The organism is Akkermansia sp. UBA7090 (assembly GCF_002493465.1).
Lineage (GTDB): Bacteria > Verrucomicrobiota > Verrucomicrobiia > Verrucomicrobiales > Akkermansiaceae > Akkermansia > Akkermansia muciniphila_A.
Genome location: NZ_DKYW01000005.1, coordinates 1 through 57,249 on the forward strand (window position 1 = coordinate 1; position 57,249 = coordinate 57,249).

At 55.0% G+C, this 57,249-nt stretch carries 54 protein-coding genes (1 of these 54 only partly in view); 32 read left to right on the top strand and 22 right to left on the bottom strand.

The genetic code is table 11. The features are described from left to right. The 8 genes from B3075_RS01345 to B3075_RS01380 all read left to right on the top strand — a co-directional run. Positions 1-824, top strand: an 824-nt coding sequence (locus B3075_RS01345) for a hypothetical protein (RefSeq protein ID WP_290491994.1), incomplete at its 5' end; no start/stop codon positions are given. Position 825: 1 nt separating this feature from the next. Further along, complete coding sequence (locus B3075_RS01350) at positions 826-1,425, top strand: hypothetical protein (RefSeq protein WP_290491995.1); 600 nt, start codon at positions 826-828, stop codon at positions 1,423-1,425. An 817-nt stretch (positions 1,426-2,242) separates the two neighbouring features. Further along, the gene (locus tag B3075_RS01355; protein ID WP_290491996.1) at positions 2,243-2,677 is read left to right on the top strand and encodes a hypothetical protein; all 435 of its coding nucleotides are present in this window, start codon (positions 2,243-2,245) and stop codon (positions 2,675-2,677) included. Positions 2,678-2,823: 146 nt separating this feature from the next. After that, positions 2,824-3,477 carry a hypothetical protein gene (locus B3075_RS01360; RefSeq protein ID WP_022196895.1) on the top strand — a complete coding sequence of 218 codons (654 nt, stop codon included), beginning with the start codon at positions 2,824-2,826 and terminating at the stop codon, positions 3,475-3,477. Between the two features lie 931 nt (positions 3,478-4,408). Then, on the top strand, positions 4,409-5,359 hold the full coding sequence (locus B3075_RS01365) for an RHS repeat-associated core domain-containing protein (RefSeq protein ID WP_290492000.1): 951 nt from the start codon (positions 4,409-4,411) through the stop codon (positions 5,357-5,359). A 1,559-nt stretch (positions 5,360-6,918) separates the two neighbouring features. Next, positions 6,919-7,299 (top strand): hypothetical protein, encoded by a 381-nt coding sequence (locus B3075_RS01370; protein ID WP_290491997.1) that lies wholly within the window; start codon positions 6,919-6,921, stop codon positions 7,297-7,299. Between the two features lie 83 nt (positions 7,300-7,382). Further along, entirely contained in the window at positions 7,383-7,763 is a 381-nt protein-coding gene (locus B3075_RS01375; protein ID WP_290491998.1) for a hypothetical protein, read from the top strand. A gap of 86 nt (positions 7,764-7,849) precedes the next feature. After that, positions 7,850-8,848 carry a hypothetical protein gene (locus tag B3075_RS01380; protein ID WP_290491999.1) on the top strand — a complete coding sequence of 333 codons (999 nt, stop codon included), beginning with the start codon at positions 7,850-7,852 and terminating at the stop codon, positions 8,846-8,848. A gap of 263 nt (positions 8,849-9,111) precedes the next feature. Here the strand turns inward: B3075_RS01380 and B3075_RS01385 are convergent, their stop codons facing one another. Then, the gene (locus B3075_RS01385; protein ID WP_094135890.1) at positions 9,112-10,164 is read right to left on the bottom strand and encodes an SPFH domain-containing protein; all 1,053 of its coding nucleotides are present in this window, start codon (positions 10,162-10,164) and stop codon (positions 9,112-9,114) included. A 239-nt stretch (positions 10,165-10,403) separates the two neighbouring features. Between B3075_RS01385 and B3075_RS01390 the strand changes: the two genes are divergently transcribed. Beyond that, positions 10,404-11,276 (top strand): TIGR01777 family oxidoreductase, encoded by an 873-nt coding sequence (locus B3075_RS01390; RefSeq protein WP_290488962.1) that lies wholly within the window; start codon positions 10,404-10,406, stop codon positions 11,274-11,276. Next, positions 11,273-11,782: a lipocalin family protein gene (locus B3075_RS01395; protein WP_290488960.1), complete on the top strand. Its 510-nt coding sequence runs from the start codon at positions 11,273-11,275 to the stop codon at positions 11,780-11,782. Before B3075_RS01390 ends, B3075_RS01395 begins: the two co-directional genes overlap by 4 nt. 42 nt (positions 11,783-11,824) lie before the next feature. Here the strand turns inward: B3075_RS01395 and B3075_RS01400 are convergent, their stop codons facing one another. Next, complete coding sequence (locus B3075_RS01400; protein ID WP_290488958.1) at positions 11,825-12,685, bottom strand: PEP-CTERM sorting domain-containing protein; 861 nt, start codon at positions 12,683-12,685, stop codon at positions 11,825-11,827. Positions 12,686-13,141: 456 nt separating this feature from the next. Here B3075_RS01400 and ilvC point away from each other — a divergent pair, with 456 nt between their 5' ends. From ilvC to B3075_RS01420, 4 genes are all read left to right on the top strand, one after another. Beyond that, entirely contained in the window at positions 13,142-14,122 is a 981-nt protein-coding gene (gene ilvC, locus B3075_RS01405) for a ketol-acid reductoisomerase (protein ID WP_012420218.1), read from the top strand. Between the two features lie 99 nt (positions 14,123-14,221). Further along, on the top strand, positions 14,222-15,019 hold the full coding sequence (locus tag B3075_RS01410) for an ABC transporter ATP-binding protein (protein WP_290488955.1): 798 nt from the start codon (positions 14,222-14,224) through the stop codon (positions 15,017-15,019). A 6-nt stretch (positions 15,020-15,025) separates the two neighbouring features. Further along, complete coding sequence (locus B3075_RS01415; RefSeq protein ID WP_290488953.1) at positions 15,026-15,721, top strand: FadR/GntR family transcriptional regulator; 696 nt, start codon at positions 15,026-15,028, stop codon at positions 15,719-15,721. Between the two features lie 268 nt (positions 15,722-15,989). After that, positions 15,990-17,297, top strand: a complete 1,308-nt coding sequence (locus B3075_RS01420) for a sulfatase-like hydrolase/transferase (RefSeq protein WP_290488951.1) — start codon at positions 15,990-15,992, stop codon at positions 17,295-17,297. A 111-nt stretch (positions 17,298-17,408) separates the two neighbouring features. On the opposite strand, the gene B3075_RS01425 is transcribed toward B3075_RS01420, so the two are convergent. Beyond that, a complete protein-coding gene (locus tag B3075_RS01425) occupies positions 17,409-17,777 on the bottom strand; it encodes an FtsB family cell division protein (RefSeq protein ID WP_022197005.1) in 369 nt (122 codons plus the stop codon). Positions 17,778-17,805: 28 nt separating this feature from the next. Continuing rightward, positions 17,806-19,086 carry a phosphopyruvate hydratase gene (gene eno / locus B3075_RS01430; protein ID WP_290488967.1) on the bottom strand — a complete coding sequence of 427 codons (1,281 nt, stop codon included), beginning with the start codon at positions 19,084-19,086 and terminating at the stop codon, positions 17,806-17,808. A gap of 216 nt (positions 19,087-19,302) precedes the next feature. Here eno and B3075_RS01435 point away from each other — a divergent pair, with 216 nt between their 5' ends. The 4 genes from B3075_RS01435 (at position 19,303) to B3075_RS01450 (ending at position 23,775) form a co-directional block, all read left to right on the top strand. After that, complete coding sequence (locus B3075_RS01435) at positions 19,303-19,512, top strand: hypothetical protein (protein WP_290488949.1); 210 nt, start codon at positions 19,303-19,305, stop codon at positions 19,510-19,512. Positions 19,513-19,516: 4 nt separating this feature from the next. Beyond that, positions 19,517-20,758, top strand: coding sequence for an LL-diaminopimelate aminotransferase (locus B3075_RS01440; protein ID WP_094135901.1), 1,242 nt, complete (start codon positions 19,517-19,519; stop codon positions 20,756-20,758). Positions 20,759-21,130: 372 nt separating this feature from the next. Continuing rightward, complete coding sequence (locus B3075_RS01445) at positions 21,131-22,108, top strand: FAD:protein FMN transferase (RefSeq protein WP_290488947.1); 978 nt, start codon at positions 21,131-21,133, stop codon at positions 22,106-22,108. Between the two features lie 65 nt (positions 22,109-22,173). Then, positions 22,174-23,775 carry a glycoside hydrolase family 27 protein gene (locus tag B3075_RS01450; RefSeq protein ID WP_290488945.1) on the top strand — a complete coding sequence of 534 codons (1,602 nt, stop codon included), beginning with the start codon at positions 22,174-22,176 and terminating at the stop codon, positions 23,773-23,775. 351 nt (positions 23,776-24,126) lie between these two features. Here B3075_RS01450 and B3075_RS01455 read toward each other — a convergent pair whose 3' ends face one another. Next, entirely contained in the window at positions 24,127-24,351 is a 225-nt protein-coding gene (locus B3075_RS01455; protein WP_012420228.1) for a hypothetical protein, read from the bottom strand. A gap of 200 nt (positions 24,352-24,551) precedes the next feature. Beyond that, positions 24,552-24,815 carry a 50S ribosomal protein L28 gene (rpmB, locus tag B3075_RS01460; RefSeq protein ID WP_012420229.1) on the bottom strand — a complete coding sequence of 88 codons (264 nt, stop codon included), beginning with the start codon at positions 24,813-24,815 and terminating at the stop codon, positions 24,552-24,554. 452 nt (positions 24,816-25,267) lie between these two features. On the opposite strand from rpmB, the gene B3075_RS01465 reads away from it, so the two are divergent. Further along, complete coding sequence (locus B3075_RS01465; protein ID WP_290488943.1) at positions 25,268-26,269, top strand: MDR family NADPH-dependent oxidoreductase; 1,002 nt, start codon at positions 25,268-25,270, stop codon at positions 26,267-26,269. A gap of 178 nt (positions 26,270-26,447) precedes the next feature. On the opposite strand, the gene ruvX is transcribed toward B3075_RS01465, so the two are convergent. Genes ruvX through B3075_RS01485 form a run of 4 tightly spaced genes read right to left on the bottom strand, consistent with a single transcriptional unit; the run spans position 26,448 to position 30,541 of the window. After that, positions 26,448-26,873 (bottom strand): Holliday junction resolvase RuvX, encoded by a 426-nt coding sequence (ruvX, locus tag B3075_RS01470; RefSeq protein WP_012420231.1) that lies wholly within the window; start codon positions 26,871-26,873, stop codon positions 26,448-26,450. Next, positions 26,870-27,928, bottom strand: coding sequence for a mannose-1-phosphate guanylyltransferase (locus B3075_RS01475; RefSeq protein WP_094135907.1), 1,059 nt, complete (start codon positions 27,926-27,928; stop codon positions 26,870-26,872). The genes ruvX and B3075_RS01475 overlap by 4 nt, the downstream gene beginning before the upstream one ends. 32 nt (positions 27,929-27,960) lie before the next feature. Then, positions 27,961-28,677: an isoprenyl transferase gene (locus B3075_RS01480; RefSeq protein WP_290488940.1), complete on the bottom strand. Its 717-nt coding sequence runs from the start codon at positions 28,675-28,677 to the stop codon at positions 27,961-27,963. A gap of 22 nt (positions 28,678-28,699) precedes the next feature. Continuing rightward, entirely contained in the window at positions 28,700-30,541 is a 1,842-nt protein-coding gene (locus tag B3075_RS01485; protein ID WP_094135909.1) for a DNA topoisomerase IV subunit B, read from the bottom strand. A gap of 124 nt (positions 30,542-30,665) precedes the next feature. On the opposite strand from B3075_RS01485, the gene ispE reads away from it, so the two are divergent. From ispE to B3075_RS01500, 3 genes are all read left to right on the top strand, one after another. Then, positions 30,666-31,514: a 4-(cytidine 5'-diphospho)-2-C-methyl-D-erythritol kinase gene (gene ispE / locus B3075_RS01490; protein ID WP_290488937.1), complete on the top strand. Its 849-nt coding sequence runs from the start codon at positions 30,666-30,668 to the stop codon at positions 31,512-31,514. Positions 31,515-31,577: 63 nt separating this feature from the next. Next, positions 31,578-32,144: a hypothetical protein gene (locus B3075_RS01495; protein ID WP_290488936.1), complete on the top strand. Its 567-nt coding sequence runs from the start codon at positions 31,578-31,580 to the stop codon at positions 32,142-32,144. Between the two features lie 7 nt (positions 32,145-32,151). After that, on the top strand, positions 32,152-34,149 hold the full coding sequence (locus B3075_RS01500; protein WP_290488934.1) for an ATP-dependent DNA helicase: 1,998 nt from the start codon (positions 32,152-32,154) through the stop codon (positions 34,147-34,149). A gap of 7 nt (positions 34,150-34,156) precedes the next feature. On the opposite strand, the gene B3075_RS01505 is transcribed toward B3075_RS01500, so the two are convergent. The 3 genes from B3075_RS01505 to B3075_RS01515 are packed head-to-tail and all read right to left on the bottom strand — an operon-like array spanning position 34,157 to position 36,788. Continuing rightward, positions 34,157-34,927 (bottom strand): energy-coupling factor ABC transporter ATP-binding protein, encoded by a 771-nt coding sequence (locus B3075_RS01505; protein WP_102737955.1) that lies wholly within the window; start codon positions 34,925-34,927, stop codon positions 34,157-34,159. After that, positions 34,924-35,736 (bottom strand): energy-coupling factor transporter transmembrane component T family protein, encoded by an 813-nt coding sequence (locus B3075_RS01510; RefSeq protein ID WP_290488931.1) that lies wholly within the window; start codon positions 35,734-35,736, stop codon positions 34,924-34,926. Before B3075_RS01510 ends, B3075_RS01505 begins: the two co-directional genes overlap by 4 nt. An 8-nt stretch (positions 35,737-35,744) precedes the next feature. Continuing rightward, on the bottom strand, positions 35,745-36,788 hold the full coding sequence (locus B3075_RS01515) for an energy-coupling factor ABC transporter permease (RefSeq protein ID WP_290488929.1): 1,044 nt from the start codon (positions 36,786-36,788) through the stop codon (positions 35,745-35,747). Between the two features lie 222 nt (positions 36,789-37,010). Here B3075_RS01515 and B3075_RS01520 point away from each other — a divergent pair, with 222 nt between their 5' ends. Then, positions 37,011-37,295 carry a hypothetical protein gene (locus B3075_RS01520; RefSeq protein ID WP_094135916.1) on the top strand — a complete coding sequence of 95 codons (285 nt, stop codon included), beginning with the start codon at positions 37,011-37,013 and terminating at the stop codon, positions 37,293-37,295. A 19-nt stretch (positions 37,296-37,314) separates the two neighbouring features. Here B3075_RS01520 and B3075_RS01525 read toward each other — a convergent pair whose 3' ends face one another. The 4 genes from B3075_RS01525 to rplI all read right to left on the bottom strand — a co-directional run bounded on the left by B3075_RS01525 (position 37,315) and on the right by rplI (position 40,263). Next, on the bottom strand, positions 37,315-37,680 hold the full coding sequence (locus tag B3075_RS01525; protein WP_094135917.1) for a lipocalin family protein: 366 nt from the start codon (positions 37,678-37,680) through the stop codon (positions 37,315-37,317). A 9-nt stretch (positions 37,681-37,689) separates the two neighbouring features. Then, positions 37,690-38,583: an acetylglutamate kinase gene (argB, locus tag B3075_RS01530; protein ID WP_012420243.1), complete on the bottom strand. Its 894-nt coding sequence runs from the start codon at positions 38,581-38,583 to the stop codon at positions 37,690-37,692. Between the two features lie 62 nt (positions 38,584-38,645). Beyond that, positions 38,646-39,638, bottom strand: coding sequence for a magnesium transporter CorA family protein (locus B3075_RS01535; protein WP_290488923.1), 993 nt, complete (start codon positions 39,636-39,638; stop codon positions 38,646-38,648). Positions 39,639-39,807: 169 nt separating this feature from the next. Then, positions 39,808-40,263 carry a 50S ribosomal protein L9 gene (gene rplI / locus B3075_RS01540; protein WP_022197022.1) on the bottom strand — a complete coding sequence of 152 codons (456 nt, stop codon included), beginning with the start codon at positions 40,261-40,263 and terminating at the stop codon, positions 39,808-39,810. Between the two features lie 239 nt (positions 40,264-40,502). Here rplI and purH point away from each other — a divergent pair, with 239 nt between their 5' ends. From purH to acpS, 3 genes are read left to right on the top strand one after another with little or no spacing between them, the layout of a single operon-like run. Beyond that, positions 40,503-42,050, top strand: a complete 1,548-nt coding sequence (purH, locus tag B3075_RS01545) for a bifunctional phosphoribosylaminoimidazolecarboxamide formyltransferase/IMP cyclohydrolase (RefSeq protein ID WP_094135919.1) — start codon at positions 40,503-40,505, stop codon at positions 42,048-42,050. Between the two features lie 39 nt (positions 42,051-42,089). Beyond that, positions 42,090-42,830, top strand: a complete 741-nt coding sequence (locus B3075_RS01550; protein ID WP_290488915.1) for a pyridoxine 5'-phosphate synthase — start codon at positions 42,090-42,092, stop codon at positions 42,828-42,830. A gap of 34 nt (positions 42,831-42,864) precedes the next feature. Further along, positions 42,865-43,251 carry a holo-ACP synthase gene (gene acpS, locus B3075_RS01555; protein WP_094135921.1) on the top strand — a complete coding sequence of 129 codons (387 nt, stop codon included), beginning with the start codon at positions 42,865-42,867 and terminating at the stop codon, positions 43,249-43,251. 54 nt (positions 43,252-43,305) lie between these two features. Here the strand turns inward: acpS and B3075_RS01560 are convergent, their stop codons facing one another. Next, positions 43,306-44,055: a PEP-CTERM sorting domain-containing protein gene (locus B3075_RS01560; RefSeq protein WP_287160834.1), complete on the bottom strand. Its 750-nt coding sequence runs from the start codon at positions 44,053-44,055 to the stop codon at positions 43,306-43,308. 589 nt (positions 44,056-44,644) lie between these two features. After that, positions 44,645-46,471, bottom strand: a complete 1,827-nt coding sequence (locus B3075_RS01565; protein WP_290488338.1) for a phosphoenolpyruvate carboxykinase (GTP) — start codon at positions 46,469-46,471, stop codon at positions 44,645-44,647. A 252-nt stretch (positions 46,472-46,723) separates the two neighbouring features. On the opposite strand from B3075_RS01565, the gene B3075_RS01570 reads away from it, so the two are divergent. The 3 genes from B3075_RS01570 (at position 46,724) to B3075_RS01580 (ending at position 50,087) form a co-directional block, all read left to right on the top strand. Next, complete coding sequence (locus tag B3075_RS01570) at positions 46,724-47,395, top strand: peptidoglycan recognition protein family protein (protein ID WP_290488339.1); 672 nt, start codon at positions 46,724-46,726, stop codon at positions 47,393-47,395. 44 nt (positions 47,396-47,439) lie between these two features. Then, positions 47,440-49,506, top strand: a complete 2,067-nt coding sequence (gene recG, locus B3075_RS01575) for an ATP-dependent DNA helicase RecG (protein ID WP_218824874.1) — start codon at positions 47,440-47,442, stop codon at positions 49,504-49,506. A 137-nt stretch (positions 49,507-49,643) separates the two neighbouring features. Further along, positions 49,644-50,087 (top strand): hypothetical protein, encoded by a 444-nt coding sequence (locus B3075_RS01580; protein ID WP_290488340.1) that lies wholly within the window; start codon positions 49,644-49,646, stop codon positions 50,085-50,087. A gap of 86 nt (positions 50,088-50,173) precedes the next feature. Here B3075_RS01580 and B3075_RS01585 read toward each other — a convergent pair whose 3' ends face one another. The 3 genes from B3075_RS01585 to B3075_RS01595 form a co-directional block, all read right to left on the bottom strand. Then, a complete protein-coding gene (locus tag B3075_RS01585; protein ID WP_290488341.1) occupies positions 50,174-53,065 on the bottom strand; it encodes a 4Fe-4S dicluster domain-containing protein in 2,892 nt (963 codons plus the stop codon). Positions 53,066-53,342: 277 nt separating this feature from the next. Beyond that, complete coding sequence (locus tag B3075_RS01590) at positions 53,343-54,047, bottom strand: cytochrome c3 family protein (RefSeq protein ID WP_094135925.1); 705 nt, start codon at positions 54,045-54,047, stop codon at positions 53,343-53,345. A 31-nt stretch (positions 54,048-54,078) separates the two neighbouring features. Continuing rightward, positions 54,079-55,356 (bottom strand): Gfo/Idh/MocA family protein, encoded by a 1,278-nt coding sequence (locus B3075_RS01595; protein WP_179218338.1) that lies wholly within the window; start codon positions 55,354-55,356, stop codon positions 54,079-54,081. On the opposite strand from B3075_RS01595, the gene B3075_RS01600 reads away from it, so the two are divergent. From B3075_RS01600 to B3075_RS01610, 3 genes are all read left to right on the top strand, one after another. Next, positions 55,355-55,552: a hypothetical protein gene (locus tag B3075_RS01600; RefSeq protein ID WP_290488342.1), complete on the top strand. Its 198-nt coding sequence runs from the start codon at positions 55,355-55,357 to the stop codon at positions 55,550-55,552. The genes B3075_RS01595 and B3075_RS01600 overlap by 2 nt on opposite strands. 40 nt (positions 55,553-55,592) lie before the next feature. After that, entirely contained in the window at positions 55,593-56,933 is a 1,341-nt protein-coding gene (locus B3075_RS01605; protein WP_290488343.1) for a S6 family peptidase, read from the top strand. Positions 56,934-57,039: 106 nt separating this feature from the next. Next, positions 57,040-57,249, top strand: partial view of a beta strand repeat-containing protein gene (locus B3075_RS01610; RefSeq protein WP_290488344.1) — the start only. It continues 7,230 nt past the right edge of the window; 210 of the gene's 7,440 nt are visible here — the first part of the coding sequence; its start codon is at positions 57,040-57,042; its stop codon lies off the right edge, out of view.

Genomic DNA, 57,249 nt, shown 5'->3' on the forward strand with positions numbered 1-57,249 from the left:
ATCCGCACGACGGCAGGTGGATCAGTAGAGATCCCATCGCGGAACAGGGCGGTTGGAATTTATATAGGAGTTTTGGAAATAAAGCTTATTATCAGTACGATAAATTAGGATTATGGATGGGGCTTGATGATCTTGTTGCAATGGCCGCTGGAGCAGTCATTGGTGTTGCTGGTCAGTTAATCTCTGATGCTGTTAATGGAGAACTTAGTTCATGGAAAGATTACGGTCTGGCCGCTAGTGCTGGGGCAATAGCGGGAGAAGCTTCATTGTATGGTGGTCCTATTGTTGGAGGAGCCGTTTATGGCATGTCTCATGCTCTTCTAAAGAATTACTTTTCTGATGAAAAGAAGGAATGGTGCAATGTGGCAATTGATGTCGCTATAGAGGGTACTATAGGATCTATTAGTGCACCTATAGCAAAACTTATTAAAATTCCTGGATTAAATAGTGGCAGAAATTCTTGGTCTGCTGTAGGTAAAACAGCGCTAACTAAACTAAAAAATGGCACTATCAGAAGAATTCGTCCGAAAGTCATCGCGAAGTATAGTGGATCAGAATTTTATAATTCTTTACCAGGAACTACCTTATCTTTACCTAGCACGATGTTAAGTAACGAATCCGGCAGAATTTATTCTGGTGGTTCGAATTTACCGATGTTGCAATCACATATATTGCTAGAGAAGAGTTGGACAAATCCATCACTTTCTTCCAATTATATTTTCATACAACATTCCACTATTGTTGTGTTTCGTCTTAATATAGACGGACAAATTTATTATTTTGGAGAAAAACAAGATACAATAATTATAGTTCCGATAAAATAAAATGTCATCTCAAAAAATAATTAATATTTATTTAAAACCTCGTAAAGCTCTTGTTCTTGCAACAGTATCTTGCGGAATTATATTGGGTTTATTTTTATGGAAATTTTGCAATCCAGATAATATTAATAATGGCGAATTACCTGTTCTAGCAGCAATTTTTTCTATAGGAGTTTACTTAACTATTAAATTAAGTAGCTATCAATTATTACTATATAATGATAGGATAATCAGAAAATTATGGTGGAGAAAAAAGGAGATTTTATATAGAGATATAGATAAAATCATCATTAACGCTTCATGTTTTGATGCCTACAAAATAGGCAAAGCTATCAATCCACAGGTATTTAAAAAATTGGGAAAATATCAAATATTTGATGTATGGATTATTGGGAATGAATGCAATATACACTTTAAAACGAAATGGTTTGATTCTATCAAGCAGATTAATGATGCTCTTTCGTTCCTCATCGAAAAATGTCCGCTTAATAAGTTACAACGTAATCAATGTACTAATTTTTTTATTGCACGTGACATTAAGCTGATTATTAAATGGATTATTGTATTTTTTATATCATCATATGTAGCTAGTTTTTTCTTTTAATATTAAATTTCGGATAGCAAGATCTTATTAAAAATTTAAAAAATAAATGGAATTATATATAATTGTTTCAAAATGTTAAATATATTAAAAATTGCAAATTAAATAAATTATATAATTCTACAAAGGGTTCCTTCCGATAAACAGAAGGAACCCTTTCGCAGGAATGATTTTATTAGAAACCGTTTAAAACAAATCGGAACTATCCCTTTTAATCTTGTTCTTCCCCTCCTATTGCATAGGGGAACAAAAAAGCTCCTTCTTTTTGGAAAGAGCCTTTTTGATTCAGAAAAGTCTGTCCTCTCGTTTAGGTATTACTCTCTTTAACACTATTACAAAAGATTGTGCAAACTATTTGAAACCCTCTTTGGAACAAGGATCAGTGATAGTCAAAGGTTGTATAATTGAAGTATCAGATATATTTTCAAAATTACTTTGATTAACTTCCTTTTATCAAAAATCAGAGGATTGGTATTCGAGTGACACATATTACAATTACCTTTATTACATGTATCAGTTTGATTGCAAAGAGGGTAGGCAGGTTTATGCGCACACAAGGAATCAATCTAATATTTAAATTTTAAAATAATGTTAAATTTAAGTAATAGACATCATAAAAAATATAATACGGCAAAAAACAAAATATAGGAAATAAAATATAATTGCAAATATTAATAATGTCAATAAAAGAACAAAATTATAAAGAATAGTCTCGCTGTAAGATTTTCAGGATATTCTAGCTTTTGATATTCAGTAAATTGATCTGATGAAAAATCGAGGAAATCAACGAAACAGGACTAAGTGAATAATTCCGTAAAATATGATGATATCAAAAAATGTTGTTTTTCTATGTAGCGCATTGCTCTGCTCCTGCTCGGAAGATGTTGATTTGTATCAATCCGATTTAAATAATCATTCCGTTAAAACCAACAGGAATGGTTTATATAGATGCCCGCCGGAAGAGTTATATAAAAAATATCCTCTTAAAAAATATTCCTGGAAGGAAAAGAAAACAATAGCCAAGTCTTTTGTTATTGGGACAACAACTCAACAAGAAGTAATAAATATTTTAGGAGTTGATATAGCAGGAAGAGCTAATCCTCCCGTCATAGATAGTTTGGTTTATCGTTGTAACAAGAGCGATCCGGAGTATCCTGGTGACGAATGGCTGAAATTTCTTAGATTCTGCTTCAATGAAGAAGGAAAACTTGTTAATTATTATGAACTAAAAGTACCCTATCCTGTTCCTCATTAATATTTTTGTTATTTATACAATGTTCCTTCCGGCATAAGCTGGAAGGAACATTTGCTATATGAGGATGAGCAAACATCCATCCTGCCTTACCTATCAAAAAACAAATGATTTCATAAATTTTGAAAAAATAAACATAATTAGTTAATATGAAGATTAATATTTGTCCTGAATTGTGGGAAAAGTATCTTGGCAAGTGGAATTTTTCTATTTTTCTAGATTATTGTCTTGAAATAAAAAGAAACAGAAAATCAATTAGTATTGATATATTTGATATATTAAGAGATGAAAAATGTGTGTTAATTCCAATTAAATTAAGTGATGAATACTTGTCTTTTTGGATGCGTAGCAGTTGGACAAATATTAAATTCTCAATTTTTCAACATTTAAAAAATGAAACTCTTATAGTAGATTTTTCGGATTGTGACATTTATAAAAAGACATTTCCAGTACAAATTAACCAATCTCATAAATATATCGTTGACTTTAACGCTTCCAAAATGCCGAAATGGATTTACGGGACATGGCAGACAACAGATGGTTTAGAGTATATGAATATAAGCCGCGACGATACTAATTTATCAATAGCCCTTTGGTCTGATTTTGGGGATATTCCACCAACTCAAAATCGCAGTTTTCGTAAGATTATTTCAGTCTATGATATAGATAGTTTTAATATCAAGATGATTGTGAAAGGATATGATTACAGTAATAAGATTAGAGAAATAGTAATATTATTCGATTCTCATGCGAAAGAAGTGAGATTAATTTATTCGAGATCGGTAGAAGCTAAACGAATATGAATAATGTTTAGTTCTTTTTTATTTGATGATTTTCATTATAATAAATTTTAAATATAATTCACTTATTTTTATTAAAAACTCCTTCCAATATCATATTGGAAGGAGTTTTTTTGAAATTATTTAGAATAGGCCACGACAACACTGTCACGACTCGAACCGACATAGTCGGTCGAGTTGTCAGTATGACGGACACCGCCGGAAATGCAGCCGTAACGAGGGAATACGCTTACGATAGCCAGGCAAGGCCCGTCACGCGGCGCTCGGCCCGCCAGGGGAATACCGTCAACGACAGCTTTGCCTGCAACAGCCGGAGCGAACTGACCGCCGCCGTCAGCGGCAGGACATACGGCTACAGTTACGACAACATCGGCAACCGGAAAACCGCGCGGGAAGACGCGGAAGAAGCGACCACCTACACAACCGGCCCGCTCAACCAATACACCGCCATCGAGCGCGGAGAAGAAGCCGCCTTTGAGCCGGTTCACGACGCGGACGGCAATCAGACATTGATCAGGACATCCACCGGCATCTGGCAAGTCGCCTACAACGCGGAAAACCGCCCGGTGCGTTTCGGCAATGAAAGCGCCAAAACCGTGGCGGAATGCACCTACGACTACATGGGTAGGCGGCACACCCGCAAAGTGAGCGTTAACGGGACGGTGAGCAGCTACCTGCGTTACATGTACCGTGGCTACCTGCAAATAGCCGCCATAGATGCCGTCAGCGGAGTTTTTCGATGGTTCCTGTTCCGGGATCCGACGCAGCACTACGCGCCCGCTGGCCATCCGCAAAGACGGCGCCTGATACGCCTACGGGTGGGATCTGACCAGGAACGTCACGGAAATCTTCGAGAAAAGCCGGTTATCTGCGCACAGTCTACACCTACACGCCTTACGGAGAAGTCACCGCCGAAGGGGACGTCGCCCAGCCCATCCAGTGGAGCAGCGAATACAGCGAGGAAGAATTCGGCCTCATCTACTACAACTACCGTCATCTCAATCCGCTTGACGGCAGGCAGATCAGCCGCGATCCCATCATGGAAGAAGACGGTTGGAATTTGTATTTATCTTTAAAAAATAATTCTCACCTCATTGTTGATTATCTTGACACTATTCCTCCTCCTGGTGGATTTTGGACAGGTACTACTGAGTACAAATCATTAAGAATACCATCATCAGTACCATCAAATTCAAGAAAAAAGAATTTGACAAAAGTTTTGTGGAAAGTCATAAAGAGGAAGGTAACTGTTATTGCAAAAACTATTGAAAAATATAATATTACTACAAGGTTTCAAGAAGCTTTACAGGTAATGGGAGGTGGATTTGAAGCAACTGCAGGATCTGTAGGTCTTTTGGCTCCAGAGCCTACAGCTATGTCCAAAGTCATTGGAGCTATTTTATATGTGCATGGAAGTGATGTTGCCCAAGCTGGTCTTAGGGTTCTTATTACTGGAGAATATAATTCAACAATGACACATGAAACAATAACTAGTGCTGCAAAGGCAGTTGGTGTTTCTCCGCAATTATCCGAAAATATTGCTACGGGTGCAGAAATTGCATTAGGGGCAAAAGCATTATCAACTCCTGTGAAATCTCGTTGTCCAACAGTTATAGTAGAAGCCGAAAATGTTGAAGTAACTACTGTATCTAGATGGGGAGCTGAATTAAAACCTAATACTTGGGTCATGGAAGGAGAACCAACATTATGGAATTATATTTGGTCTGGAAAATGGCAGCCAGGAATGGGGAATAAATTTTCTCCTCCTTGGAAAGTCCAATCGTATGTCGTTCCCAAAAAGTCCATCGAATGTCCGGGAGGAAAAGGAATTGATGGGGCTATAAAATTACTCGTTCCTGCTAAACAAAGAATTTATAAACCTTAATTAGAATTAATAAAAAATGACAATTAATATAATTTTATTTTGGATATTAGTTGTTTTTGGAAGTATTGTTAGTTTATATAATTGGATAATATTTTTTAAATCCTTTGCAATAAAATCCAAAAAATCATCTTGCATTCCTCTGTTGGGTGGGGGTGCAATCTATTTAGCTATGAATCTTCCTGGAATAGATATGGAAGAATACGAATCTATTCCCTTATTATTGGATTATGGATGCATTCCTCTTTTTGTTCACACGTTTTTTTTCTTGATGTATAAAGGATTGAAAGGACTATTTAAATAGCGTGATTTTTCTATTAAAAAGAAAGAATAAATGTATTAAAAAAATTTAATTTTGTCACCTCTGATTTTTCAGAGGTGACATTTCATGAAAATTTTCAAGTAAAATACTGTATTTGTTCTTTTCTTTATTTTAATTATATGGAATGCCGTACTATAAAGAGATTAAAAACAATTTGGGTAGTTCTCTATTAAGGGTGTTTGCAGATAGCGAAGTACGAATTAATTAAGGAAATACTGGCTTTTGTGTACAGTTATATTTCAGATTGTCCGATGAGGTAATATCAACGAAACAAGACTAAAGTAAATAATTCCGTGAGAATATTATATAGAATTTTTTTTGCTTTTTATATCCTGTTAACAACAGGATGTGACTCTGAACAAGAATCATGAGATATCTGTAAATTAAATGAACATCTTGGAATTGCTTTACCTCCCAATAGCATAGTTCTTTCTGCGAGCGACGGAGGAGGAAAAAAAAGACATAAGTTACGAACATTATTCTTGGACTTTATATTCTCCTGTTTCAGTCAAGATGCCTTCAGAAATAAAAACTATATTTCCTCTGGAAGGTGACATAAAGTATATTGAATCTAGAATGTATAAGAAAAAAATGAAAATTTCGCAAGCTCAGTATGATTTTTTAGCGATTGGGGGAAAAATGGTTATATTTTTCGTGCTAAAGTTGTAAGAACTCTACGTGGGGATTTTCTTGTTGTTGAACGTGTTCGTGAAAAGTAATTAATTAAATGTTATGTTGAAAAAATAGTTGTGTGTTTTTAGATATTCATTTTAACACCTGTCTCCGTTCCAATTTACTGCTCTGCACTGCTGAAGGGAGCTGCTCGTCTCCATACGGAGCAGCTCCTGTCCGAACTCTCCGGAGTTCTGGAAACAAAAACAATAAGTATCGACGAACGCGGCTTGACTTCAGCGGAATGGACGGAGTATGTTGAAAATACGAAAAGAATCCAAAAGAGCATTTTCCCCTCTTCCAGCGTTACGGCATACCCCTAGACATACGCGTCTATAGGGATGCCCCATACTGGTGGGCTTGCCATGATATGGAATTAGAAACTCGAAAAATGTATGCCGACGACAACCTGAAGCTAGTGAAAACTTCTATCGATATCAGGAAATGTCGTACAATGCCGAATAAAGTTGCTGTAGCAATGTTTACCGGAAGAGAGCTAATATCAAGGCGCGAACTAAAGTTAGTAAATTGTCTCATCTGAATCTAAGTATCTTAAATAATCAGCAATATGAAATTTTTGTTAATTTTCATTATATCTTTTATTTCTATATCTAATTCTAATATCAAAGATAAAAAATTGATATTGAAAGAGATTATGAAATTGCCTCCAAATCTTTTCTATGAAGAAAACAAAGAATCATTTCAAAAAAGAATTGAGCAAGGTAAATTTTGGGTAGATCAGGAAGAAAAAATATTATATTTATTCATAAACGGAGATGGTGAATTTGGGAAAAGATTATTCATGTTAGATGAAAAATTAAATTTATATATAATCCATCTAAGCAATAATGAAGAAGATGGCAAGGATTACATGTTGTATAAATATGACTGTCTAAAGAAAACAGCAGTTTTAATCGGTACATTTAAACAGTGCTTATTTGAAAAGTAAAGATATTGATACGCAGTTTTTTGCTAATATGATTTAATAATTTTCAATAGGCCTGCAGTTATTTAATTGCAGGCCTATTTGGTTTGGGAGCCAGCTATCCAGATACCACGGGCATCTGGACAAGCGAGGACGACGGGACAACCGTGGAATGCGCCTACGACTCCATGGGCAGGAAGTTTGAGAAAAAAGTGACGGTCGGAGGGACAACGGACTTCCACGCGCGCTACCTCTACCGGGACTACCTGCAGGTGGCGGAGTGCGACTTGACCGGGGAAACGCCGGCACTTGTGCGCAGCTACCTCTGGGACCCCTCGGAACCTCAGGCCACGCGCGTCCTGGCCATGACGCGCTGGGAGGCGAACGGGACGCAGGTGAAGGAACATCTCTACTGCATGCACGACGCGATGAAGAACGTCACCTCCCTCTTCGGGGAAGCGCGCGGTCGCCGCGCCCTGCATGAATAATGTTCATTTTTTGCGTTTTTCAGACAGATTGCTGCGGAAGAGGATTCCGTGCCAGATGGCGCTTTTCTTTAAAGGGGAGATGTAGTATGGCATGGTGTATGGAAAGGAGGATGGGCATAGGCGGTTTTTTCGGGCTGGAATTGCCGGAGTACGGCAATTTCCCGCAATGGCATTCCGGCAGGAGTGTAACCGTGAATTCCGGCAGACGCGCTTTGGAATATATCCTGCGCCGCCTGGGGGACGTGCGCTGTGTCCGCGTGCCCCTGTATACGTGCCGGACGGTGGTGGAAACGGTGGAACGGCTTGGCGTTCCCGTGATTCCTTACCGCATTGACGAACGCCTGGAACCGGAAGAGCTGCCGGAATTGGAGAAAGGGGAATACCTTTTGTACACAAATTACTTTGGAATCAAAGAGAAGTGCGTGGATCATCTGGCTTTCCGGTATGGAAGCAGCCTGATTGTGGACAATGCGCTGGCCCTGTATTCTCCGGCCCGTTCCGGAGTGGCCTCCCTGTACAGTCCGCGCAAGTTTTCCGGTCTTCCGGATGGGGGGATTGCCGTGATGGATGCGGAGCGGCCCTTGCCGGAACCGGAGGAACGGGACGAATCCCTGCCGGACGCCGCCTTTTTGCTGGAATGTCTGGAGCATGGGCAGGAAAGGGCGTCCGCCGCCTGCGAACGGAATGAACGGCGCTTGCAGAATACCCCGCTGCGAAGGATTTCCCGGCTGACGGAGCGACTGATGAGCGGCATTGATTATGAACAGGCGCGGCTGCTCCGGATGAATAATTTCCTGTTTCTTCATGAAAGGCTGGGCCATTTGAACCGCCTTTCCGTGGAGCCAGTTTCCTTGTCCGCTCCGTGTTATTATCCGTTTTGGACGGCTTTCCCCGAGCTGAGGAACGTGCTGATTGATCAACGCGTCCTGATTCCGCTCCTGTGGCCGGAGGTGTTGGAACAGGCTCCCGCCGGCAGCCTGGAACGGAAACTGGCTCTGCATCTTCTGCCGCTCCCCGTGGACCAGCGCTGCGGGCCGCAGGATATGGAGCGCATCGCCCGGATTGTGGAGGCATTTTATACCTGAAACAAAGGGAGGATTTTGTATGGGACGTGTTCCTGGCGGCGGGAGTGATTTACTTCCCCGGCGTATTGATGAGAACCTCCGTTCGGGAACGTTGTTTCGGTTTTTTCCCGTGGCCTGGCGGGAGGCTTGCCAGAAGAGGCATTTTTCTTATATTAATGTTGCTTCAAGTCATATGTCCCGGAGAGGGAGGCGGTTTTTCCGTTTCCGAATCCGCGGATTCGTGATGCCGCCGCCTTTCCGGCAGCGCCGGGAACAGGCTGCGTTTATTTGGCGGGTTCCTTGTCCAGGTTCAGGATGCCCAGCACAGACATATTTCCTTCCGCATCTTTTCCGGAGGGAAGGTAGACTTTCGCATTGTTCAGCATGTTTTCAAAAGCTTTGGCGCGGAGCATGTTCGGTCCCATGGCCTTTTCCTTCAGCGCCAGTCCTTCCGCTTCCGCCCGGGCCGCTTCCAAGGCGGCTTCCGCCTGAGCTTTGCCCCGCATGACAATGACTTTGGCCTCCGCTTCTCCCCGGGCCAGATTGGCGTTTGCTTCCTGGCGCGCTATTTCCATTTTCATGGCGCCTTCCGCCTCCCCGCGTGCGCGCTGGATGGCGATATCTTTCCGGGCGATTTGCAGTTCCGTTTCCTTGCGTTCGTTTTCCTGAGTCGTCTGAACTTTCCTGACGACGGATTCAATGATGGCCTGCGGGGGATTTGTTTCTCCCACGGCTACGGAGTCCACAATAAAGGGGGTGCCGTCCAGCCGCTTGCTTAACTGCGTGTAAACGTTGTCGGAGATTTTTTGCAGGCTGCCGGAGGCGTCCAGGGCATTGTACTGGCTTAATTCCGCCCGCACGGCTGTGCGGAAAGGCTGCTGAATGAAATTTTTGTAGGCAAAGAGCATGATCTCGTCCGCCACTTCATCGTCATTGCGGCCGGAGCTTTGGGCGATGCCTCCGTAGTCTTCCATGAATTCCTTCACCCGGGACGGATCCAGACGGTAAACAAGAGAGGCCTTGCAGGAGATGGGGAGTTTGTCCTTGCCCAGGATTGCTCCTCCATTGCGGGCGTCGAATTCCTCCACCGTGGTATCCGGCGTGATGGAAACCTTGCTGACTTCCTTTCTCCACGCCCATCCCGTGGAGGACGGCCCGATCAGGATGCCTTCAAACCTGTTCTGTCCGAAAATGGGTTTGGAATAAACATAGCCGGCAAAGCCGGACAATACGCGCTTGTTGCTGAAATTCTGGAAGGCGAAGATAGCGGCGCCCACAGCGATGAAGATGACGGCGGGAATAAGCAGGGAGAAGGCGGTTTTGGGAGATTTATTCATGACAGGGCAGCGGTTGTGACGGCCTTCAACATAAGAAGAGGCTGATGAAAATCAAGTTATCTTTTCCCGTGATGCCGGGAAATGCTTTCCGGAAGAGGGAAGGCGGCAAAGTATGTCCTCTTCTGAACACAGGGGAGTGGAAGAAATGTCTTATCCGGCAAAGGTTGCCTGTTTCGTGAGGGGCATTCCGGCGAGGCGCCGGAGCGCCGCTCCGGAGGCGGGTCTCCATCTGGGTTAAGATGATGAATGTAGCCATTACAGGATCCGGCGGGTTTATAGGGAGCCATTTGGTCAAGCGCCTCAAGATGTTCGGGCATCGGGTGGCGCCCCTGCAACACTACCTGTTTACTCAGGATGGCGTGGATTGCCTGACGCAAGCCCTGGTTGGGTGCCATGCCGTCATCAATCTGGCCGGAGCTCCCATCAATCGACGCTGGACGGACGCTTATAAAAAGGAACTGGTGGAAAGCCGCGTCATGACCACCCGCAAGCTGGCGGAAGCGGTCAACAGACTGCATGAACCGCCGGAAGTGATGATTTCCGCCTCTGCTGTCGGGTATTACGGGCCGTCCAGCGGCTGTCATGGGGAACAGGACGCTCCGGAGGCTGATTCCTTTCTGGCGGAATTGTGCGTAGCCTGGGAAAAAGAGGCCGGGCTGGTGAACGGTTCCGTACGGCTGGTTCTTACCCGCTTTGGCGTGGTGCTTTCTCCGGATGGCGGCGCGCTCCCCGAAATGATGCGTCCGGCCCGGTTCGGCGTTATGGCTGCCGCAGGAAATCCGGATCATCTTTTTTCCTGGGTGGCTCTGGAAGATTTGGTGGATGCCCTGGTTTTCATTATGGGCAGGGAGGGTATTTCCGGCCCGGTCAATATAACGGCCCCGGAGCGCACCTCCAACCGGGAATTCTACAGGGCCGCCGCAGAACACTTCCACACCCGTCTGTCCATCCATATTCCTGACGCCGTGCTGCGGCTGTTGATGGGAGAAGCTTCCCAGGTGATTACCGGCGGCCGGTGCGCCCTTCCGGAGACGCTGATGAGGGAGGGGTTTCAATTCCAATATCCGGATATCCTCACTTTTTTTAACAAAGCATTTTCCGTCAGCTCATGAGCATGATACAGACCATTGTCGCATCCCTGTTTCACGGCCATTCCGTCAAAACCGAACCCATGCCGGATTTCAATCTGGAACGTTATCTGGGGGAGTGGCACGAAATCGCCCGCCTGGAAAACTGGTTCGAGCGCGGCCTCAGCAAGGTTTCTGCCCGGTACGACCGCAGGGAGGACGGTTCCATTACCGTGATTAACAGCGGTTATGACGTTCGAACCGGGGAGCGGAAGGAGGCCCGTGCGCGGGCGGTGGAGGGGGATGCCCCCAATCATTTGAAAGTGTACTTTGTGCCGTTGGTGTACGGCCGGTATGAAGTGGCTTTTCTGGATGGAGATTACACCCGCGCCGTGGTTTCCGGCGGTTCCCTGAATTATCTGTGGCTGCTTGCCCGCAAGCCGCAGTTGAAGGAGGATGAGCTTCAACCGATGCTCCATTGCGCGGAGGAACTGGGATATGACACTTCCCGGTTGATTTATTCCGGTTCCCCTGCGTTCCCGGTGCGGTAACTGGGCGTAGAATTATCAGGTCTCTTCCGCCTGGATGGCGGGTTAGCAGCGCCGCCGCCAGCAAAGCACCGTCATTCCTGCCATGAAGAGGAGGGAAGAAGCTGGTTCCGGGACATTGTCCTGCGTGTGGTAAAGAAATTCTACCCCAAAAATCCTCCACTCGCTTCCGTTCAACTTCATGTAATAATTAGTAGAGGAGCTTCCTCCTCCCTGTCCTTCCTCGTAGCGGGCTGTAACAGAACCATTGTTCAGTCCTCCCGGGCTGTCAGAGTCTGTAAAATAAAGGGAAGTCACGTTGAATTCCCCTCCATAGTTGGTGTAGTCCGCACCCCAAAGGGCGACGGAATGACCTCCTGTCTGATTATTGAGCATGAGAGACATGCCATAACCGTTCTTTATCCCGTACAGCAGAGCTTCCGAGATGGACATGTAGGCTCCCAGCCCCGGAGCCACCCATGGACAGGTGTTGACTGGTATGAAATCCGTGGAATAGGAAAATTTGTTGCAGGCTGTATAATCAGCGATTAATTTGCATTCCGTTTTATAAACGTCCCGGCAGTAGGAAGTCCATGTGCTCCGAGCCGTCGTCGTTGTCCAGTTGGTGTAGGAACACATTTTGTCGTACATTTCGTACATTTCATCCCCGGTCATTGCGGCTCCCTCTTTGGTATTGCGCCACCATGCCATGACGCTGGCCGCGCTGGCGGCGCTGCACATGGCGGAGTCGTCGTATTTATAATCCGTAATGTTGTGTTTTTTTACGCTGACCCATCCGGAGTCAGCGGAAACGCCGGGCAGAAAGATTGTTCCGGATGTCTGGAGGGTAAAATCTTCTCCCAGAGATATCAGGGCCGACCCTGCAAGGAAGAGCAGGCTTTTTGCGAAAAGAGAGCAGAGATTCATAGATTCAAAAGGAAATATATTCATTTATTTTTTTTAATCAAACAGTTTTTGCCGTTGATCGCCCGGAGGGCCGGATGCGAGATCATGCGCCGGATATTTTACGGATCAGGGCAGGACTTTTTTTGATTCATGGCGGCCGGAGAATGCGGAAAGAAAATTTATTTTGCGTGGATTGAGCGTTTATCCCGGAATGAATAGAAAGGGTTTGCGGGTACGATGTTTTTCTCCGGAGAGGGGGATGGTGCGGTTTTCTCTTATGGAGCGCCGGGCAAGGAGCGCGGGATTCCGGTTTCTGGCGTTTCGGGGAAGGGGGGGCTGCGTGCGGGCGGACGCCCGCTGTTCCGAGGAAATATTCCGGCGTCCGCGGGAATGTGCTTGCAATCAGCATGAAGTGATGTATGTTGCATTCATCCAAACATTGGATGTTTGGATGAATTACTTAAAGAAGGAGTAACAATGGATATTATTCATGACAACGCCGCTGATCTCAGCGCATTGAACGGCAAGACCGTTGCCGTGATCGGGTATGGCGCCCAGGGCCGCGCCCAGGCACTTTGCATGCGTGATTCCGGTGTGAACGTGATTATCGGCGTTCGCCCCGGCAAGTCTTTTGACGCCGCCGCCCAGGACGGATTCCAGGTGATGAGCGTCGCGGAAGCCGCCGAAAAAGCGGACATCATTCACATTCTGCTGCCGGATGAAAGCCACGGCGCCGTGTATGAAGCTGAAATCAAGCCCCACCTGAAGGCCGGCAAGACGCTTTGCTGCTCCCATGGCTTTGCGTATGTTTTCAATACCATCGTCCCGCCTGCGGATGTGGATGTAATCATGGTGGCCCCCAAGGGGCCGGGCACGGAAGTGCGCCGCGTATTTGAAGAAGGGTTCGGCTGCCCCGGCCTGATTGCCGTGCATCAGAACCCCTCCGGCAAGGCCCGTGACGTGGCTCTCGCCATGGCCAAGGCTGAAGGCCTGACCCGCGGCGGCGTGCTGGAATGCACCATGGCCCAGGAAACGTATGAAGACCTGTTCGGTGAACAGAACGTCCTGTGCGGAGGTCTGGTAGACCTGATGAAGTACGGCTTTGAAACCCTGACGGAAGCCGGTTACCCGCCGGAAATGGCCTACTTTGAATGCGTGCATGAAGCCAAGCTCATTGTGGACCTGATTTACAACGGCGGTATTCAGAAGATGAACTCCGTGATTTCCAACACGGCCGAATTCGGCGAATATTACAACGGCCCGCAGATCCTGCCCGCAGAGGTGAAGGAACGCATGAAGGAATCCCTCAAGCGCATTGAATCCGGCAAGTTCGCCAAGGACTGGCTGGAAGAAGCAGCCAAGGGCGCTCCCAACCTCAAGGCCAAGCGCGAAGCCCTGGGCCAGCACCCGGTGGAAATCGTGGGCGCCAAGATCCGCAGCCTGTTTGAAAGGAACTAAGGTTTCTTTTACCTGGAACGCGTGCCGTTCCGCCGGAATGCGGCGGAACGGCACGGATATTCCCGGGCTTTTCCCGGAAATCCGCCATTTGTTCAGTTTATGGAGCACGCCTCGCCGGCCGTCAATGTGGAAAACGCCAGGGTATACCTGGGCGGGCACGAAATCCTGCACAATATTTCCTGGCAGGTGCAGCGCGGAGAACGTTGTTTTATTCTGGGGGCCAACGGCGCCGGAAAGACAACGCTGGTCAAGGTGCTGATGGGGTTTGCGTGGCCGCTCTTCGGGGCCAGGGTGCAGGTTCTGGGCAAGACCTTCGGGCACGTGAACCTGCTGGAGCTGCGCAAGTCCATTGCGTGGGTGAGTCCGTTCATGCACAAATGGCTGGAGGATGGCTCCTGGAACGGGCGCGACATGGTGCTTTCCGGCCCGGACGGCACGATGGGCCTCCTGAGAGCGCCGACGCCGGAAGAGGAGGAAAAAGCGGCGGGAATCATGAAATCCCTGAAAGCGGAGCATTTGATGGACAGGCCGGTGGCGGCCATGTCTTCCGGGGAACAGGTGAAAGTGCTGATTGCCCGGGCTCTGATGACGAACCCGGAACTGATGATTCTGGACGAACCCAGCGTTTACCTGGATTTGGCAGGGCGGGAATTTTTGCTGAAAACCATTGAAGAACTGGCTGAAACGAGACCTGACCTGACCATCGTGTTCATTACCCAGCGCATTGAAGATATCCTCCCTGTATTTGACCGCGGCATGATTTTAAAATCCGGGGAGATCGTAGCGTATGGGAGCCGGGACGAGGTGCTGACGGAAGAAAACCTGAAAGACGCTTTTGAGCTGGATATCCAGTTAATCAAGACGGAAAAAGGGCGTCTCTGGACCGTTATCCGCTAATTTTTCATGAAGCAGTCCAAGACAATGGAGCTGAAGAAACCGGTGCGCGTGTCCCTGGCCCGCCAGGTGCTCACCGCCATGGAATCCATGATACGGTCCGGCAAATGGAAGGTTGGAGACCGCATTCCCGCGGAAGCGGAACTGGCACGCGCCTTTTCCGTCAGCCACAACACCATCCGTGAAGCCCTTCAATCCCTGATTCACATGGGGATGCTGGAGGCGCGCCCCGGGGACGGCACATATGTGATGGCGTCAGACCGCTTTGCCGTCGCGGTGAGCAACCGCCTCAAGGAATCCGATCTGCCCCAGATTCTGGAGGCCCGGCTGGCTTTGGAAAAGGAAATTGCGCGGCTGGCCGCCGTTAAAAGGACGGATGAAGATTTGAAGGAGCTGGAAAATGCCCTGCAGGACTGCCACGGCAGGGTAAGGCCGGGCATTGAGGATGACATGCTGTTTCATGCCGCCGTGGCCCGCGCCACGCATAATCCGGTGCTCTCGGAATTGTACAACGTGGTCATCCGCCATGTGCAGGAGAATCTGGAAAGGCTGCTTCAGGAGAAGCAATATGACGCCGGCGCCATGAAGCTGCATGACGACCTTCTCGCAGCCATCAGAAAGCGGGAGGCGGATGAAGCGGAGAATATTATTGTGAAGATTGTGGAATTTGACACCGTCAGCATAGGCGGATCATTCATTTCCTGAATTGCCGGCAAGGAGGATGACGCTGCGGAAGCAGGGCTGTTCCTTTTTATTTCCCGGCGTTTTTCTTGCCAACGGGCCTTCCGGCAAACGCTTCCGGGAACCAGACGCTTGTCTGCCGGATAAAAAGCGGGAATGTTTTTTTTGATTGATAGGGCGGCTAAGACACGTAGATGGACGTATGATGAAGAGGGTGCGCCTTTTGTTGATTCTGTGCGGTTTGTTTTGCGGAACAGCAGTTGCGCAGCCCCGCCTTTCCACACCCCCGAACATGATTGTCATTTTGGCGGATGACCTGGGTTATGGGGATTTGGGCTGTACGGGTTCCAGGCAGATTAAAACGCCCTCCCTTGACCGGCTGGCCGAGGAGGGCGTGTTCTGCTCCCGGGCGTATGTGACGGCTCCGATGTGTTCCCCTTCCCGCATGGGATTGCTGACGGGGCGTTTCCCCAAGCGTTACGGCATCACGACGAATCCCAATATCCAGATGGATTATCTTCCGGAGTCCCACTACGGGCTGCCGCAGACGGAGAAATTGATTCCGGAGTATTTGACCCCCTGCGGATACCGGAGCGCGGTGTTCGGCAAGTGGCATCTTGGCCATACGAAGGGATACACGCCGCCGGAACGCGGTTTTACGCATTGGTGGGGGTTCCTGGGCGGTTCCCGGCATTATTTCCCCGTGAAGAAGGAGGCTGAAGGCCTGAATCCCTCCGTGATTGTATCCAATTTTACGGATAAGACGGACATCACCTACTTGACGGACGATATTACAGACCGGGCGGTTGAGTTTCTTCAGGAAGCCGGAAAGGATAAGAAACCGTTTTTCATGTTTGTTTCTTACAATGCCCCCCATTGGCCCAATGAAGCCAAGCCAGAGGATATTGCCAGATTCAACAATGTGCAGGATGGGAAACGCCGGGTTTATTGCGCCATGGTGTATGCGATGGACAGGGGAATAGGCCGCATTCTGGATGCCTTGAAGGCGGACGGTTTGGAAAAGGATACCATTGTCGTCTTTCTGTCGGACAATGGAGGCGCTCCGGAGGCTCCCGCCTGCAATGCGCCGTTCCGGGGGGCCAAGAGGCAGCATTTTGAGGGAGGCGTTCGCGTGCCTTTTATTATCAGATATCCGGCGGACAAGCGTCTGGTCCCCGGAAGCGTTTGCCGGCAGCCCGTTTCCTCCGTTGATTTGCTTCCCGCTCTGTTGAAGGCGAATGGCCGTCAAATTCCCGGAAAGCTGGACGGCATGGATATTCTGGAGCTGGTGGGGAACAGGGGCGCTCCCGTTCCGCGCACCTTTTTCTGGTGCACGGATTATACGTCCGCTGTGCTGGACGGGGATATGAAGTACCTGCTGGCGCCGGACCGCGCTCCGCAGTTTTACAATGTGGCGGATGATCCCCAGGAGCAGAAGGATTTGTATTTTTCCAGGCATCAGGATGCGGATTCTTTCGCCAAAAAGCTGGGGACATACCTGACGACGACGCCTGCATGCCGTTTCCCTGACAGCATCAGCTGGTCCGCCAAATTGATGAGGGAGCATGACAAGACAGAACCGGACAGGCAGCCTGAATAAGGCCGCGCTGGCTTTGTCCCGTATTCCGCCTTGCATACCAGCGTTTGGGAACCAACCACGGCGGGAGAGAAACAGGAACCGCGCACAAGTTTTTTTCTGCTGAAAAACGCTTTATTTCAGTCGCTTGGGTTCCGCAATACGGAGAATGTGCTCCCCGGGAAGAGCCAGGTTGCCTTTGTCCCGGGCAATCATTTCAAAGTAGTGTGGATCCTGTGAGATCCAGATGAATTCGTTTTTTGCCTGTTCCATCTGCTCCCTGGATTTTTCCAGATGAGCCTGAAGGAAGGAACGTTCATGCTCCAGGGAGCGCAGATCCTTCCATGGCTTGAAACACACCAGGGAAAGCAACATCGTCAGGCACAGCGCCAGGACAATGGCAAAGAGGCGCAGGGCTCTCTGGACGATCAGGGCACGTTTCTCCCGGCGGATTTCAAGCTCCGCCAAGGTAAAACGGTGGTAGTAGCGGCGTCTCCAGAGCATTCCTTGCAGTCAAACGACACATTTTTGATCATAGAATATGAATTTTGCCACCATAAATTGCGTCATCCCCTAATTCTTCCTCAATTCTAAGCAATTGATTGTACTTAGCCATACGGTCGGAGCGGCTTAGGGAGCCGGTTTTGATTTGCCCCGCGTTCGTCGCTACGGCAATATCCGCAATAGTGGCGTCTTCCGTTTCCCCGGAGCGGTGGGAGATGATGGCGGAGTATTTATTGTCCTTGGCCAGTTCCACCGTATCCAGCGTTTCCGTCAGGGAACCTATCTGGTTGACTTTCACCAGAACGGCGTTCGCCACATGGCGGGAAATGCCCTGATTCAGGAATTCCACATTCGTCACAAACAGGTCGTCCCCTACCAGCTGGGTGTTGCCGCCCATGGCTTTAGTGAGCTGTTCCCAGCCCAGCCAGTCGTTTTCCGCACAGCCGTCCTCAATGGAAATGATGGGGTATTTTTTCTGGAGTTCCTGATAGTAGGCCGTCAGTTCCTCCGCCGTTCTGCCCATGCCGTCCGATTTTTTGAAGACGTACAGGTTCCGGGAGGGATCATAGAATTCGGAGGAAGCCACGTCCAGGGCAATGAAGATATCCGTGCCCAGGGCATACCCCGCCCGTTTTACGGCCTGTGCAATGCATTCCAGGGCGTCGTCCGCGGATTTCAGAGCCGGGGCGAATCCCCCTTCATCCCCCACGGCAGTAGAAAGGCCGCGGTCATGCAGCACCTCCTTGAGCGCATGGAAAACTTCCGCTCCGTAGCGCAGGGATTCCCGGAAAGTGGGAGCCCCCTTGGGCATGATCATGAATTCCTGAAAGTCGATGGGGGAGTCCGAATGGGCCCCTCCGTTGATGATGTTCATCATGGGGACGGGCAAAACTTTGGCGTTCGGCCCGCCCAGGTATTTGAAAAGGGGAAGGTTGAGCTGAATGGCGGCGGCTTTCGCCACGGCCAGGGAGACGCCCAGGATGGCGTTGGCCCCCAGGCGGGATTTATTGGGCGTGCCGTCCAGGTCGATCATGATTTTGTCAATGGCCGGCTGAAGGGTTGCATCGTGCCCTGATATTTCCGGGGCAATGATTTTATTGATGTTTTCCACTGCTTTGAGGACGCCCTTGCCCCCGTAGCGCCTGGCGTCCCCGTCCCGGAGTTCCCAGGCTTCATGCTCTCCGGTGGAGGCTCCGCTGGGGACGGATGCGCGTCCGATAGCTCCGCCGGCCAGGGCTACGTCCACTTCCACGGTGGGATTGCCCCGGGAGTCGATAATTTCACGGCCGCGGACGTCGATGATTTCCATTTCATTCATGATCATAAGATTTTTTCTTGTTCTTTTTAGACAGGGAAACGGGTTTTTCCGTTCCGGAGAAGCATGTCATGTTCCTGGAAGTTCCGGTTTCAAAAGCAGGACTGGCGCAGAACGGGGGATGAAGCTTGCCGGCGTCTTCAGGACCATGATGCCCCGCAGAGTGAAGGTTTTTTTTGCCGTGCATCTGTCTGTCCGTTTTTGGGAATCTTGCCCGGAAAGAAACTCAGGGAAATCAGGGAAGACAAGACGTTTGATGAGGAGCATGAAATGCAGAGGGACAGGAGCAGCCGCTTTGGCACGGCGGAAACAGCATCAGGGGAAGACGCGCCGTTTCGTGACGCAGGGAAGGACGGCATGCCGGAAAGGGGCCTTGATTCCGTCCTGTTCCGGGTATGGAATAAAAGCGCTTACTACTAAAACCATGCCTAATATTAACGATAACTTCCTCAAGTTGCAGGCGGGATATTTGTTCCCGGAAATAGGGCGCCGCGTACATGCGTTTGCCGAATCCCATCCGGAGGCGGCCAAAAGGCTGATTCGCTGCGGCATCGGCGATGTGACGGAGCCGCTTCCCATGGCGGCTATTGAAGCCATGCACCTGGCCGTGGATGATTTGTCCACTCATGAACGTTTTCACGGCTACGGTCCGGAGCAGGGGTATTTCTGGCTGAGGGAGGCGATCGCCAAAAAAGCCTATCAGGTTCACGGCGTGCATGTGGAGGTGGACGAGATTTATGTGTCTGACGGAGCCAAATGCGATACGGGAAACATTCTGGATATTTTCGGGCCCGGCAACAAAATCGCCGTGCCGGACCCGGTTTATCCCGTATATGTAGATACCAATGTCATGGCCGGGAATACCGGGAGTTCCAGCCCGGATGGTTCTTATGAAGGGCTGGTGTATCTGCCGTGCACTCCGGAAAATAATTTTGTGCCGCAATTGCCGGATGAGCATGTGGATTTGATTTACCTGTGCTTCCCGAACAATCCCACCGGGGCTGTAGCTTCCCGGAATGAACTGCTGAAATGGGTGGAATACGCCCGGGCTAACCATGCCATTATTCTTTATGATTCCGCTTATGAGGCTTTCATACAGGATTCTTCCATACCCAGATCCATTTTTGAAATTCCCGGCGCGCGGGATTGCGCCATTGAGTTCCGTTCCTTCTCCAAGCAAGGGGGCTTTACAGGGGTGCGCTGCGGCTACGTGGTGATTCCCAGGGAATTGCACGGACATGATTCCGAAGGGAACAAAGTTTCTATCAGCCGGCTCTGGAGCCGCCGCACCAGCACGAAATTCAACGGCGCTTCCTATATTGTCCAGCGGGGCGCCGCGGCTCTGTTCACCATGGAGGGCATGGCCCAGACCGCCGCGCTCATCAGCCATTACCTGGGGAATGCTTCGCTTCTGCTGAATGCCTGCCGCCAGGCGGGCATGCGCGTGTGGGGCGGGGAAAACGCCCCTTATGTATGGGTACAGTGTCCGGACGGTCTGGACAGCTGGCAAATGTTTGACAAGATGCTGCATGAGGCGAATGTGGTTATTACGCCCGGTTCCGGTTTCGGTTCCAGGGGGGAAGGTTTCTTCCGCATTTCCGCGTTTAATTCACGGGAAAACGTGGAGGAAGTCTGCCGCCGCATTCATAGCCTGTTTGCCAGATAGAAGGGCGTTTCCGGACAGATTGTCCAGGCCGCGGCGTCCTGCGCCGCGGCCTGTGCATTTCTTCCCGTGTGGATTGATGGCCGCGGCATTGTATTTTCCCGCCGGGAGGGGAACTCCTGTAAAAAGTCCCTTTGCCTTGCTTACGGCTTGGTTCCGGGAAAGCGCGGATGCCGTTTTCAAGTGATGGAATTCCAGTCAAGGGCCGCATCCTATGGCATATTCGGCCCTTGCCCCCGTTCATTTGTACGGAGTAGGTTGTTGTTTATGTCCCCGCGGGTGCGCATGAGTTCCTTTTTCCGGCAGGCCGTTTTTCCTGCATGTTGCGCCTGTCTGCTGTCTGCTGTCGGCGCCGTCCGGGGACAGGAAGGGGGCATGGAGCTTCCTTCTGTGGAGCCGCTTTCCTGCGCGCAAGCCCCGGATGGGAGGGTAACGGTTCGGGGGGCGGTTATGGGTACGGTATTCACGGTGCGCGCTTATCCCGGGAGCGGCATGGACGCGGAAGAGGCGGAGAAGATTTGCAGGGAGGCCCTGGCCTGTGCCGTCCATTGGGAAAAAGTGATGTCCGCCATGGATGCGGAAAGCGGTCTGGCCCGGCTTAATGCTGCGGAATACGGCATTTCCGTACCTGTTTCTCCGGAATTGGAAAGGGTGCTTCTTCTGGCCCTGGATTATGCCCGGCTGACGAACGGCGCTTTTGATCCCACGCTGGGGCCCTGCATCCGTCTGTGGAAAAAGAGCCGCCGCCTTGGCATTCTTCCGTCCGGCGAGGAACGGGAATGCGCGCTCCGGGCATGCGGATGGGAAAAGTTGTCCGTCCGTCAGGGAATGGCGGTCAAGGCGGTTCCTGGAATGAGGCTGGATTTGGGAGGCATGGGCAAGGGCTTTGCCTTGGACCGGATGGCGGAGCTGTTGACAACAAGGGGAGTATGTTCTTTTTTCATGGACAGCACCAGCGATGTTCTGGCTGGCGCTTCTCCTCCCGGGGAGCCGGGATGGCGGCTGCGGGTGGATACGGGAAATGGGCAGGGGGAAGTGTTGCTGTTGAGCCATGCGGCCGTTTCCACCTCCGGGAGCGTCCGTCAGATGGTGAAGATTGGCGGGAAAGCGTATTCCCACGTGCTTGATCCCCGGTCGGGGCTGGGCGTTACGGAAGGGAGGCAGGTGAGCGTCCGGGCGTCTTCCGCCGCGCTGGCGGATTCCCTGGCGACGGCAGGGTGTGTGATGCGTGAGGATCATTTCCGTTCCCTGACGGGCGGATTGCCGGGAGTGTCCGTTCCAGCCTTTTTTCAAAGTCCGCCATGTTCTACGGAGGAAACGCGGAAACGGGACGACTTGCGGAAAGAGGGATGAATGGGGCCAATGAAAGGAATGGCAAAGCAACGACGTTTTTAAGGTACACCTTAATAACCCCGTTTATGAGATTGTGCCGTTTTTTACTTCCTGCCGTTGTCGGCGCCGCCGTATCCGCCTCCTTTGGGGCAGAGTTCCCCAATCCCTATCCTGCGCCCGCTCCCGGCGTCCGCCTGACTCCTGAAACTCCCCTTTCTCCCTCCATTAATGGCGCCCGTATCGTCGGGGCCGCCCCCGGCTCCCGCATGCTGTTCCAGGTTCCCGTTTCCGGGGAGCGGCCCATGAAGATTCAGGCATCAGGGCTTCCCCCGGGCCTGAAGATGGATTCGCGCGGATTGATTGCGGGTACCGCCCCGGCCGGGAAGAGGGAATACAAGGTAAATATCCAGGCTTCCAACAGGCATGGAAAGGATATGAAAGAGCTGATTCTGAAGGTGGGGGACGAATTGTGCCTGACTCCGCCCATGGGCTGGAGCAGCTGGTATTCCTTCAGTGAGGCTGTAGGGCAGGAACATGTGCTGAAGACGGCCCGGCTTTTTGCGGAACGGGGCCTGGTCAATCATGGCTGGACCTATATCAATATTGACGACTGCTGGCAGGGCAGGCGCGGAGGGAAGTATGGAGCCATTCAACCCAATAAGCGTTTCCCTGACATGAAGGCCATGTGCGACGCTATTCACGCCATGGGCATGAAAGCGGGCATTTATTCCACGCCCTGGATGGGAACGTATGCCGGTTTTATCGGAGGGAGCGCGCCCAACGCCAAGTCGGACTACGGGGAAATGGCCATTCCGGAAAAGGAGCGCAAGCAGGAGGATCAGATCTTTGGGAGGTATCCGGGCGTTCATTGCAGAAAGGCGGATCATGTGGGAGCCGTCTGGCTGTTTGACCGTGACGCTAAACAATGGGCGGATTGGGGGTTCGATTATGTGAAGGTGGATTGGAACCCCAATGATGTGCCTACGACAAAGCGCATCCGCAAGGCTCTGGACGAGTCCGGAAGGGATATCGTGCTCAGCCTGTCCAATGCCGCTCCGTACGAACATGCGGAAGAGCTGGGCAAGCTGGCGAATTTATGGCGGACGACGGGGGATATCCAGGACCACTGGGGCAGCGTCAGCAGCATCGGTTTTTCCCAGGAACGCTGGCAGAAGCATATGCGCCCGGGACATTGGAATGACCCGGACATTCTCCAGATCGGAAAGCTGGGCCAGCCCAACCAGCCCAACACCACATTTGTCCAGACGCGGCTGACTCCGGATGAACAGTACACCCATGTGACCCTGTGGTGCCTGCTGTCCGCTCCGCTCATTGTCTCCTGCGATTTGGAGCATATTGATTCGTTCACGATGGGGCTGCTTACCAATGACGAGGTGATAGCGGTGGATCAGGATCCGGCCGCCCGCCCCGCCCGCAAAGCGTGGAGCCAGGGGAATTTCCAGGTGTGGACGAAGGAGTTGTCCGACGGTTCCGTGGCGGCCGGTTTTTTCAATACCGGAAAGGAGAAAGGAATTTTGAAGGTGAATCTGAAGGAATTGGGGCTTTCCGGCGCGTATGAGGCAAGGGATCTCTGGAAACGTGCTGACCAGGGAACCGTGCAGGGGGAAATGGCGGTGGAATTGAACGGGCATGGAGCGTCCATGTTCCGGTTCAGCAAAAAGAAGTGACGGGAGGGAGGCAGGAGGTTTTGTATTTGTTCAGGGGCGGCGGGAACAGGCCGCTCCTGAACGCCTGTGGCAGGAGGGGGGAAAACCGGCATCCAGAAGAAACGGGCCTTCTTTACAAAACCGCTTTTCTGCAATACCTGCGGCAGATTACCGGATTTCAAGGGGGATGCAGAATGAAGTTGCGAATGCCCTCCCCCTGTAACCGAATCTTGTACATCAATTCCGGCAGGTTCTTCCCGGAAAGAGAGCCTTTATTAGTTGTAATAATAAAGAACCGCTCCGGCAGATCCGGAACGGTTCTTATCAAAAGAGATTGATGTTGACTTGCCTTAATCTCTCCCGACAGCTTTTCTAGGCGGCGATGCCGAAATGCTGCTGAATGGAGGCGAAAATCTTGTCGCGGCGGGCGCGGGCTTTTTCAATGTCACGGGTTTTCAGCGAGAATCTCAGGCGTTCCGCCGTGGAGTCCGGCTTGTGAACCGTAACGTGGCACCACCACACCCCCCTGTTGTTCCACAGGTGGTGGTTGGGGTTGTCATCATTAATTCTAAGAGCGATTTTGGTTTGGGCTTTCATCTGTGTGATCTTTTCCAGTAGAGGACGTATTGTTTACGTCCGTTGGCATATTAATGTTTCAATAAAACCTTCAACTTGGAGGCGCCTCACTTAAGCAGATGATCCCTTGTCTTTTTGGACATCTTTTTCTGCCAGTTGCTCACCTCGTTGAAGCCTTAGAGTTCAAGTGGTGAAACAACGTTCAAAAAAAAGAATCTTTTTTACAGGAGACCTACCTTTTTAAGAGTGTTGTAAGCACCGTTCTTGTTGATCGTACGCAGGGCCTTGGCGGAAATCTTCATTTTCACGAATTGACCGAGTTCAGGAACCCAGATGCGCTTCTCCTGAAGGTTGGGGAAAACGGTACGATTGACAGTCTTAGTGACGTGACGACCAATACCGCCCTTTTTCTTGGCAAGACCGGAGCGATGGATACGACGACCTTTGTGAGGCATGGTACCTCTGATGATGCAAATTCGGGACATGGCAATCGAAGTTATTTGTTAATGCGAGAGAGAGAATCTAGCGTATTTTTGCCTAAGGTCAAGAACAACCGGACGAAAGCCCTGGAATTTATCCCGGACTGTGCGGAAGTATGCCTCTTCTTGCGTGAAGTCCGGTTTTTTCTCCCATGATGAAGAGGGGCTGCAAAGGCGGCTGAGCTGAAAGCGGGGAGGGGCTGAGCCGGGAAGATGAACGGCATCGCGGATAAAAAGGGGAATGAGGCGTTTTTCCGTATTTTTCCCGCTCCGCTGTGGGAACAGGGGCAGACCGGATAGCCGGGTCGGATGAAGTCCTTTCACCGCAGGAAAAGTGCGGGACGCGGTAAAGATTACGCCCTGGGGTTTTCCCATGGCAATGGTATTATGGCTGACTGCTTCCGGGTAAAACGTATCCGGCGCTTGCACGGAGGGGCGTTTCATGAGAAAGTGAAAGCATGAGTGAGAATCATTATGCAGAGTTTTCCGAATGCAGCATGAAGCTCCAGGAGGTGCTGGAATACGTTTCCGGCCCCATTCCTGTTCCGGAGGAGGGAGAAGTTCTGGTCCGGATGAAGGCTGCCCCGATCAATCCGGCGGACATCAATTTTGTACAGGGAGTTTATGGCCTGAAGCCCGTACTGCCGCACTCCCGCGCCGGCCTGGAAGGCTGCGGCGTGGTGCAGGAGTCTCGCGCAGAGGGATTCCGTGAAGGAGATGAAGTGATTCTCCTGCGCGGCGTGGGTTCCTGGAGCGAGTATGTGGCGGTTCCCTCCGTGAATGTGATGAAGCTTCCGGTGAAGGTGGATCCCGTCCAGGCGGCCATGCTGAAGGTGAATCCCCTGACCGCCCTGCGCATGCTGGAAGGGTTCGTTTCCCTGGAGCCGGGGGATTGGCTGGTGCAGAATGCCGCCAATTCCGGAGTGGGAAGGTGCATTATTCAACTGGCCCGTGAAATGGGCGTGAAGACAGTGAATTTTGTGAGAAGGCCGGATGAACTGAGGGATGAACTGACTGCGCTGGGCGCCGATCTGGTGGTGGGGGAGGATGACGGGGATGTGGTGAAGAATACGCTGGCCCGTCTGGATGGAAAGAGGCCTGTGCTGGCTTCCAACGCCGTGGGCGGAGAAAGCGCCCTGCGCCTGATGGATATGCTGGCTCCCGGCGGGAGCATGGTGACGTACGGGGCCATGAGCCGGAAGAGCATCAAGGTGCCGAACGGTTTTCTGATTTTCAAAGGTATTAAACTGGAAGGGCTGTGGGTGACTCAGTGGCTTAAGAATGCCCCTGTTTCAGAGATTGAGGTCGCCTATGACAAGCTGGCGCGCCTGATGGCGGACGGCAGGTTGAAGCAGGCCGTGGACACCGTTTATCCGCTGAGCGATGTGCGGAAAGCTGTGGAGAAGGCCCAGGAGGAGTTCCGCAGCGGCAAGGTGGTGCTGAGCATGGATTGCGCCTGATGCGCGGAAAGGGGGCTTTTGCGCTTTCCCGTACTGCGGAATGCTGGAAGGATATTTTCAGCGTTCCGTGGTTGGGGGCGTTTTTTGCCGGGGGAACGGTTTTGCTCAGGAAACGGGAAGTAAGGAGTTCCGCAGGAGCGTAGAGCCGGGAGGGACGGAGCGTGCGCGCCGTTTGGCTTCAGCCCAGCGTGGAATCAAGCCAGGTGTTGAGTATTTCCACAGCGGCTACCTGGTCGATGATGGGGCGGAAATTTTTTGCCTTTTTGCCGGCGGCGTGCAGTTTTTCCTGGGCAATGACGGTGGTGAGGCATTCATCCATGAAGATCAGGGGGAGGCCGGGAAGGGCTGCGGCCAGTTCCCGGCCGAAAGCGCGCACCTTGGCCGCGGCAGTTCCTTCCGTGCCGTCCATGCGGACGGGAAGACCCAGCACCAGAGTACGTATTCCCCGTTCCTGGACGAGCTGGACAATGCGGGAAATTCCGTCCGTCTGATGCCTGTGGATGGTTTCTACGGGATGGGCCATGATGCCCACGGGGTCCGTGGCGGCAATGCCGATGCGGGCTTCTCCGTAGTCGATGCCCAGAGCGGGGTGCGGACTGGTCATCTGAGTTCGTCCGGCAGCTGGTTGACGATTTTCTTGATTTCGTCCGCCTTGTTTTTATCTGCAATGAGGATGGCGTCCGCCGTTTCCACCACAATCAGGTTTTCCACGCCCAGCAGGGCCACGTGCTTGTCTCCCTTCTGGGAGAAAACAATATTGCCGGAGGCGTTCTGCACGGTGATGTCCGTGTTGGTGGTGTTTTTATTGTGGGTTTCCAGATAGTTGGCTACGGAGATCCAGGAACCTACGTCGTCCCAGTCAAAGGTGGCTTCTATGTTCAGTACTCTGTCCGCATGCTCCATGAGCGCGAAGTCTATGGAAATGGGGGTGAGCGCCGGAAATTCTTCCCGGATGGTTTCCTGCGGAACCGGAGAATCGGCAACGTGTTCCACGAAGGAGGCCAGTTCCGGGCAGTGCTTGTCCAGCTGTTCGCACACGGCGGGAATGCTCCAGACGAACATGCCGGCGTTCCAGCAGAAATTGCCCCGGCTCAGGTAGGCTGCGGCCGTGGCCGTGTCCGGTTTTTCTCGGAATTGAATGACTTCACGGCAGGAACAGCCCGGAACGGAGTGGATTTCCTCTCCGCGTTCAATGTAGCCGTAGGAGGGGCAGGGCCAGGTAGGCTTGATCCCCACAGTGACAAGCGCTTTTTCCCTGGCAGCCGTGTCCATGGCGGCTTTCATCAGGGTGCGGAAGGATTCCTGGTCCTGAATGAGCTGGTCGGAGGGGATGACGAGCATGACTCCGTGCGGGTCCGCCGCCTTGATGAGTCCGATGCCCAGGGCGATGGCGGGAGCCGTGTCCCGGCGCACGGGTTCGGAAATGATGTTGTCCACGGGAATATCGTGGGCCTGGCGGCGCACTTCCGCTTCCTGCAAATGGTTGGTCAGGATAAAGATGTTTTGCCGTGGCACCAGCCCGTCCAGCCTGTCGATGGCCTGGCGGAGGAGGGTTCCTTCCCCGAACATGTTCAGGAGCTGTTTGGGGCGGTGGTCGCGGGAGAGGGGCCAGAAACGGGTTCCGCTGCCGCCGGCCAGAATAAGAGCGTATTGGTTCATGTCTGTTTCGCAGGAATGGGGGTTAAAGAAGGTTAGAGCGCTCCGAAACGGCGCTTTCTGCGGGAGTAGTCCAGCAGGGCGGCTTCCATGTCCCGGTCGCAAAAGTCCGGCCATAACGTGTCCGTCACGTAAATTTCCGCGTAGCTGATTTGCCAGAGAAGAAAGTTGGAGACGCGCATTTCTCCGGAGGTGCGGATAAGCAGGTCCGGTTCCGGCATGCCGGCGGTGTCCAGATACTCGCTGAACAGGTTTTCCGTCACGGCGTCCGGATGGAGTTCTCCGCGGGAGACTTTTTCCGCTATTTTTCTGGCGGCGGCGGCGATTTCCCCACGGCTGCCGTAGGAAATGGCCAGAACCAGATTGAGCCTGGTGTTTTCCGAAGTGGCTTCCAGACTGTCCTGAAGCAGTTTCCGGGTGCGGGCGGGAAGACGGGAAAGGTCGCCTATGGCGTGGAGGCGCACGCCTTTTTCCATCATTTGGCGAAGACGTTTTTTCAGAAATTCGTGCAGCAGGAGCATTAACGCGTGCACTTCCGTCTTCGGGCGGTTCCAGTTTTCCGAGGAAAAGGCGTAAAGAGTGAGCCAGGGAATATTGTGGGTTATGCAGAAGTCCGCACAGCGCTCCACTGTATCCGCTCCCGCCCGGTGGCCTGCCTGCCGCGGCAGATGACGGCTGTTTGCCCAGCGGCCGTTGCCGTCCATGATGCAGGCGATGTGAGTCGGCAGTTTTTCCTTGGGAATGGTAAGCATAGATAGGCGTTGCTCCGTTACTCTAGTCCATGACCGGATCCAGTTCAACACGCAAGTTTTTCAAGATGTATTCCTGTCTTTCCCGCGTGTTTTTTCCCATGTAGAAGGACAGCAGGTCTTTCACCTTGTGGGAGTCTTCCAGCCGGACGCGGTCCAGGCGCATTCCTTCCCCGATAAATGCCTTGAATTCCTGGGGGGAGATTTCTCCCAGGCCTTTGAACCGGGTAATTTCCGGATTTTTCCCCAGCAGGCTGATGGCTTCCTCCCTTTCTGCGTCCGAGTAGCAGTAGATGGTTTGCTGCTTGTTGCGCACGCGGAAGAGGGGCGTCTGGAGGATGAAGAGGTGCCCCTCCCGGATCAATTCCGGAAAGAACTGGATGAAGAATGTCATCAGCAGGATGCGGATGTGCATGCCGTCGTCATCGGCGTCCGTGGCGATGACTACTTTGTCGTAGCGCAGTTCCTCCAGACCGTTTTCAATGTTCAGGGCATGCTGGAGGAAGTTGAATTCCTCATTTTCATAGACGACTTTGCGGCTCATGCCGAAGGAGTTCAGCGGTTTGCCCCGGAGGGAGAAAACGGCCTGGGTTTCCGCGTCGCGCGCCGTCGTGATGGAGCCGGAGGCGGAGATGCCTTCCGTAATGAAGAGGGTGGTTTCACCGGCGCGGGAGTGCTTGGAGTTGTAATGCACCCGGCAGTCCCGGAGATTCTTGTTGTGAATTTTGGCCTTGCGGGCGTTTTCGCGCGCCAGTTTCTGGATGCCGGAGAGTTCCTTGCGGTCCCGTTCGGAGTCCTTGATCTTGGCTTCCAGGGCTTTGGCCGTCTCCGGGTTTTTGTGCAGGTAGTTGTCCAGCTCCCTGGCAATGAAGTTGCCCACAAAGGTGCGGATGGTTTCCCCTTCCGGGCTGATGGTGTTGGACCCCAGCTTGGTTTTGGTCTGGGATTCGAAGACGGGTTCCTTCACCTTGATGGAGATGGCGGCTACGAGGGAGGAACGGATGTCCCCTGCCTCATAGTTTTTCTTGAAGAAGTCCCTCAGGGTTTTGACGATGGCTTCCCGGAAGGCCGCCTGGTGGGTGCCTCCCTGGGTGGTGTGCTGCCCGTTGACGAAGGAGTAGTGCTCTTCCCCGTATTGGCCGCCATGGGTGAAGGCCACTTCAATGTCATGCCCTTCCAGATGGATGATGGGGTACAATGGTTCCTCGCTCATCGCTTCCGCAAGCAGGTCCAGCAACCCGTTTTTGGAGATGTAGCGGCGGCCGTTGAAATGCAGGGCCAGCCCTTTGTTGAGGTAGGAGTAGTATCTGCACATTTTTTCGATATACTCCGGCCGGAATTGCGTGGCTGCGGGAAAGATGTCCGGGTCCGCGTGGAACGCCGTTCGGGTGCCGTTGGGTTCCTCCGTGGCGCCGTCCTTCCGTCCCTTGGGGATTTCCTTTCCGCGGCAGAACTGGTAGGACCGCGTCTCCCCGTCGCGGTAGGCCTGGATTTCAAAAAAGTCGGACAGGGCGTTGACCGCCTTGATGCCCACTCCGTTGAGGCCTACGGATTTTTTGAAGGCGTCGCTGTCATATTTGGCTCCGGTGTTGATTTTTGCGGCGCAGTCCAGCAGTTTGCCCAGCGGGATGCCGCGGCCGAAGTCGCGCACTTCGCACAGGCCGTCCGGAGTCACGTCAATGGTGATTTTTTTGCCGAATCCCATGACGAATTCGTCGATTGAGTTGTCGACGACTTCTTTCAGAAGGACGTAAATGCCGTCGTCCGGAGAAGCGCCGTCACCCAGTTTGCCGATGTACATCCCCGGACGCATGCGGATGTGTTCCCTCCAATCCAGGGTTTTGATGCTGTTTTCGTCGTAGGCCATGTGCAACGGGGTCGCGCTTATTATAGCGGCGCCCCCGGAATTTGCGAAGAAAAAATGAGGGGCCATCCGTTTGCGTTCGATGGAGCTTGACCCGGAGGCCGTCCCTTGGTGGAATCCACGGCGTATGATCAGTTGCAAGGCTCCGTGCAAAGTGAACGTTTCCCTCCGCATTCTGGGAAAGAGGCCGGACGGCTTCCATGAGGTGGATACGGTGATGGTTCCCCTGGATTTGTGCGATGTGCTGGAGTTTTCCCCGGCGGCCCGTCTGGAAATGAGCTGTGACGCTCCGGGCGTGCCTCTGGATGAGAGCAACCTGGTCATGAAAGCGGGACGTCTGATGGAGAGGGAGCTGGGAAGGCCCATGCCGTGGCATGTCCGCCTGGTGAAGAAGGTGCCCCATGGCGCGGGGCTGGGCGGCGGCAGCAGTGACGCCGCATGCGTGCTGCGCACCCTCAATGAGCTGGAACGCGGAGGTTTGTCCCGGGAGCGTCTGGCGGAGCTGGGCGGGGAAATCGGTTCCGACGTGGGGTTTTTCATTTATGGCGCGGCGAGCCGCTGCACCGGGCGCGGGGAGAAGGTGGAGCCTTTGCCGGAGTGGAAGGATTGGCGTCCCAGGATTGTCTTATTAAAGCCGTCGTTTGGTGTTTCCACGCCGGACGCCTACCGCTGCTGGTCCGGTTCCCGGGAATTGCCCGGCATTCCCTACGGGGAGCAGGATGTGGACGGCCATGTGCTGGTCAATGATCTGGAAAGGCCTGTGTTTGAAAAGCATTTATTCCTGGCGGAAATGAAGCGCTGGCTGGTGGGCCGCCCCGGGGTGCGCGGCGCCATGATGTCCGGTTCCGGTTCCACCATGTTCGCCGTGGTGGAGGATGAAGGAGCCGGACGCGCGCTGATGGAGGATGCCGCCCGGGAGCTGGACCCCACTTTATGGATGTGGTCCGGCCTGGTGATGCAGGATGACGCGCGGTAAAAACATGATTCCGCGGAAGGCCTTGCCTTGACGGAGGGGGAGGCATGCCGTTACACTCCCTCCATGATTAAGAGTTTGTTGGCAGGCGTGATGATGGCGGCCGTGTGCGCCGTCCAGGCCGGTGAATACGGGGATAGCGCCGTCCGGGCCGCCCGGGAGCTTTCCGGGGCAGTGAAGACGGGCGATATGATGTGGATGATTGAGAAGATGTACCCTCCCATGAAGAAGCAGCTTGTCGCTTCCTTTCCGGGCGGGGAGGCTTCTTTCATGGAAACCATGAGGGAAAAGATGCGGGCCGCCTCCGCCGTGATGAAGGAGCGCGGCATGGTGGTGGAGACGTATGAAATAGGCCAGCCTGCGGCGGAACATCTGGTGAAGGGCGGAAGCGAAGTTCTGGTGGTCCTTCCCACGCGGATGGTTATTTCCATGAAGCGTCCGGACGGGGTGCCCGTGAAGGTGGAGAATACCGGTGTTCTGGTGCTGGTGAAGGATTTGAAGGATAAGGGGCCCTGGACGTTCATCGACGCTTCCAGGATGAATGCGAACGGTCTGCGCTCCATGTTCTACGACTTGCCTGAAAAGGTGAATCTTCCGCCGGTTTCTTCCCGCCAGCTTCCCGTGGGCCAGTAGGGGGGGCGTGTTCCCGCATATGAAGGCCGCCGGGGAAGAGGGCGTGGAAGGCGCTAGCGCTTTTGAGGCTTATGTCCACCGGGCATTTGCCCCGGACGGGCTGTTTTCCCGCGCCAGGGATTTTGAATACCGGGCGGAGCAGCAGAGCATGGCTCTGGCTGTGGCGAGGGCGCTTCAGGTGGATGCCCCCCTGCTGGTGGAGGCCGGCACAGGCGTGGGCAAGTCCCTGGGGTATTTGCTGCCGGCGGTGAAGTTTGCCCTGGATTTTGACCGGAAGGCGGTGATTTCCACGCATACCATCAATTTGCAGGAGCAGTTGTTCAACAAGGATATTCCGTTGCTGCGCACCGCCCTGGGGATTGATTTTTCCGCCGCCCTGCTGAAGGGAAGGCAGAATTACCTGTGCCATACCCGTCTGCGGCGTGCTCTGGCGCAGATGGATTCACTCTTTACGCAGGGTGAGGCCGCGGAGTTGAAGAGGATCCAGGACTGGGCCCTGAGAACGCAGGACGGCACCCTGAGCGATATGGCATTCCGGCCGTCTTCCAAGGTATGGGCTATGGTATGCAGTGAACCGCATGCGTGCAGCATGCGCCATTGCGGCCCTTCCTGCCCGTACCAGATAGCCCGCAAGCGGGTTCTGGAGGCCAAAGTGGTGGTGCTTAACCATACCCTGTTTTTCGGGCTGATGGCCCAGGCGGAGGATTCCGAGGAGGCGGGGTTCGTGTTTCCCGGAGATTTTGTGATTCTGGACGAGGCCCATATGATTGAGAACATCGCCGCCCGCCAGCTTGGCGTCCAGCTCTCGGAACCGCATTTGAATTATGAGTTGCTGCGGATGTACAATCCGCGCACGCACAAGGGATTGCTGAAACCGCTGAACAATCCGGCCCTGTTCCAGCGGGTTCAGGACGTCATGGACGCCTCCGGCCTGTTTTTCCAGAATGCGCGGGATGACCTGGGGTTTGCGGGTTCCGGCAAGATTGTCCGCATTCTTCAGCCGGAGTGGTCGCAGGATATTCTTTCACAGCCTTTGATGGAATTGATCGGGGAATTGAAAACGGAGAGGGAGAAGCAGGAGGAAAATGCGGCCGTGAAGGATGAACTGGCGGATATGGCCGCCCGGATGGAGGAGGCGCAGGCTTCCCTGAAGACGCTGATGGACATGACGGAGGAAGGGCACGTATATTGGGCGGAGCGGTCCGGTCCGGATGGAAGGAACATGAGCGTGTGCTCCGCGCCCGTGGAGGTGGGGGATATTTTGAGGGAACGCCTGTTTTCCGCCGGACGTTCCGCCATTCTGACTTCCGCTACGCTGGGGACCGGAGATGCGGACATGAGTTATTTTGCGGGGCGCGTAGGGGCGGAAAGCGTTCGGAAGCTTCAGATCGGAAGCCCGTTCAATTACCGGGAGCAGATGCGGCTGATTGTAGCCCGTTCCATGCCGGAGCCGGACCAGCCGGAGTATGCGGAAGTTCTGCCGGAATGGATTAAAAGGTATCTGGCGGAGTCCCGCGGCAGGGCTTTCGTGCTGTTCACCAGCTATCGTCTGATGGTCCAGGCGGCGGAGAAGGTGCGCCCTTTTTGCGAGGAACAGGGCTGGACGCTGTATGTGCAGGGGCAGGATATGCAGCGGCATGCCATGCTGGAGGCGTTCCGGAAGGATGTGGACAGCGTGCTTTTCGGAACGGACAGTTTCTGGACCGGGGTGGATGTGCCGGGAGAATCTCTTTCCAACGTTATTGTCACGCGCCTGCCGTTTGAAGTGCCGGATCATCCGCTTGTGGAGTCCCGCTTTGAGAGTATCAGGGAACGCGGAGGGAATCCGTTTTACGAATATTCCGTGCCTGTAGCCATTTTGAAACTGCGGCAGGGGGTAGGGCGGCTGATCCGCACCAGGAGCGATTCCGGCATGGTGGTGATTCTTGATCCGCGCGTAGCTACCAAGCGGTATGGAATGCGTTTTCTCAAGTCCCTGCCGGAAGCCCGGCTGGAGTTTGTATGAGGTTTTTTCAGGATGCCCCGGAATTGTTCCGTTGCCTCTCCTGCCGCATCAGGAGGTAACTGAGGGGTTGTTCCAGGCGCGCTTCTTCCAGCAGGGAGCAGTCCGCGAAGATGTCCGGAACGGGAGCGTCTGCCAGGATGGAGCCGTCTTTCATCACGATGCAGCGCGTGCACAGATCCATGACCATGTCCAGATCATGGGTAGCAATGATTTTGGTATGGGTGAACTGGCGCAACAGGCTGATGAGGGTACGGCGGGAGGCGGGGTCCAGGTTGGCGCTCGGTTCGTCCAGCACCAGGATGTCCGGGCTCATGGAGAGGACCGTGGCGATGGAGACGGCCCGTTTTTCCCCTCCGGAAAGGTGATGGGTCATTTTGTCTGCCAGGGCTTCCGCGTGAACATCCCGCAGGGCCTGTTCCACGCGGCGGCGGATTTCCTCCGGGGGGAGCCCCATGTTGAGCGGCCCGAAAGCCACGTCTTCCCGGACAGTAGGCATGAATAGCTGGTCTTCCGCCTGCTGGAAGACCATTCCCACGCTTTCCCGGACGCGTGCGACGGTTTTGGGGGTGACGGGAATGTCCCCTACCCGTACCTGGCCGGAGGAGGGAGTCAGCAAACCGTTGAGGTGGAGCAGCAGCGTGGATTTCCCCGCGCCGTTCCCGCCTACGACGGCAACGGATTCCCCGTGGGTGATGCGCAGGGAGACGCCGTTCAGCGCCGGAGGGGAATCCGGGTAGCTGAAACACAGGTCAATGGTTTCTACAAGGTGGTGGCTCATGGGATGAGGCTGCGGGCGCACTGGCCCGCGAGCATGGTGATGTTGAAACAGCGGAACAGAATGACGAGAACGCAGAAAAGAAGGCCTCCCGCTGCGCCGCGTCCGGTGATGACGCTGCGGGAACTGACGAATTCAGGGTCTTCCCCGCCTCTGCACAGGACGGCCTGGTAAATGCGTTCCGCCCGCCCGAACGTCCGCAGCAGGAGCTGTCCGGCCATGGCCCCCCACGTGGAAAGAGGGATGGGCCCGGAGCTTCCCCGCCGGGAGCGGAAGGCCATCAGCATATGTTGGCATTCATCCACCAGGATAAAGGCGTACCGGTACAGGAAGGCCATCAGCGTGATGAGAATGCGCGGGGCGCCGAGTTGCCTCAGGCCGCGGCAGAGAGGCGCAAAGCCGGTGGAGGCCAACAGGGTGAAGGCGCCCAGGATGGTGAGCATGCACCTCAGGATGATGGAGATGAAGGAAATCATGCCCTGCGTGACGGGGATGCCGAACCATTCTCCCATGGGAGTTCTGTCCACCAGAGGGTTGAAGATGCCGATCATGACGGCGACGGGCAGCAGCCACAGGGCGCGTTTCAGAAGGTAGCCCAGGGGAAGGCCCGCCAGGCGGATGACGCAGACCGGGAACAGGAAGAAAGGCAGGAGCCCCGTGATTTCCTGCGGAGGCCAGGAAAGGACGCAGATTTGATAGACGAGGAAAGCTCCGATTTTAATGCGGGCGTCCAGACGGTGGATGCCGGTATTTCCGCAGGAAAACCGGTCCATCTGGCGGAATTGCTGTGAGGCGTCCGTAAAAAGCGGCATGGGGAAGGTCAGCGGGGGCAGCGGCTGTGCGGTTTTCTTCCGAACAGGAAACCGGCCGCAAAAATAAGGGCTGCGATGATAACGCTTCCCAGCACGCCGGCCATGCTCGTTTCAGGGTTGACAATGGAGGAGGAAGTTTCCGTTTCTGCAGCGTTTGCCCCGTCATTAGCGGGAAAGGCGTAATCCGGCATGATGGCGGTGGCCGCCTGGACGGTTTCCAGACTTTGATGGAGAGGGGACGGTTCCGCCAGACTGGTTTCTTCCGACCCGGTGACGCCGGCTACAGACCATTCCAGTCCGTCAGGATAGGCGGAGGCGAACCAGGAGAGGGCGGCCCCGCAGAGCAGGGCCGCTACCGCAAAGATGCCCAACACGGTCCAGGATGCTTTTTTGGCGGTTCCGGTTTCCAAATCGGCCGGGCGCAGCAGGGACGGCTGTGCCTTGCTGATGAAGATGACGACGGCGGCCGTAGCAAGCCCTTCTACGGCGCCGATGGCCAGATGAATGGGCAACATCAGTTCCACGAATTGGGCGAAGGGCAGTGCTGAGATGCCGGAGGCCGTTGTTTCCAGGACGACGGCGAAGGCTCCCATCTGAAGCCCGATGACGGCGGCGGTGACGCTGGACAGCGTAATACGGCCCGTACCGGGGTGTTTGCCGGCCAGGGGCCTGTAAATGAAGGGGGAGGCCACCAGGCAGGAGAAGAAGCCCATGTTGAAGATGTTGCAGCCCAGGGCCAGCAGCCCTCCGTCCGCAAAGAAAAGCGCCTGCACCGCCAGGATGGCCGCCATGACCAGAAAGCCCGCATACGGTCCCAAAAGAATCGCCAGGATGAGGCCGCCGCCCAGATGGCCGCTGGATCCGGTGCCCGGAATGGTGAAATTCAGCATCTGGCAGGCGAAGATGAAGGCCCCCAGCACGCCCATGAGCGGGACGAGCCGCATTTCTTTTTCCTGCCTGACTTTGCGCGCGCAGAGCATTGTCATTGCAGCGGAAGCCGCCCACATGGTACAGCCTGCCGCCGGTGAGATGAAGCCGTCCGCCATATGCATGATGTTGATGCCTTTCTATTGGATGAAATGAAGTATTGCTGGCCCCGGACCGGGCAGGTTGGCGCCACTTTAGCATAAACGCCGCAAAGCCGAAGAAGGAAATGCGGCAACGGAGGAAAGTGTGTGCATCAGGCGGCAATTCTGCTGCCGCCCATGCCGGGCAAAAGATGCGGACGGGTTGGGCGTGATGCAGGCGGGAAAACTGTCTGCTAGACGGGACCCATGATGAATTTTTCCATAGCCAGGTGTTTGTTTTCCATAGGGGGATGCACGACGATCCTGGGCAATATTTCCGCAGACACGGCCGTGTCTTCCGCCGGAGCCATCGGAGGCCTGGGCGTTCTGACGATTGCCGTGAACTATACGCTGAATCTGCTCAAAAAGAAGGATGAACAGTTGATGGCGAAGGACGCCCGCATTGAAGCCCTGATGGACCGCCTGATGGACAAATGCCCGAATTGCGAGCTGGCGAAGGCGGCCAACAAGTCCCTGCTGGACGATGAATGACGGCAGCCGCGGGGAGGGCTTATCTCCCGTCCGCGTCCGGCATGCGGGTGTACGTCTCCCGGGTTCCGTCCGTGTCCAGAATCAGCGTGTTTCTGCTGAGGCTGTCAATGGTGGAGGTAGCGGTGAAGAGGGAGGAATTGCCGTTTCCCATGCTTTTCCCTGTCAGGGTCAGGCGGTTGCCGTCCAGCTGCCAGCTTTGGTAGAGAAGCGTGTGCATGTTGATGGAGACGGCCCTGCCGTCCGGCAGGAGCCGCATTCCCTGCACGTTCCCGGGCTGCCCGGGGACGGGCTGGGTCCAGGAGCCGGAGAGGCTGGCGGGAGTGGGCTGCATGGAACAGGATGCCGCCAGCAGGGACAGGGCCGGGAGAAAGAAGGAAAATCTCATGGCGGGGAATCAGCGTTGTTCACGGATGATTTCCGTGCCGATGCCGTCCGGAGTGAAAATCTCCAGCAGCAGGGTATGGGGCAGGCGTCCGTCAATGAAGTGCACTTTGCGCACGCCCGCGTTCAGGGCGTCAATGGCGGAGTGGATTTTGGGAATCATGCCGCCGGACACGGTGCCGTCCTTGATGAGGTCGAGGGCTTCCGTACGCGTGACGGATTTAATGAGGGTGGAGGGATCCGAAGGGTCTTTCATGATTCCGGGGACATCGGAGATATAAATAAGCTTCACCGGCTTGAGTTCCTTGGCCAGGGCGGCTGCCGCCAGGTCTGCGTTCACATTGAGCGGTTTATGGGTTCCCAGCTCTTTTGCCAGCGGAGAGACGATGGGGGTGATCTGAAGTTCCAGCGCTTCCGTGATGCGCTCCGTCAGGCAACCGATGACGTTGCCCACTTCACCGATATCTATGGGGTTGCCCTGTTCATCTTTTTCATGGATGCGTTCCCCCACGAAGATTTCCGTGCCGGGGATGCCTACGCCCTTGCCGCCGTAATCGCGGAACATTTGAACCAGGCCGGGATTGATGGTGCCGGAGAGGGTGCGTTCCACGATGGAAATGGCTTCCGGAGTCGTGACGCGGAGCCCGTTGACGAAACGGGCTTCCAGCCCCGCCTCCGCCATCGCCTTGGAAATGGCTTTGCCTCCGCCGTGGACGATCACGGGGTTGAAGCCCAGGACCTCCAGCAGAACGATGTCCCGCATGAGCTTCTTGACCAGGCGGGCGTCATCCATGGCGCTGCCGCCGAATTTAATGAGGAATGTTTTGTCCCTGTAGGCCTGGAGGTAGGGGAGGGCGCCGACAATGACGGAGGCCTGTTCAATCAGGCGGGTGATTTTGGAGTCCATGTCAGTAATGAAACGGTAGGAGTTTTAACGGAAGGAGAGGGAGATGTTGAGGCAGGCCCCGTTCAAAGCAGGCGCCTGCTTCTGAAGTAAACCAGGGGAAGAATGATGGAAACGAGCATGACCACCAGGGAGATGTAGTAGCCGTATTCGTTTTTCAGGCCGGGCATGTGGGCGAAGTTCATGCCGTAAATGCTGGCGATCAGAGTGGGAGGCATGAAGACCACGGCCGCCACGGTGAAGATTTTAACGATTTCGTTCTGTTCGATGTTGATGAGGCCCAGAACGGCGTCCAGCATGAAGTTGACGTTGCTGGAAAGAAAGTTGGCGTATTCGGAAAGGGAGGTGACGTCACGGCTCAGAGGGCGCAGCTTGATGTACAGCGTGGAGTTGGTGTCGTCCAGAGCCTCTTCATTGCTGGCGTACGTGAGCAGGCGCAGAAGGTTGACCAGGCAGTCCCGCTGGCGGGTGAGCAGGTCGCCCACGCGGCCCAGATCCTGGAGCGTCAGGCGCAGGGCGCTGGAGACGGGCACACGCTTGCTGGATTTTCCCTCAGGTTCGTCCCGGCGGAAAATGTTTTTGGAAAGGCGGTCCAGTTCCGCGCCGAAACGTTCCAGCACGTCCGCCTGCCGGTCCACGATGGTTTCCAGAAGGCCGGTGAAAACCTGGTCCCGGCTGATTTGCTTCTGGCGCAGGAGCTGGTGGGAAAAAACGCGGAAGGAATAGGAGTCCGAATGGCGGATGGTGATGATTTTAGCCCCCATGAGGACGAAGGTGATTTCCGACAGGGAGGGGGATTCCGTATCCACCCGGCTGAGAACCGTGGTGGTCATGAAGCGCGCTCCGTCTTCCGTGTACAGACGGCTGGTGGCCTCAATCTCCCGCATCTCGTCATAGGTCGGCATTTCCAGTCCGCAGAGGCGTTCCACAAACTTGATTTCCGCCGGTTCCGGGGTAAGGAGGTCAATCCAGAAGACGGAATCCAAGTGCTGTTCCGCCGCATCCACCTGGGTGGTGCGCTCAATGCCTTCCGGGGTTTGACGATAGAGCCGGATCATGCCGTTGATTTAGGTGGGGGGATGGAACGATGCCGCGCATGAGGTCGAGTGACGCCCAACGCGGGCATGATGCCTTGTTTGTACAGGGAAGGGAAGTAAAAAGGGTGACAAAAAGAGGCCCGGTCCCCAGGATGGGAACCGGGCCTGCCGGAAAAGGGATGCGCGCCTCTTAGGCGTTTTCCTTGACGACCACCTTGAGCGTGGCTTCCACCTGGGGATGCACCTTGATGACGACTTCGTGTTCGCCTTCGCTCTTGATCGGTTTTTCGAGTTCAATAGCCCGGCGGTCCACTTCCACTCCCTGAGCGGTCAGGGCATCGTGAATGTTCTGGTTGGTGATGGCGCCGAACGCCTTGCCGCCCTGGCCCACTTCAAGGGTGAGGTCTACGGTCAGTCCGCTGATCTTGGCGGCCACTTCCTGAGCGGCGCTGAGTTCTTCCGCTTCGCGCTTGGCGCGGGCGGCCTGAAGATTGGCGATGAAACGGCGGTTGGAAGCCGTTGCTTCGTGGGCCAGACCCTTGGGAATGAGGTAGTTGCGGCCATAGCCAGCCTTAACGGTCACCAGGTCGGCTTCTGCGCCGAGCCCTTCAATTTTTGTTGCGAGAATTACTTCCATCGTTGCCATGGCTAAAAAGAAATGGTTATTTGTGAGCGGTTGAAGTAGTAAGTATTCGCCCGAATGTCAAGACAAGAGCGATAAAAAGGGCGTTTTTTTATGTTTTGGGAGGAAAAATCCACCCGGTTGTCATGATTGGTGACATTGCGCTTGCTTCACGCGGCAGTAGTATGTAGGGAAAGGAACCGCATTTATCGCGTTCCCTCCCGGAGGGGGCGCCCGCGGGTACATTACAGATATTTGATCTTATGGCTATTCAGCGCGCATTGATATCCGTTTCCGACAAGACGGGCCTGGAGGGGTTTGCCAAGGGCCTGCATGAGTTTGGAGTAGAGCTTATTTCCACTGGCGGGACCGCCGCCTTCCTGAAAGGCCTGGGCCTTCCGGTGATTGAAATTTCCGACTATACCGGAGAGCCTGAGTTGTTTGAAGGGCGCCTGAAGACGCTGCATCCCATGGTGCACGGGGGCCTGCTGCACCGCCGCGACAATGAGGAACATGTGCGCCAGGCCAAGGAAAACGGCATCAAGCCCATCGACCTGGTTTGCGTGAATCTGTATCCTTTTGAAGAAACCGTCGCCAGGCCCGGAGTCACGCTGGAGGAAGCTATTGAGAAGATAGATATCGGCGGGCCGTCCATGCTCCGTTCCGCCGCCAAGAATTACGCTTCCGTCACGGTGGTTTCGGACCCCGCGGATTACGCGCGCATTCTGGATGAAATGCAGACCCACAAGGGAGACACGACCCTGAAAACCCGTGAAAACCTGGCGGTGAAGGTGTTTATGCGCACCTCCAATTACGATAACGCCATCACGAATTATCTTGGCCACCAGAGCGCGGAAAGCACCAAGGGCAGCTTCTGCATCTGCGCTCCCCTGTATCAGGAATTGCGTTACGGGGACAACCCCCACCAGGAAGCCAGCCTGTACGGCAGCTTCGGGGACATTTTCCACCAGCTCCAGGGCAAGGAGCTTTCCTATACGAACGTGCTGGACATTGAAGGGGCCGCCGAGCTGATTACCCAGTTCCGCCGTCCGACGGTGGGCATTTTGAAGCACACGAATCCCTGCGGCGTGGGCCAGGACGATGAAGACCTGCGCAACGCATGGCAGAAGGCTTTTGAAACGGATACGCAGGCCCCCTTCGGCGGCGTGATCGTGGTCAACCGTCCGATGACGGAAGGCCTGGCCCGTGTGCTGAGCGCCATTTTCACGGATGTCATCATCGCTCCGGAGTATGATGCGGAAGCCCGCGCCATTCTCCAGAAAAAGAAAAATTGCCGCATCATCCGCATGAACACGGAAGCCTGGATGCAGGCTCGCCGCGAACCCATCATCCGTTCCGCGCCCGGCGGATTCATGACCATGAAGCGGGATACGGACGTGATGGGTCTGGACAATCTGGAGGCCAAGGTGGTGACCAAGCGCCCCCCGACCGAGGAAGAATTGACCGCCATGCGTTTCAACTGGCGCGTCGTGAAGCAGGTTCATTCCAACGCCATCGTTTTTGGCGGCACGGACCGCACGCTTGGCATCGGCGCCGGGCAGATGAGCCGTGTGGATTCCGCCCGCATTGCCGTCTGGAAGGCCGGACAGGCCGGACTGGATCTGAAGGGCAGCGTTGTAGCGTCTGACGCCATGTTCCCGTTTGCGGACGGCCTCCAGGTCGCCATTGACGCCGGAGCCACCGCCTGCATCCAGCCAGGAGGCTCCATTCGCGACGAGGAAGTGATTGCCGCCGCTGACGCCGCGGGAATCGCCATGGTATTTACGGGACACCGGCATTTCCTCCATTAATTTGAATGTTCGTCCCCGTCCCTTTGTCTTAAAACCGATATGCTGCTAGGTGTAAATATAGACCACATCGCCACATTGAGGCAGGCCCGCTATGCGACCATGCTGGATTCCTTCAATGTGGAGCCGAGTGTTTTGGATGCCGCTTATGCGGCGCAAAGGGGCGGGGCGGATTCCATCACCCTCCATGTCCGGGGCGACCGCCGCCACATGCAGGATGCGGATGCCCTGAGCGTCCGGGAGAGCGTGGCTCTTCCCCTGAACCTGGAAATGGGAAATACCCCGGAAATGGTGGATTTTGCCTTGCGGCTGAAACCGGACTATATCTGCATGGTTCCGGAGAAACGCGAGGAAATCACTACGGAAGGCGGCCTGGACGCCGTTTTTCATGAGAAGGAACTGGCTCCGACCATGGCAAGAATGGCCGACAACGGTATACAGGTGAGCCTGTTCATTGACCCGGAAGCGGCTCAGGTGGAGGCTGCCGCCCGTCTGGGCGCCCCCATGATTGAGCTGCATACCGGATGTTTTGCCAACCATTCCGGCAAGGAGCGCGCTGCGGAACTGGCCCGTCTGAAACGCGCTGCGGAACTGGCCCATTCCCTGGGCATCCAGGTGAATGCGGGCCATGGCATCAATTACCAGAATCTGGAACCGTTGCTGGCTGGCGTCCCTTACCTGCATGAGCTGAACATCGGCCATACGATTGTATCCCGCGCTCTTTTTGTGGGGATGGAACAGGCCGTGAGGGAAATGCGCCAGGCGATCGACCGCCTGAACTGATTTTTCCGTTTCAATTAATTCCGATTGCCGGAATATGAGCCGCATTGCAGGATTGGGAATGGATTTGGCGGATCTGGAACGCGTACGCCAGGCCCTGCAGAAAAACGGGGAGGCGTTTGCGTTGCGTATCTGCACCCCGGATGAGTGGGCTTATTGCCGGAAACACGCGGACCCCGTCCCGCGCCTGGCGGCCCGCTTTGCGGCCAAGGAGGCCGTGGCGAAAGCCCTGGGAACGGGGATTGGGGCGAAGTGCGCTTTTACGGATGTGGAAGTGGTGCGCAATGATGCGGGGGCCCCTTCCATTCTTCTGCACGGGGCTGCGGGCGTAACCGCCCGGGAGCTGGGCATTACGGGCTGGCTTCTGACCATGACCCATTCCGGTTTGAGCGCCGCCGCCGCCGTTATTGCTTTGGCGCAATAAAAAAGCCGTTCCTTTGGAAGAAAGGAACGGCCGGTATAAAAGAGGAAGAGGAAATTATTTTCTCCTTCTGCGGGCGGCAAATCCCATGAACGCGAGCAGGGACAATGCCGCTGCGGAGGGTTCCGGAACAGCGGCATAAGAAACGGAGAGCGAACTCAGTTTCGTGCCGTTCAGGCCGTCATTATTCCAACCGGGGGCGCGGTGTCCAATGCTGTACATCTCATTTTGAGTGTCTCCTCCGTCAAGGTTTCCGGTATACCAGTTGATGTCGCTGATGGAAGCGGTGGCTGTGCTGGTGGCGGCGCCGTCATCAAGAGTGACGGTTACGTCATGACCCAGGATGTCAACGGTTACCTTCGTCCACGTGTTTGCCGTCAGTCCGGCTCCCGGGATTGCTCCTGCGGCGGAAAGATTGCCGTTGGAGTTGATGGAAATGGCCCCGTTGCTGAGCCCCAGGCTGAAGCCGTTCCCGCTGCGGGCAACGTGAATGATATTCTCAAGGGAATTGTTGCCTCCCCATGAGATGTCCATGGTGATGCTCATGGTCCCCTCCCCGGAAAGGGCTCCGTTCAGCATTTCCCGGAATACATTTGTACCGCGTTCGTCAAAGGTGGAGCCGGTAAGCACCAACCCTTTCTCTGGATCCTGGGAGGTCGTGAAATTGCCTGTAGCAGTTCCCCCCATGACGGGAGCTGCGGAGGAAAAATCCCATGTATAGGTTGTCTCCGCTGCCTGTGCCGCACCACAGAGAAACAGTCCTGTTCCCAAGGCAAACAACTTTTTAATAAATGGATTGATCATCATCAAAGTAATGGATAAATGCAAAAATATTTAACGGATTTCAAATCCGTCGCATTTTTATCCTGCCTTGTTCATTGATAGATAGTTTTTTGAAAACATTTCACCATACAATTTTCTGTATTCTCATTTATTCGATTGTCTTCTTTGATGAAGAAGATGAAAAAATTATGAACTTTACCCTTGCAAAACGGATTTGAAATCCGTTGCCGGAGAACAGAAGAGGCCTTCCTTATTGAGTGGGCCGCCTTTATGTCAGGAGGGAGGCTGTAAATGGGGGAGTTTTTAAGAAAAGCTCTTGATGAGGATCTGGCGCTGTCCTTTCAGTCTGCCCGGGAGCTTGTTGCCCGCTTTGTCGAACAGTTCGGTTTGGCTTTCCAGTTCGGCGCGGGTCGGGGAGACGCCCGGAACGGTCTTCTGGCCTTGCCGGAAGCCGTTACAATGCGGAACAGGAAGCCAAAGTGCAGAAGTAATCCCGCGAGTAATGATGGAAGGAGTTTAATTCTCAGGAAAGTCTCTTTTCAGAATAACAAGACACCGCCCTGTTACCAGGGCGGTGTCCGGGTATTAAGAGATTTCTCTTAAATGAGGTTCTTTAGGAGAAGCTCTTGATGAGGATCTGGCGCTGTTCTTCCAGTTCGGCCGGGAGCTTCTTGCCCACCTTATCGAACAGTTCGGTCTGGCTTTCCAGTTCCGCCTGCCATTCGCTCGGGTTGAGAGCCATGTTGGCGTTGAACTGCTCTTCGCTGTAGTCGAGGCCCGTCTTATCCAGTTCGGCATAGGTCGGGGAGACGCCCAGCACGGTCTTCTGGCCTTCAGCCTTGCCCTTGGCGCGGCGCAGAATCCAGTCGAGAACGCGCATGTTGTCGCCGTAGCCCGGCCAGATGAAGTTGCCGTCCTTGTCCTTGCGGAACCAGTTCACGTTGAAGATCAGCGGAGGATTGGCAACGGTCTTGCCCATGTCCAGCCAGTGCTGCCAGTAGTCGCCCACATGGTAGCCGATGAAGGGAAGCATGGCCATCGGGTCGCGGCGAACCTGACCGATGTTGCCGAAGGCGGCGGCGGTCATTTCGGAACCCATCGTCGCGCCGACGTAAACGCCGTGCGTCCAGTCGCGGGACTGGAAGACAAGGGGCATGGTGGTGGCGCGGCGGCCGCCGAACAGGATTGCGGAGAGGGAAACGCCTTCCGGGTTCTGCCATTCGGGGTCGATCGTCGGGCACTGGGAGGCGGGGGCGGTGAAGCGGGCGTTCGGATGAGCGCACTTGCGTCCGCAGTCCGGGGTCCAGTCATTGCCCTGCCAGTCAATGGCGTGGGCGGGAGCGGGGCCGTCCATGCCTTCCCACCAGACGTCGCCGTCGTCGGTCAGGCCGACGTTGGTGAAGATGACGTTTTTCCTGATGGTGTCCATGGCGATCGGGTTCGTCTTGTAGGACGTGCCGGGAGCCACGCCGAAGTAGCCGTTTTCCGGGTTGATGGCATGGAAGGTTCCGTCTTCATGGGGCCAGATCCAGGCGATGTCGTCACCGATGATGGAGGTTTTCCAGCCGGCTTCCCGGTAGGAGGCGGGGGGAACGAGCATGGCCAGGTTGGTCTTGCCGCAGGCGGACGGGAATGCGCCGCCGACGTAGGCCTTGGTGCCGTCCGGGGATTCGATGCCCAGAAGGAGCATGTGTTCGGCCATCCACTTGTTCTTGCGGGCGATGGCGGAGGCGATGCGCAGGGCCAGGCACTTTTTGCCGAGCAGGGCGTTGCCGCCGTAACCGGAACCGAAGGACCAGATTTCTTCCGTTTCCGGGAAGTGGCAGATGTATTTTTCTTCGTTGCAGGGCCACGGCACGTCCACCTGGCCGTCTGCAAGCGGGGCGCCCACGGTGTGGAGGCAGGGAACGAACGTTCCGTAACCGTCACGCTTCGGATTGCCGCCGCCCTTGACTTCGTCTTCCAGGCGCTTGAGAACCTGTTCGCCCATCTTGGTCATGATGCGCATGTTGGTCACGACATAGGGAGAGTCCGTGATTTCAATGCCGATCTTGGCCAGAGGGGAGTCCAGGGGACCCATGCAGAAGGGAATCACGTACATGGTACGGCCCTTCATGCAGCCATTGAAGAGGCCCTTCAGTTTGGCCTTCATTTCAACGGGATCGGCCCAGTGGTTGGTCGGGCCGGCGTCTTCTTCCTTCTCGCTGCAGATGAACGTGCGGTCTTCCACACGGGCCACATCGGAGGGGGTGGAACGGGCGAGGAAGCATCCGGGGCGCTTCTCGGGGTTCAGTTTGATAAAGGTGCCCTTTTCTACCATCATGTTGCAAAGCTCGTCATTTTCTTCCTGAGAGCCGTTGCACCAGTAGATGGAGTCGGGTTGGCAAAGCTGGGCGATTTCTTCGACCCACTTCTTAGCTGCTTCGTGAGTGGTACTCATGGTGCAGACAGTGTACGCGCGGAAATAGCCGTTGGCAAGTCTCCCGTGCGGCTTTTTGTGGGGCGGTTTTGTTTCTTCGGGCATGGAAACCGCATGCGGGGGAAGGCGTTGCCCTGATTGCCGGACGGCCGTGCGCGGGGGCTCCTTCAGGCCCGCCCTTTTTCCTGGCGCCGTGTTCCGGAAAGAGTGAAAAAGACTGTTTTGACTGGAAATCTGCTTGCCAGCTCGCCCGCGATAGTCTAGGGAAGAATCATGAATGTTAGAATGTTGTCGGCAAATGTGGCGTTTCTGATGCTGTCGGTTCTGCTGGCGGCGTGTTCGGACGCCCCGCGCCCGCCTGCCGTCAGCTTCAGGATTCAGAATGCGCCTCCCGTGCCGCGCACCATGTCCCAGATGTCCAGAGAGGTGCATATCAGCCGCGATTTCATGTCCCCGCGCTCCCGTGCGCGCCGTGCCGCCCATTCCATGCATCCGCGGTTTATCACGATTCACAGCACCGCTAATCCCAAGGGTGACGCCGCGGCGCATGCCCGGGCGTTGAAAAGGGGGGCCATGGGGTCCCTGAACTGGCATTTTACGGTGGACCAGTACCATGCCGTCCAGCATATTCCGCTGAATGAGACGGGACGCCATGCGGACCGGGGCGGCCCCGGAGACATGTATTCCATCGGCATTGAGATGGGGGAGGTAAGGAGCCACAACCCCATCGTTACCTGGAACCGCTCCGCCAAGCTGACGGCAGTGCTGATGAAACAGTACCATATTCCGCTCCGCAATGTGGTTCCCCATTATTACTGGACGGGCAAAAACTGTCCGGCCCCGCTGCTGACCAACGGCCGCCCGGGGCATAAATGGAGCTGGTTCATTTCCCGCGTGGACTATTACAGGCGCTGTCTGGAGACGCGTCCCGCCGCGGCGCTCTGACGGAGGCGCGCGATGGAATTGAGGTGGGGTATGTTTTTGGATTCATGGCTGGAGAATTGCTGTTAACGACTCCTCTGGAGGAATGCGTTTTTATCCGCCCCAGAGAGTTGGCGGCCATGCAGGCGGCGGGAATGGCTTCCGTACGGGATTTGCTGTTCATGCTTCCGCGCAGGTATGAGGACCGCCGCATGTTTGACCGCTATGATTCCCTGTCTTCCGGCGTTCCCGTCTGTTTGAGAGGGAGGGTGGTGGATGTGGGCTGGAAAGGCTGGGGCGGCCGGGGCGGCAAGAGCCGGGGGCGGTATGTGGAAGCTGTGCTGGCGGATGAGCAGTCTTTGGGGCAGGCCCGTTTTTCCTGCCTGTGGTTCAGCATGCCGGGCGTAGCCAGGATGTTGTGCGCCGGGCAGGAGATGATTGTGTACGGGCGCATGAAACCGTATGGGAAAAAGCTCAGCATGGTTCATCCGGATTTTGAAATAATCCGGGAGGGGGATGAGCAGTCCATTCATCTGAACCGCATTGTTCCCGTGTATGGCGGCCGCATGGGGATTGCCGTCCGCAGGCTGCGGGAAATCGTGTGGGAGACGCTGTCCGGGCTTTCCCCGGTTCCGGAACCGGAGGTGTACGAGTTTGTGCCGGACGTTCCGTGCAAAACGGCGTTGAGGGATCTTCATTTCCCGGAGACCGCAGAGGCTCGGGACCGGGCCAGGCGCCGTTTTGCGCTGGAGGAATGCCTGGCTCAGCAGCTGAATGTGGCTTACAGGAGAAGGCGGGCGGATGAAGTGCCCGGCATGCGGACCGCAGGCTCCTGCCATTTGGTGAAGGATTTGGCGGATTCCCTGCCGTTTGAGCTGACGGAGGCCCAGAAGCGCTGCGTGAGGGAGATTTACCGGGATATGAAAGCCCCCCGTTCCATGAACCGCCTGCTCCAGGGGGATGTGGGGTCCGGGAAGACGCTGGTGGCTCTTTGCGCCATGCTGCTGGCTGTGGAGCACGGTTATTCCGCCGTGATGATGGCTCCCACGCAAATTCTGGCGGAACAGCATTATTTGAAGTTCCGGCAGATGCTGGACAGGCTGGATGTGCCCGTTTCCCTGGTGACGGCGGACAGGAAGGAGGAATCCCATGTGTCGTTCGGCAAGCAGGGGGGGATTGTGGTCGGCACGCATGCCCTGCTGTACGGGAAAAATGTGCCGGAGCGCGTGGGGCTGGTCGTGATTGACGAACAGCACAAATTCGGCGTGAACCAGCGGGAGAAGCTGATTGGCCGGGAAGAGCGCCCCGACGTGCTGGTGATGACCGCTACCCCCATACCCCGCACGCTGACGCTGACTTTTTACGGGGAGCTTGACGTTTCCATCCTGGACGGCGTGCCCGGAGGGCGCGGGGCCGTCGTGACGGCCATCCGTACGGAAAAGGATAAGGAAAAAGTGCTGGCATTCGTTCGGAACCAGCTGGAGGAAGGGAGGCAGATTTACGTGGTTTCCCCCCTGATTGACGGGGAGGATTCCCGGAAGGGGAAAGCCGTGACGAAGGAATGGGACGAGTGGAAGGCGCTGCTGCCTCATGTGGATGTGGGGCTGCTGCACGGCAGGATGTCTTCAGAGGAAAAGGAGGCGGTGATGAAGGACTTCCGCGCCAACCGCGTCAGCGTGCTGGTGTCCACCACGGTGGTGGAGGTGGGGGTGGATGTTCCTAATGCCACGGTGATGATTATCAACAACGCGGAAAGCTTCGGGCTTTCCCAGCTTCATCAGCTCCGGGGGCGCATCGGCCGCGGTTCGCACAAGTCCTACTGCATTTTGATGACGGCCGCCCGTCCGGAGGATGAGCAATGGGAGAAGCTGCGTATCGTGGAGACTACGGCGAACGGGTTTGACCTGGCGGAACAGGATTTGAGGCTCCGCGGCCCAGGAGACGTGCTGGGCACGTCCCAGAGCGGCCTGAAGGGCGTGCGCTTTGAGGAATGGCTGCTGGACGCGCGCCTGATCCACCGCGGCCGGCAGCTGGCGGAGGCTATTCTGGCGGAAGATCCCAATCTGGAATCCGCCAAATACCGCCCTCTCCGTTTTCTGCTGGAAAACGGGGCGGAGAGGCGTGTGGCCGGTTAAGATTATTTTTCTGCCGTTTGCTGACGGTCAGCCTGTAAGGGGCGCATGACAGATAAGAGGGCAACGGTTTGCCTGCCGGAATGCGTCTAAAGAGGCAAAGAAGATGTTTCTTCTTCAACCCGAACACCGATAAAACAATGATTCAAACGTATCAAGTACTCCCTGTGGTGGCTATCGTATGTTCCGCCTCCGCCATTGCCCAGAACGCTGCCGATCCCGTGCAGATGGTCAAACAGAATATCGACCTGATTTCGTCCGCCAACAAGGTTTTGGACGACGTCAAGGACAACGCCGCTGTCGAAATCGCCATCAAGCAGCTCAATGCGTTGACCCAGCAGGCCAAGCAGCTGGACAAGTCCATGGAAAAGATGAAACTTACTTCCGAGCAGGCTATCCGCATCACCAAATTGAACGGAGATGCCCAGGACACCATCGTGGACATGCTGGAAAATTGCGAACGCATTCAAAAGGATAAGTTGATGACGCCGGCCCTGCTCAAGGCGGTAAATGATTTTGCCGACGCCGCCAACATCGACGTGGTGGAAACGATTACGACCGTGGAGCAAATTGTGGAAGATTAAGTGACCAGCTTATCAAAAAACCTTTGACTGGTAAGGCCGCCTCCCGAAGAAGGCGGCCTTATTCTTTAATAAAAGGCTGTTGTTCATCAATCTCCGGGCAGGGCATGTAATTTCTCCATGGCCGGGTTGGGGTTTCCTGCCGGAATCAGGTAGCCCGTGCCGGGAGACGTGCCCAGGCGGGAGAGAAGGTCCTGGTGGCGCGGCAGGGACTTGGCGCGGAAAACGGCTGCGGCGGGGTCCAGCGCATTGCCGAAGGTGATGGCTCCCATCGGGCATGCGAGCTGGCAGGCCGTTTGAGCCGTCCCGTCCGGAAGCCGCATGTCTTGAGCCGTCACATGAATGGAGGTGGACGGCTGGTCCGGATGCTCCTTCATCAAGCGGGTTTTGTGCCTGATTTTGGCGCGTTCCACCATCTGGACGCAGTAGGTGCATTTTTCCATGACGCCGCGGGAGCGGACGGTGACATTGGGATTGCGCTGAAGGCGCGTGGCCCGTTCCGATGCTTTGGCGTAATCAAAGAAATTGAAGCGCCGCGCCTTGTACGGGCAGTTGGTTGCGCAGTACCGGGTGCCCCAGCACCGGGCGTACACCATGGCGTTCAGGCCCTCCGTAGTATGGACGGTGGCATTGACGGGGCATACGGATTCGCATGGGGCGCTGCCGCATTGCTGGCAGGCCACGGGGATGGCGGTGAGCGTCCCTTCCTCCGTGAAATACCTGTCAATGCGTATCCAGTCCAGGGCGCGGCCCCTGGCCATCTGGTCACGGCCCACCACGGGAATGTTATTTTCCGCGCGGCATGCAATCATGCAGGCGTTGCAGCCGATGCAGCGGGACGTGTCAATGGCCATTTTCCACTGGTAAACGGCATCCGCGCCGGGAGGGGGAGAGGAGGAGCGGGCCGGGCCGGGATGCCGGGAGAAAGGGGCAGGCTGCATAACGGGGCTTTGAACGGCCTCCGTACGCTCCGGAAGGGGGGCCAGAGCAATCTGTGCCGGGGCAATGCCGGGTGCCGCCGTTTCTTCCATTTGTCTGCGGAACTCATATCCGGCGGAATTTTCCTGCTTTTCCGCTACGTGGTTGATGCCGCCGTAACCCAGAGGAAGAACAATGAGATGATCCGCCACTCCCGGAACGGGACACAGGATGACTTCCATTTGCGTGGAGGGGGCGGCGAGCGTGCAGCGCATGGGCCCGGAATCCGACCCTCCCAGCCGCAGAAAGGTGGCGGGGGAGACCTGTGCGGACGCCGCCCAGCTGACGCCCGTTACGGGGTCCGGGCATTCCTGCATCCAGGCGTTGCGTTTCCAGCGCCCGTCCCCAACGGAATAGTCCGGGCAGAATTGCAGTTCCAGCATCCCGTTTTCCAGTTTTTTCCCGCGGCCTCCGAGAGATGCTGCGGGCGTTTGTTCCATGGCGGTTCCAAGAGCCGTTTCTTCCTGCGGGGACAGGGGGGCATAGGCCGTTTCTTCCGAATAACCGCGCTGGAGCGCCCGGGCCCAGGCCGCCGCTTTATTTTCCGGATTCACGGCCCGTTCAAAGCATTTGCGTGCTCTGTGGTAAACGGGGGAGAGGCGGGCGGGGGAATTGTCCGCTGTGGTGAGCTGGCCTTTGGTGGAAAGCAGGCCGGAGAGCACTTCTTCCGGAGAAACGCCCCCGTACAGGGGAAGTATGACCGGCTGGCGGTAGCAGAATCTGCCCCGGCAGTCCCGCTCCACTCCCCATGATTCCAGAAAGTGGGCCGCCGGCAGATGCCAGCGGCAGACGCGGGAGGTCTCATCTTCATACATTCCAAGGTGGATGCTTTCCACCCCGTTCAGGGCTTCCGACAGGCCGGAACTGCGCCCGGAATCCAGCACGGGATTTCCCGCGTCCAGCAAGAAGACGATTTCCGCCTTTTTCTCCCTGATGTCCCGAATGAGATCCTCCAGCGTCCCATAAGGAGCCGGCCGCGGAGCCTTGAATAATTGGATGGATGTTCCCAGGGAGCCGAGAAGACGGTTGATCTTCCAGACAAGGCCGGACAGTTCCGGATGATTGTCCCCCAGAAGAACCACGCTTTCTCCGGGGTGGCCGGATAAGTCATCCGCGCAGCAGCGGAGCCAGGCGAGTTCCCTTTCCGTCAGGGAACAGTCCGTTTCCGGGAGGGAAGGCGGTTGGACGGAGTTTTTTTTGCCGGAAAGATAGCGGAACAGTTCCTCCAGGAAAAACGCCAGGCGCGCGGGGGAAACGGGCAGCCTGTGGTCGGCATGGGCCCCGGTCAGGGAAACGCGGCCCTCTACGGCGTAAAGGCGTGTACGGTTTGGGTTCTCTTCTTTGTAATGAAGCCCTTCCGGGGAGCGGGACGCAATGAAGTCGCGCGTATTTCCATAGGGGTTTTGATGAAGAAAATCGCAATCCAGGGAGAGGATGCGCCTGGCGCGCGCAAAACGCACGCGGAATCGTACTTCTTCCGGCAGCCCTGCCTGCATGCCGGAACCCGGTTCGGGCACAGGGGAATGCCGGTAGATGCGCACGAGCGGGTTTTTCCGGGTTATTTCCTCCAGCAGGGAATGGAGCAGAGGGGAATTCGAGGGGGGGAGGAGAAGGCCGACGCTGCCCCCGTTCCGAAGATTGCGGGACCAGGAAGAAAAGGCTCCCCGGAATTCGTCTTCGGAGGCCGGCTTGCCGTTGAACAGGATATGCTTGCTGCGGCCGGGGTCGTAAAGGTCCAGAATGGAGGCCTGGGCCGCGGCCGGCAGCCCCGGACCTTCCGGGTATTGCAGGGAGGGAATCAATTTGACGGGGCGCCCTTCATAACAGGCGGCCAGTACGGGCTGCGCGTTTCCGCCCATGGCCAGGCAGGTGGCGTAAGCCGTTTCCACGCCGGGAACGGACCATTCCGGCCCTTCATTGTAGGGCACCAGGTATTTTTCCACACGGCGGCAGGCCGGAAGCCCTATCCCCGCCAGGGCCGCTCCCGCGCCCATCCATTTCATGAAGGAACGCCGCGTTATTCCCCGCTCTTCTTCGGGAAGAAAAGCGGGGTGATTCCGGGGAATTTCATTCTGGGAAAATGGCGGGGGGGAAGTCAAACCGGGCAGTGATGGGGATTGATGAAACAGGAATGGCTTTTTTTAGGAAATCCGGAGAGTGAAATCAAGCGGTGATTGACGGCGGTTGTTGTCTCCGGGCCAATCACGGATCGGCAGGGAACGGGAGGCGTTGATGACGCCGTATCCGGGAATGCCGCGGATGTCAAACAGGCCAGGGGGGTTAGTGATGGCATGCGGTGCAATCCGTCTTCGGCTGAATGGTCCATTGGCGTTTCAGGAAATTTCCCAGTTGAAGCGGGGTCTGGATGCGTTTTCCTTCTTCATCCCGGATGGAATGCGTGCGGAGGTAATCTGCGGCGGAATAATGGGAACTGGCCGTTTCCTCCAGCGGGCGCAGATGGGGCGCCGGATCACGGTGGCAGTCCAGGCACCATGGCATGCGGGCGTCGCGCGGAGCCCTGATGCGTTCCATGCCCGCCACGTCCCCATGGCAGGAAGTGCAGCCGATGCCCCGGTTCAGGTGGGCCATGTGGTTAAAATAGGCGTGACCGGACAGGCGGTTGACCATCACCCAGCGGACCGGTTCCCCTGTGTAGCCGGGATATTGCGGGTCCGCCGCCTCCCTCAGGGGGGCGATGAGAGGGCTGTCCGGAAGAATATGCTGGTGGCAGCCCAGGCAGGACTTCGTGTCCGGAATGCCGGCCCTGGGTGACCGCTGTGCGGCGCTATGGCAAGCCGTGCAGCCCATGTTCAGGTCTCCGGCATGGAGTTTGTGGGAAAAACGGACGGGCTGCACGGGTTCATACTCCGGAATGCAGAAATGAACGTAATAGATTCCCCCCAGCGCGAACGCGGCAGCGAGCGCCGTCAGGGCGGCAATCCCGTAAAAGCGCCTGTTGGTGTTGGGTGGAAAGATGTTGGCCATGAAGCGTAGGGAGAAAGGGCTGGCGCCTCCGTCAGGCCGTTCTGCCCGGGCGCGGGATGCGGGCGGGGGGCAGGGGCGTATCCATCGTCAGGTCTTCGGGCGCCAGCCGCGTGGAGCTCTTCTTAATCTGTTCCCAGGTAATGCGCCGGCCCGTATGGGCCGCTTCACGCCCCATAATGGCGGCCAGGGTCTTATTGGCCGCGCTTTCCAGCGTCTGGGTCCAGACGCCGGAGCGCAGGAAACGGTAAAAGGCCACGTGCGTGTCTGCGTACATATTGCCGCGCTCCCCGCGGAAACGCCAGCGGTTATCCGCCTGGATGCAGGGGCGGTAGGGGGTGACCAGCGTTCCTTTTTCGCAAATGGTGCGGTCCGCGATTTCCCCGTGGCAGCCAACCCACTGTCTGCATGAAATGTGGGCCGTTACGTTATGGTCGTACTCAAAATAAACGTCGTAATGATCCCATACGTCGCCGTCATCCCGGCGCTGGGCGCGTCCTCCGGAGCCGAAAGCCGCCAGAGGGAGCTGCTCGTCCATGGACCACACCATGCCGTCAATCGTATGGACGATCTGTTCCACAAACTGGCCTCCGCTCAGCCAGTTCCATGCGGTCCAGTTGCGTAGCGCCCATGCCACGTCCGTATCGGAGGCAGGCCGGGAATCCAGGGCCAGCGGAGACTTGGGGGGAGTGGTGTAATATAACCCGTCAAAGGAAAGCACGCGGCCCAGCAGCCCGGAGGAAAGCTTGCGGTGGGCTTCTTCATTCGCTTTGTCGTAGCGCCAGCAGAAGCCGTCCAGAATCACCAGGTTTTTGAGTTTTGCCAGACGTGCGGATTCCAGCACGGAAAGCACGCCGGGAACGTCCACCGCCACGGGTTTTTCCGCATAAATGTGTTTGTCGGCGTCAATGGCCGCCGCCAGGTGTTCCGGGCGGAAAGCGGGAGGGGTGCAGAGCAGCGCCACGTCAATATCCGTTTGAAGCAGTTTCTTGTAACCGTCCAGACCGCTGAACAGGCGGCTCTTGTCCAGCCGGACGCGGCCGCCGTACTGTTCCGTCAGCAGGTTGGCGCCGAAATCGAGCCGTTCCTGGAACACGTCCGCCAGCGCCCAGACCACGGTTCCGGGGTCGGCGTCCAGCGCGTTCTTCATGGCGCCCAGGCCGCGGCCTCCGCACCCTACCAGGCCCACCTTGAGCGGTTTGGCGTCCGCCGGGGCTTCCACGGCGTTCAGGCAGGGCATGGCGGCCAGAAACCCGGCCGTTCCCGCGGCGGTTTTCAGAAAATCTCGTCTGTTCCAGATAGAAGAACCCATGATGGATAAAACAGTATACGAAGGCGGGAGCCGGAATGAAACGACGTATTCGCGTGGTGACGCAAAAAGATGCCGGCAGGGAAGATGTTTTCTCCCCGGATTGCGGAGGCTGGGAAACGGGGCGCAGTTGAATATTTTATCTGTTTTTGTTGGAAAAATGCTCTTGAAAAATAACTTCATGAGCGTATTTTTTTAAACGTATTTCAACTTTGCTTTGTCCCTAACGCGAAAATTGTATGAAAGTACGCTTACCTCTGCAACTGTTCCGTCGGCTTATTCGCATTCTTTCCGTTCCGTGTTTTACGCTTGGGTCCGTTTCCATGGGCGGCATCATGCACCAGGACGCTTCTTTCCAGACTTATACGGATTTCGGCCAGAATATGGGGCGTTACTCCACAGGAGCCACCAACGCGCTGCTTCAACATCTTCATGCTGACGGGGTGATTATTTCCTACACGGGCGGCCAGGCGGACCAGAAGCTGGCCCATGAAATGATCAGCTTTGAAAGCCAGACGGACAAGGGGAACGCCGCCGCCGTGGGTTATAATTTCATCGCCACCGTATGGCATAACCCCACCAACATGCTTGATACGGTGGGGCTTAATAGCAATGTGACTTTTTCCGCGAATGACATAGGAGCTTCCTACGCCATCCGCTACCAGACGATAGAGCTGGATTCCAGAACCCGCGACAAGAGCGGAAAATTTGAGACGGGCAGCGCCGCCACGGATTACAAGGCGGGGCGCCTGAGCAAAATCATCACGGATGTTTCCCCTGCCGCCATTTACAGCGGCGATATTTCCGGCAGCGCGCTGGTTGGCCAGCAGGTTTACCGCAGCGGCTCCGGCACGATGGGGGTTTATAACCATTCCATGCAGCAAACGGGTTTGACCGCCGGCTACAGGTATATTACCGGCGGCGTGGAAACGCTTACCGGGGAAACCCATTATAACGCGGATGCTTTCCGCACATCGGTTTCAGATAGCAATTTCAGCGCGTCCGGCATTACTGCGGCCAAGCCTCTGCCCTTTGTCTCTCTGGGCGGGGACTCTGGAAGTCCCGCCTATATCTGGAATGAGGAGACGAACCAGTATGAGTTCCTGGCCTGTTTGCAATCCGGTGATTCCTTCCGTTTTTCCCAGTTTAACGGCAATTGCGCGTGGACCAGCAAGATAGTCGATAACTACAATGTGGCCGTGGACTGCGGGAGCGCCCTGGGCGGCGCGGACCACACCGTTTACGTCAATGCCGTGACGAGGGACGGGGGAGAGGTCATTCAGGGTAACACCGCTTCCACCAGGCCGTGGCACGGGAGCGTGACTGACGCCGCCGGCAATGAGCTGGCGGACTTCATCGGCCTGCGTTCCGGGTCCAATACATGGAAAAGCCTGAACAACGTCATGAACAGCAACAACTGGTACGCTTACGGGGACGGATACCTGAACGCCGGTATACCGGACCTGTTCGTGACCCAGGACCTGGTGTTCACCGCTTCAGGGGATGAAGTCCAGCGTGTTGTGCTGAATGGAAATGTGGACCAGGGGGTAGGCTATACGCGCATGGAGGAAGACGGGTGAAGGCAACCTGTTCATTGAAGGGAAGGGAAATAATTATATTGGCCTGAACCTGGGCGGTTCCGGTGCCACTTATCTGCAGCGCGAGGGCGGGTATGCCGCCTACAATGTGCTGGCCAACAACGGGACCCGCGTCATCATCAATGATGTGGGGCAGATCGGGCGGGATTTTACGTTCGGCAATGGCGGGGCTACCCTGGATTTCAACGGAAACAGCATGGAGGTGTGGTTCAGTGCCGTGCCGGAAGGGACGGACGCGTTTACCCTCCATTGCCTGGATGAGGGCGGCGTGATTGCCAACCTCCGGCGGGGGACTACT

Coding starts and splice junctions, on each gene's coding strand:
- B3075_RS01350 (WP_290491995.1), top strand. CDS start 826: ATGTCATCTCAAAAAATAATTAATATTTATTTAAAACCTCGTAAAGCT.
- B3075_RS01355 (WP_290491996.1), top strand. CDS start 2,243: ATGATGATATCAAAAAATGTTGTTTTTCTATGTAGCGCATTGCTCTGC.
- B3075_RS01360 (WP_022196895.1), top strand. CDS start 2,824: ATGAAGATTAATATTTGTCCTGAATTGTGGGAAAAGTATCTTGGCAAG.
- B3075_RS01370 (WP_290491997.1), top strand. CDS start 6,919: ATGAAATTTTTGTTAATTTTCATTATATCTTTTATTTCTATATCTAAT.
- B3075_RS01380 (WP_290491999.1), top strand. CDS start 7,850: ATGGCATGGTGTATGGAAAGGAGGATGGGCATAGGCGGTTTTTTCGGG.
- B3075_RS01385 (WP_094135890.1), bottom strand. CDS start 10,164: ATGAATAAATCTCCCAAAACCGCCTTCTCCCTGCTTATTCCCGCCGTC.
- B3075_RS01390 (WP_290488962.1), top strand. CDS start 10,404: ATGATGAATGTAGCCATTACAGGATCCGGCGGGTTTATAGGGAGCCAT.
- B3075_RS01395 (WP_290488960.1), top strand. CDS start 11,273: ATGAGCATGATACAGACCATTGTCGCATCCCTGTTTCACGGCCATTCC.
- B3075_RS01400 (WP_290488958.1), bottom strand. CDS start 12,685: ATGAATCTCTGCTCTCTTTTCGCAAAAAGCCTGCTCTTCCTTGCAGGG.
- ilvC (WP_012420218.1), top strand. CDS start 13,142: ATGGATATTATTCATGACAACGCCGCTGATCTCAGCGCATTGAACGGC.
- B3075_RS01410 (WP_290488955.1), top strand. CDS start 14,222: ATGGAGCACGCCTCGCCGGCCGTCAATGTGGAAAACGCCAGGGTATAC.
- B3075_RS01415 (WP_290488953.1), top strand. CDS start 15,026: ATGAAGCAGTCCAAGACAATGGAGCTGAAGAAACCGGTGCGCGTGTCC.
- B3075_RS01420 (WP_290488951.1), top strand. CDS start 15,990: ATGATTGTCATTTTGGCGGATGACCTGGGTTATGGGGATTTGGGCTGT.
- B3075_RS01425 (WP_022197005.1), bottom strand. CDS start 17,777: ATGCTCTGGAGACGCCGCTACTACCACCGTTTTACCTTGGCGGAGCTT.
- eno (WP_290488967.1), bottom strand. CDS start 19,086: ATGGAAATCATCGACGTCCGCGGCCGTGAAATTATCGACTCCCGGGGC.
- B3075_RS01440 (WP_094135901.1), top strand. CDS start 19,517: ATGCCTAATATTAACGATAACTTCCTCAAGTTGCAGGCGGGATATTTG.
- B3075_RS01445 (WP_290488947.1), top strand. CDS start 21,131: ATGGAGCTTCCTTCTGTGGAGCCGCTTTCCTGCGCGCAAGCCCCGGAT.
- B3075_RS01450 (WP_290488945.1), top strand. CDS start 22,174: ATGAGATTGTGCCGTTTTTTACTTCCTGCCGTTGTCGGCGCCGCCGTA.
- B3075_RS01455 (WP_012420228.1), bottom strand. CDS start 24,351: ATGAAAGCCCAAACCAAAATCGCTCTTAGAATTAATGATGACAACCCC.
- rpmB (WP_012420229.1), bottom strand. CDS start 24,815: ATGTCCCGAATTTGCATCATCAGAGGTACCATGCCTCACAAAGGTCGT.
- B3075_RS01465 (WP_290488943.1), top strand. CDS start 25,268: ATGAGTGAGAATCATTATGCAGAGTTTTCCGAATGCAGCATGAAGCTC.
- ruvX (WP_012420231.1), bottom strand. CDS start 26,873: ATGACCAGTCCGCACCCCGCTCTGGGCATCGACTACGGAGAAGCCCGC.
- B3075_RS01475 (WP_094135907.1), bottom strand. CDS start 27,928: ATGAACCAATACGCTCTTATTCTGGCCGGCGGCAGCGGAACCCGTTTC.
- B3075_RS01480 (WP_290488940.1), bottom strand. CDS start 28,677: ATGCTTACCATTCCCAAGGAAAAACTGCCGACTCACATCGCCTGCATC.
- B3075_RS01485 (WP_094135909.1), bottom strand. CDS start 30,541: ATGGCCTACGACGAAAACAGCATCAAAACCCTGGATTGGAGGGAACAC.
- ispE (WP_290488937.1), top strand. CDS start 30,666: ATGATCAGTTGCAAGGCTCCGTGCAAAGTGAACGTTTCCCTCCGCATT.
- B3075_RS01495 (WP_290488936.1), top strand. CDS start 31,578: ATGATTAAGAGTTTGTTGGCAGGCGTGATGATGGCGGCCGTGTGCGCC.
- B3075_RS01505 (WP_102737955.1), bottom strand. CDS start 34,927: ATGAGCCACCACCTTGTAGAAACCATTGACCTGTGTTTCAGCTACCCG.
- B3075_RS01510 (WP_290488931.1), bottom strand. CDS start 35,736: ATGCCGCTTTTTACGGACGCCTCACAGCAATTCCGCCAGATGGACCGG.
- B3075_RS01515 (WP_290488929.1), bottom strand. CDS start 36,788: ATGCATATGGCGGACGGCTTCATCTCACCGGCGGCAGGCTGTACCATG.
- B3075_RS01520 (WP_094135916.1), top strand. CDS start 37,011: ATGATGAATTTTTCCATAGCCAGGTGTTTGTTTTCCATAGGGGGATGC.
- B3075_RS01525 (WP_094135917.1), bottom strand. CDS start 37,680: ATGAGATTTTCCTTCTTTCTCCCGGCCCTGTCCCTGCTGGCGGCATCC.
- argB (WP_012420243.1), bottom strand. CDS start 38,583: ATGGACTCCAAAATCACCCGCCTGATTGAACAGGCCTCCGTCATTGTC.
- B3075_RS01535 (WP_290488923.1), bottom strand. CDS start 39,638: ATGATCCGGCTCTATCGTCAAACCCCGGAAGGCATTGAGCGCACCACC.
- rplI (WP_022197022.1), bottom strand. CDS start 40,263: ATGGCAACGATGGAAGTAATTCTCGCAACAAAAATTGAAGGGCTCGGC.
- purH (WP_094135919.1), top strand. CDS start 40,503: ATGGCTATTCAGCGCGCATTGATATCCGTTTCCGACAAGACGGGCCTG.
- B3075_RS01550 (WP_290488915.1), top strand. CDS start 42,090: ATGCTGCTAGGTGTAAATATAGACCACATCGCCACATTGAGGCAGGCC.
- acpS (WP_094135921.1), top strand. CDS start 42,865: ATGAGCCGCATTGCAGGATTGGGAATGGATTTGGCGGATCTGGAACGC.
- B3075_RS01560 (WP_287160834.1), bottom strand. CDS start 44,055: ATGATGATCAATCCATTTATTAAAAAGTTGTTTGCCTTGGGAACAGGA.
- B3075_RS01565 (WP_290488338.1), bottom strand. CDS start 46,471: ATGAGTACCACTCACGAAGCAGCTAAGAAGTGGGTCGAAGAAATCGCC.
- B3075_RS01570 (WP_290488339.1), top strand. CDS start 46,724: ATGAATGTTAGAATGTTGTCGGCAAATGTGGCGTTTCTGATGCTGTCG.
- recG (WP_218824874.1), top strand. CDS start 47,440: ATGGCTGGAGAATTGCTGTTAACGACTCCTCTGGAGGAATGCGTTTTT.
- B3075_RS01580 (WP_290488340.1), top strand. CDS start 49,644: ATGATTCAAACGTATCAAGTACTCCCTGTGGTGGCTATCGTATGTTCC.
- B3075_RS01585 (WP_290488341.1), bottom strand. CDS start 53,065: ATGAAATGGATGGGCGCGGGAGCGGCCCTGGCGGGGATAGGGCTTCCG.
- B3075_RS01590 (WP_094135925.1), bottom strand. CDS start 54,047: ATGGCCAACATCTTTCCACCCAACACCAACAGGCGCTTTTACGGGATT.
- B3075_RS01600 (WP_290488342.1), top strand. CDS start 55,355: ATGATGGATAAAACAGTATACGAAGGCGGGAGCCGGAATGAAACGACG.
- B3075_RS01595 (WP_179218338.1), bottom strand. CDS start 55,356: ATGGGTTCTTCTATCTGGAACAGACGAGATTTTCTGAAAACCGCCGCG.
- B3075_RS01605 (WP_290488343.1), top strand. CDS start 55,593: ATGAAAGTACGCTTACCTCTGCAACTGTTCCGTCGGCTTATTCGCATT.